General features: G+C 47.2%; 42 protein-coding genes and 1 pseudogene. 21 read left to right on the forward strand and 22 right to left on the reverse strand.

Translation table 11 applies throughout. The features are described 5' to 3' along the window. Positions 1-95: 95 nt before the first annotated feature. From NC994_RS23735 to NC994_RS23750, 4 genes are all read right to left on the reverse strand, one after another. Entirely contained in the window at positions 96-302 is a 207-nt protein-coding gene (locus NC994_RS23735) for an SAM-dependent methyltransferase (RefSeq protein WP_190434920.1), read from the reverse strand. 72 nt (positions 303-374) lie between these two features. After that, positions 375-1028 carry a Uma2 family endonuclease gene (locus tag NC994_RS23740; RefSeq protein ID WP_190434925.1) on the reverse strand — a complete coding sequence of 218 codons (654 nt, stop codon included), beginning with the start codon at positions 1026-1028 and terminating at the stop codon, positions 375-377. Then, positions 1018-3084: an AAA family ATPase gene (locus tag NC994_RS23745; RefSeq protein WP_190434926.1), complete on the reverse strand. Its 2067-nt coding sequence runs from the start codon at positions 3082-3084 to the stop codon at positions 1018-1020. Before NC994_RS23745 ends, NC994_RS23740 begins: the two co-directional genes overlap by 11 nt. Next, the gene (locus tag NC994_RS23750; RefSeq protein WP_190434928.1) at positions 3081-3254 is read right to left on the reverse strand and encodes a hypothetical protein; all 174 of its coding nucleotides are present in this window, start codon (positions 3252-3254) and stop codon (positions 3081-3083) included. The genes NC994_RS23745 and NC994_RS23750 overlap by 4 nt, the downstream gene beginning before the upstream one ends. Before the next feature lie 215 nt (positions 3255-3469). Between NC994_RS23750 and dndE the strand changes: the two genes are divergently transcribed. Continuing rightward, on the forward strand, positions 3470-3877 hold the full coding sequence (gene dndE / locus NC994_RS23755) for a DNA sulfur modification protein DndE (RefSeq protein WP_190434929.1): 408 nt from the start codon (positions 3470-3472) through the stop codon (positions 3875-3877). Between the two features lie 5 nt (positions 3878-3882). Here dndE and NC994_RS23760 read toward each other — a convergent pair whose 3' ends face one another. Continuing rightward, on the reverse strand, positions 3883-5103 hold the full coding sequence (locus NC994_RS23760) for a class I SAM-dependent methyltransferase (protein ID WP_190434930.1): 1221 nt from the start codon (positions 5101-5103) through the stop codon (positions 3883-3885). An 11-nt stretch (positions 5104-5114) separates the two neighbouring features. Continuing rightward, on the reverse strand, positions 5115-6122 hold the full coding sequence (locus NC994_RS23765) for a PfkB family carbohydrate kinase (protein WP_190434934.1): 1008 nt from the start codon (positions 6120-6122) through the stop codon (positions 5115-5117). 201 nt (positions 6123-6323) lie between these two features. Between NC994_RS23765 and NC994_RS23770 the strand changes: the two genes are divergently transcribed. From NC994_RS23770 to NC994_RS23795, 6 genes are all read left to right on the forward strand, one after another. Then, positions 6324-6599: a LuxR C-terminal-related transcriptional regulator gene (locus NC994_RS23770; protein ID WP_190411022.1), complete on the forward strand. Its 276-nt coding sequence runs from the start codon at positions 6324-6326 to the stop codon at positions 6597-6599. Between the two features lie 402 nt (positions 6600-7001). Beyond that, on the forward strand, positions 7002-7595 hold the full coding sequence (locus NC994_RS23775) for a PD40 domain-containing protein (RefSeq protein WP_190434938.1): 594 nt from the start codon (positions 7002-7004) through the stop codon (positions 7593-7595). A gap of 386 nt (positions 7596-7981) precedes the next feature. Beyond that, complete coding sequence (locus NC994_RS23780) at positions 7982-9448, forward strand: ATP-binding protein (protein WP_190434941.1); 1467 nt, start codon at positions 7982-7984, stop codon at positions 9446-9448. A 161-nt stretch (positions 9449-9609) separates the two neighbouring features. Then, entirely contained in the window at positions 9610-10269 is a 660-nt protein-coding gene (locus NC994_RS23785) for a DUF6391 domain-containing protein (RefSeq protein WP_190411025.1), read from the forward strand. An 81-nt stretch (positions 10270-10350) separates the two neighbouring features. After that, on the forward strand, positions 10351-10728 hold the full coding sequence (locus NC994_RS23790; protein ID WP_190411026.1) for a photosystem I reaction center subunit IV: 378 nt from the start codon (positions 10351-10353) through the stop codon (positions 10726-10728). A 3-nt stretch (positions 10729-10731) separates the two neighbouring features. Next, positions 10732-11565, forward strand: coding sequence for a DNA-formamidopyrimidine glycosylase (locus tag NC994_RS23795; protein WP_190434942.1), 834 nt, complete (start codon positions 10732-10734; stop codon positions 11563-11565). Between the two features lie 212 nt (positions 11566-11777). Here the strand turns inward: NC994_RS23795 and NC994_RS23800 are convergent, their stop codons facing one another. After that, the gene (locus NC994_RS23800; protein WP_347276547.1) at positions 11778-13220 is read right to left on the reverse strand and encodes a methyl-accepting chemotaxis protein; all 1443 of its coding nucleotides are present in this window, start codon (positions 13218-13220) and stop codon (positions 11778-11780) included. A gap of 535 nt (positions 13221-13755) precedes the next feature. Between NC994_RS23800 and NC994_RS23805 the strand changes: the two genes are divergently transcribed. Together NC994_RS23805 and NC994_RS23810 are read left to right on the forward strand one after the other, a co-directional pair. Then, positions 13756-13971 (forward strand): NAD(P)H-quinone oxidoreductase subunit O, encoded by a 216-nt coding sequence (locus NC994_RS23805; protein WP_190411028.1) that lies wholly within the window; start codon positions 13756-13758, stop codon positions 13969-13971. Positions 13972-14663: 692 nt separating this feature from the next. Continuing rightward, entirely contained in the window at positions 14664-16484 is a 1821-nt protein-coding gene (locus NC994_RS23810) for a right-handed parallel beta-helix repeat-containing protein (RefSeq protein WP_190434944.1), read from the forward strand. Positions 16485-16787: 303 nt separating this feature from the next. On the opposite strand, the gene NC994_RS23815 is transcribed toward NC994_RS23810, so the two are convergent. Both NC994_RS23815 and NC994_RS23820 read right to left on the reverse strand, forming a co-directional pair. Beyond that, the gene (locus tag NC994_RS23815; protein WP_190411030.1) at positions 16788-16910 is read right to left on the reverse strand and encodes a photosystem II protein Y; all 123 of its coding nucleotides are present in this window, start codon (positions 16908-16910) and stop codon (positions 16788-16790) included. A gap of 121 nt (positions 16911-17031) precedes the next feature. Further along, positions 17032-17586 carry a gamma carbonic anhydrase family protein gene (locus tag NC994_RS23820; protein WP_190434946.1) on the reverse strand — a complete coding sequence of 185 codons (555 nt, stop codon included), beginning with the start codon at positions 17584-17586 and terminating at the stop codon, positions 17032-17034. Between the two features lie 126 nt (positions 17587-17712). Here NC994_RS23820 and NC994_RS23825 point away from each other — a divergent pair, with 126 nt between their 5' ends. The 6 genes from NC994_RS23825 (at position 17713) to NC994_RS23850 (ending at position 21908) form a co-directional block, all read left to right on the forward strand. Beyond that, positions 17713-18222, forward strand: a complete 510-nt coding sequence (locus NC994_RS23825; protein WP_190411032.1) for a TIGR02652 family protein — start codon at positions 17713-17715, stop codon at positions 18220-18222. A gap of 136 nt (positions 18223-18358) precedes the next feature. Then, positions 18359-18811, forward strand: coding sequence for a VOC family protein (locus NC994_RS23830; RefSeq protein WP_190430292.1), 453 nt, complete (start codon positions 18359-18361; stop codon positions 18809-18811). Between the two features lie 304 nt (positions 18812-19115). Then, the gene (locus tag NC994_RS23835; protein WP_190434947.1) at positions 19116-19871 is read left to right on the forward strand and encodes an energy-coupling factor ABC transporter permease; all 756 of its coding nucleotides are present in this window, start codon (positions 19116-19118) and stop codon (positions 19869-19871) included. 43 nt (positions 19872-19914) lie between these two features. After that, entirely contained in the window at positions 19915-20304 is a 390-nt protein-coding gene (locus tag NC994_RS23840) for a PDGLE domain-containing protein (RefSeq protein WP_190434948.1), read from the forward strand. A 19-nt stretch (positions 20305-20323) separates the two neighbouring features. Further along, the gene (gene cbiQ, locus NC994_RS23845) at positions 20324-21097 is read left to right on the forward strand and encodes a cobalt ECF transporter T component CbiQ (protein ID WP_190434950.1); all 774 of its coding nucleotides are present in this window, start codon (positions 20324-20326) and stop codon (positions 21095-21097) included. A gap of 25 nt (positions 21098-21122) precedes the next feature. After that, on the forward strand, positions 21123-21908 hold the full coding sequence (locus NC994_RS23850) for an ATP-binding cassette domain-containing protein (protein ID WP_190434952.1): 786 nt from the start codon (positions 21123-21125) through the stop codon (positions 21906-21908). An 84-nt stretch (positions 21909-21992) separates the two neighbouring features. Here NC994_RS23850 and NC994_RS23855 read toward each other — a convergent pair whose 3' ends face one another. The 12 genes from NC994_RS23855 to NC994_RS23910 form a co-directional block, all read right to left on the reverse strand. Further along, positions 21993-24761 (reverse strand): CHAT domain-containing protein, encoded by a 2769-nt coding sequence (locus NC994_RS23855; RefSeq protein ID WP_242032524.1) that lies wholly within the window; start codon positions 24759-24761, stop codon positions 21993-21995. Then, positions 24713-26485, reverse strand: coding sequence for a ShlB/FhaC/HecB family hemolysin secretion/activation protein (locus NC994_RS23860; RefSeq protein WP_190434955.1), 1773 nt, complete (start codon positions 26483-26485; stop codon positions 24713-24715). Before NC994_RS23860 ends, NC994_RS23855 begins: the two co-directional genes overlap by 49 nt. Beyond that, positions 26475-28871, reverse strand: a complete 2397-nt coding sequence (locus NC994_RS23865; protein ID WP_190434957.1) for a filamentous hemagglutinin N-terminal domain-containing protein — start codon at positions 28869-28871, stop codon at positions 26475-26477. The genes NC994_RS23860 and NC994_RS23865 overlap by 11 nt, the downstream gene beginning before the upstream one ends. Before the next feature lie 148 nt (positions 28872-29019). Beyond that, the gene (locus tag NC994_RS23870) at positions 29020-31647 is read right to left on the reverse strand and encodes an S-layer family protein (RefSeq protein ID WP_190434959.1); all 2628 of its coding nucleotides are present in this window, start codon (positions 31645-31647) and stop codon (positions 29020-29022) included. A gap of 161 nt (positions 31648-31808) precedes the next feature. Continuing rightward, on the reverse strand, positions 31809-32336 hold the full coding sequence (locus NC994_RS23875; RefSeq protein WP_190434962.1) for a calcium-binding protein: 528 nt from the start codon (positions 32334-32336) through the stop codon (positions 31809-31811). A gap of 472 nt (positions 32337-32808) precedes the next feature. After that, positions 32809-33348 carry a hypothetical protein gene (locus tag NC994_RS23880; protein WP_190434966.1) on the reverse strand — a complete coding sequence of 180 codons (540 nt, stop codon included), beginning with the start codon at positions 33346-33348 and terminating at the stop codon, positions 32809-32811. A gap of 302 nt (positions 33349-33650) precedes the next feature. After that, a complete protein-coding gene (locus NC994_RS23885; protein ID WP_190434969.1) occupies positions 33651-34709 on the reverse strand; it encodes a DUF928 domain-containing protein in 1059 nt (352 codons plus the stop codon). Between the two features lie 32 nt (positions 34710-34741). Continuing rightward, positions 34742-37114 (reverse strand): CHASE2 domain-containing protein, encoded by a 2373-nt coding sequence (locus NC994_RS23890; RefSeq protein WP_190434973.1) that lies wholly within the window; start codon positions 37112-37114, stop codon positions 34742-34744. 110 nt (positions 37115-37224) lie between these two features. Further along, a complete protein-coding gene (locus tag NC994_RS23895; RefSeq protein WP_190434976.1) occupies positions 37225-38220 on the reverse strand; it encodes a DUF1822 family protein in 996 nt (331 codons plus the stop codon). Between the two features lie 33 nt (positions 38221-38253). Further along, positions 38254-38904 carry a sigma-70 family RNA polymerase sigma factor gene (locus NC994_RS23900; RefSeq protein ID WP_190426806.1) on the reverse strand — a complete coding sequence of 217 codons (651 nt, stop codon included), beginning with the start codon at positions 38902-38904 and terminating at the stop codon, positions 38254-38256. Between the two features lie 335 nt (positions 38905-39239). After that, entirely contained in the window at positions 39240-39428 is a 189-nt protein-coding gene (locus NC994_RS23905; RefSeq protein ID WP_190434979.1) for a hypothetical protein, read from the reverse strand. Further along, on the reverse strand, positions 39428-39589 hold the full coding sequence (locus tag NC994_RS23910; protein WP_190411047.1) for a hypothetical protein: 162 nt from the start codon (positions 39587-39589) through the stop codon (positions 39428-39430). Before NC994_RS23910 ends, NC994_RS23905 begins: the two co-directional genes overlap by 1 nt. A gap of 31 nt (positions 39590-39620) precedes the next feature. On the opposite strand from NC994_RS23910, the gene NC994_RS23915 reads away from it, so the two are divergent. From NC994_RS23915 to NC994_RS23925, 3 genes are all read left to right on the forward strand, one after another. Continuing rightward, positions 39621-40322, forward strand: a complete 702-nt coding sequence (locus NC994_RS23915; protein WP_190434981.1) for a calcium-binding protein — start codon at positions 39621-39623, stop codon at positions 40320-40322. A gap of 437 nt (positions 40323-40759) precedes the next feature. Beyond that, complete coding sequence (locus tag NC994_RS23920; RefSeq protein ID WP_190434983.1) at positions 40760-41509, forward strand: calcium-binding protein; 750 nt, start codon at positions 40760-40762, stop codon at positions 41507-41509. Between the two features lie 335 nt (positions 41510-41844). After that, entirely contained in the window at positions 41845-42084 is a 240-nt protein-coding gene (locus NC994_RS23925; RefSeq protein WP_190426808.1) for a hypothetical protein, read from the forward strand. A 212-nt stretch (positions 42085-42296) separates the two neighbouring features. On the opposite strand, the pseudogene NC994_RS23930 reads toward NC994_RS23925, so the two are convergent. Beyond that, positions 42297-43004: pseudogene (locus tag NC994_RS23930) on the reverse strand (IS1 family transposase). Positions 43005-43697: 693 nt separating this feature from the next. On the opposite strand from NC994_RS23930, the gene NC994_RS23935 reads away from it, so the two are divergent. The 3 genes from NC994_RS23935 (at position 43698) to NC994_RS23945 (ending at position 44606) form a co-directional block, all read left to right on the forward strand. Next, positions 43698-43916, forward strand: coding sequence for a hypothetical protein (locus tag NC994_RS23935; RefSeq protein ID WP_190434986.1), 219 nt, complete (start codon positions 43698-43700; stop codon positions 43914-43916). A 15-nt stretch (positions 43917-43931) separates the two neighbouring features. Beyond that, on the forward strand, positions 43932-44375 hold the full coding sequence (locus NC994_RS23940; RefSeq protein ID WP_190434989.1) for a transposase family protein: 444 nt from the start codon (positions 43932-43934) through the stop codon (positions 44373-44375). 105 nt (positions 44376-44480) lie between these two features. After that, positions 44481-44606: a hypothetical protein gene (locus tag NC994_RS23945; RefSeq protein ID WP_348225632.1), complete on the forward strand. Its 126-nt coding sequence runs from the start codon at positions 44481-44483 to the stop codon at positions 44604-44606. The last annotated feature ends 154 nt before the right edge of the window (positions 44607-44760 follow it).

Here is a 44760-nt window from a genome sequence, read left to right on the forward strand (position 1 = left end):
TCACCTGGTGTAGTTGAGTCTAAGTTTTTTGTCATGAAACCGCCTCACCCTTCGAGGTAGATTGCATCTCTCTAGTATCATATTTACACCCGAATTTAGATGCGCTTACCCTGTTGGTCAATGCCCTGTAATTCAATATAGCGGGATACCTGACCAATGTAGTCTCGTAACTCGCGAAAAACGGTTGGGAAATCAGGATATACTCCGGCACAAACTTTGGCTGCTTCCACATCAATTGGGAAGTAATGAGAACCGCCAAGCCAATAATCGATCATCCGGGCTGTGTTGGGAGAAACTTCCATTCCTACTCCTTTCGCGGATAAATTTGAAAAAGAGCGAGCGCTCTTTTTATCCTCTTTTGTTTGACTGCATTTTTAGCTAAATGATTGTAGCAGCCAGCGAGTAATTGCCCCATCATCCTCAGATTGGCTGCGTTGCAGTGCTTCTTCAACCAGAGAAAGCGTCAATCCCGATAATACCAACGACTCCTGGATTTCGCCACTCCGCCCATCGGAAATTGAGAATGCGATCGCATCCCCAGTTTCTACATCAACAACCCAATATTCAGATATTCCTAATCGTTCGTAGAGTAAACGTTTTCGCCCTAAATCATCATTAAGTGTTGTTGCCGCAATTTCCACTACCAATGTTGGGGGTTCAAACTCATTCAAGTCAATTGGAGAATTTGAACGCGGTGGAAATACAAATTTTGAGCCAATGTAGAAAGCAGAATCAGGTTGACATTCGCCTGCCCCTGATTTCCTGAAACTGGTATTAACTAGTTCCTTAATCCGAATATTCCTGACTGCTGCATAAAGACTCACTACCTTAGACATGATAGAATTATCCTGCCCGTGACTGGAACCAATTGGCATTGTTTCAATCCTCATGTAGCCCCGATCGTAATAAAACCTACCATTTTCATAAGCAGGATTATCAGCTAGTACAATAAATTCTTCCCAAGGTGCTTTTATCCACGTATCTGTCACTAAATTCTGTTGTACAGCCGCTGATGAACTAGAAATCATAATCCACCTCTACAATCTCGGTATATTCAAACTCGTTAGGACTTTGCCTAACTAAATCGTAATCGTTTCCGTTTAATTCAATCGAATCTTTTTCGCATTCCGGCTTAGAAGAGTAATAAGTCAATACATATTGCCTACCAATCCGAGTAGCGATTTCTGCGGCTACTTCACCGCGCCATTGAGTTTTAGTGACTAAAACCACTAACTGATTTGCTAATCTGGGAATCGTCTTCGCAATTTGCCGCCGATAAATTTCATCCAAACTTCCGAAGGGAGAATCCATCACAATTGGAAACGTGCTGCTATCTGGTACCATCAGCATTTCCTTATGACTCCACTCGCGAACCCTATCGATAATGCTACCGATAAACGATAAGCTGAGAATTTGATTTTCTCCCGTAGAAGCGGCGACGGGTGACTCTGAACCGGCGGTATTTTCTACTAATGTTAGCTCGTATTTTTCACTAAGCTTTGGGATATAGGGAGTAAAGGAAATTTCGCTAAATATTTCTTGTACTCGCTTTTCTAGCTGCACGCGAAACTGTTGATCAAGACGCGATCGCACTTCGGTTAATCGCTCAATTGCATCCTTGGTTGCAGCAATTCGTCGCTGGGCTAGCGCTTGCTTTGCCTCATTCATCTCATGTTTGGCAATTTGCTTCCCTAAGCCTTCAACTTCAATTTGAATATCAGCAATCTTCTGTCGATTTTCCCCTTCTTCTAGGGTTAAATCTCGAATTTTTGCTTCAATTTCATCTAATCGCTTTTGGAAGTTGCGAATTTCCTCACTGGGATCTTTCCTTAACTTCTCTCTAATTTCATCTAGTTGCGTTTCTATTTGAGAAATGGTTTGTCTACACTGAGTAATATTCGCTTGCTCTATATCCACCTCTTCCCAAAATGCCGGTGCTTGCTTATCAATTTCATCTACTTGGGCACTCATGCGAATCGCAGTTTCCTCAACAGCCGCAATTCCTGCTTTATCTAACCAGGTTTCAACACTTCCATAAGCAGCAGTTCCCTCATGCAATTCCGTACCGCAAATACAGCGTTGCTGATATAATAAATTTGTGACAAACTGCCGATCAATTCCAGATGGTAACTCGCCTCGCTGTCGCAAATTATCAATAATTGTTCGGAATGCTGCTGTTGTCTCGGATAATAAAACTGTGTAGCCTTGGGTTGAAATAGCCCGTTTTAATGCTTCCTGGCTTCTTTTGAGATTTTGTTGATTTACGGCTTTCTGTTCTTCCAGAGATTTTCGTTCTTCTTCTAAACTTTTAGCCGCATCGAGTTCCCGTAACTGATTGCTAATTTCTTTTTTAAGCGTCTGTTGAGCTGCTAACTCTTCCCCAATTTCAGTTTGACGATTAGATAAGCGATCGCTTTCTTTTTCTCTCTGCTCTTTCTTCTTTAACAACTGCTGAGTTTGAGAGTCGCCAATCGCTTTTAACTCAGCTTCTAGCATTTTTCTTGCGTTTCCCAGATGATTGATAGCACGAGTTAAAACTTCGACTCCCAAAAGTTTTTTCGTCGCTTCGGCGATTTCCTCTTTTTTTTCGGAGCGGACAATTTGCTCGATTCGCTCTCCATCAAAAAAGAAATACTGATGCAAACTTTCGGGTAATATTCGCCCAATAATATCTTCCGGATGTTGGGTAGGTAATCTCCATATTCCATCATCCCCGGCGATTTGCATATACAACTTGCTTTCGCCTTTCTCGATGGTTGCACCCTTATAAGCGCGACACTCGCGTTTTGCTCGGTAGCGTTTATCGTTATGTTCCCAAGTGACTTCTACCCAGCATTCTACCGGAAAACCTGATTTGGCTTCTGCAAGCGATCGCTTATTCACCAACTGCTCTTGTGAAGCAAAAGCAGCACTGAATTTCTCATACAATACCCACGTAAATGCATTTAACAGCGTTGTTTTTCCCGCACCATTATTGCCGTGGATAATCGTAGTATTTTCTTCCTCTCCACAGGAAAGCAAAATTTCTGGAGTCTTACCATAAAATTGCCGAAAATTGCATAATTTGATGGAAGTTAGCTTCATCGCACCACTTCCTTCACAATTGTCAAAATATCATCATTGATATTGCGCGGTTGTTTCATGTAGAGCTTATCTTTCTCCGCCTGTAATACTCGCTCAATGATTTGATAAACTTCTGATGGAGCTGTCGTAATTGGCTCCTGTACATCATTTAAATAGGGTTCTTTCGTCACTTGGCTTACCACCCTGCAAATAAACTCTATTTTATTTCTAAACCCAAAGGTACGCAAAGGTTAACTTTAAAAGATATTTTGTTAGAGAATTTTTACTGAATTGCGGTTTAATGTAAAGAATTAGAGGAGGCTCCGTGCTTAGCACTCCTTGGAAGCGATCGCTTTCGGGCGAGTAAGCCTCAAGTTTTATCGTTTAAGGCTCTATTTAAAGACTGATGGAACCACCCATTGACCGCATTCGCCTGTCTCAAACAGCCAAAGATCAGCTAAGTAAGCTCAAGCGCAACACCAAAATCGATCAGTGGAATATTCTTTGCCGCTGGGCATTTTGTCGCTCTTTGGCAGAGCCAACAATCCCTTCGCCGGTGCCAATTATAGGAGATAGTAATGTCGAAATGACTTGGCGTGTCTTTGGTGGAGAACTGTCTGATATTCTGTTAATTGCCTTAAAGCAGCGCTGCTACAACGATAGATTAGGAACCGATCGGGAGACTTTGGCGACTCAATTTCGCCTGCATTTGCATCGCGGGATTGGTTATTTAGCAGGCGATCCGAACATCAAGAAAATTGAAAATTTAATTGAAGTTGCTGAAACAATTAAAAATGAAAAAGCAAATTTTTAATTGTTTTATGGCATCGTCAAACCTTTGAGGTTTAGCTTTCTCTCTTCCTCGCTTAGCCCTTTGCACTGCACCAGTACGCCAAAACCACCCAATCCCGTTGGATCGATGAGCTGGTGTAGGGCGTCACGACGGCGCAGTACATCCATAATGCTTTGCTGCTCGGCAATCGGGCGATCGCTATGGGAAAGGGCAGCAATGCGATCGCCCAATCCCAGCGCCATCAGAAACAACGCCTGTTTCGTAAAACCCACCCATGCCAAGCCGCATCGATCGCCCCAACGCTCCAAAGCGGTAAAATCCACATGAGCGGTGATATCCTGTTGCCCAATCTGCACGTAAGGATCGTTATGGTGCCGATGCTGGTAATAACACTGAAGCGTCCCCTGACTCCGCTGGGGATTGTAATATCGAGCTGCTGGGTAGCCGTAGTCAATCGTCAACAAATATCCGCGCTTCAGCTTGTCAGCAACTGTACTCAGCCAATCCTGAGCAGCTAGATTAATCTCGCTGCGATAGCCATCTGCATAGGCAGCAGAGGGCAACTCAATCCCTACTAAATCAAAATACTCAGCCAGTTGAGGCGTGGAAAGTTCGCCAGTTACTTCCTCAAAATGGGTTCCATCTGGCGTAGTGACATAAATTTCTTTGAGCTTCCCTTGCGCGATCGCAAACTGATGCACCGGCAATGCATCCACCAACTCATTAGAAAAAAAGCAGCCGGTGATGGAAGCGCTAGGTATCTCCTCCAGAGAACACCACCTGACGGGTGTAGCGCCTTGCGTTTGGGCGAATTCTGGGGCGAATATTGGGGCTAATTTCTGCAACACCTGCTGCTGTTGGGAAATTAGCCCCGCGGCCTTTTCAACGATCAGGTACTCTAAGGCATTAAAGAATGCTGGATGATGCTGGTGTAAATGCAGCAGAATATCTGCTGCTAGGAGTCCTTGTCCCGCCCCCATTTCCACAAGCGTAAATTGCGCCGGACGTCCCAAAATGTCCCACATTTGGACAAATTGCTCAGCCAGCAGTTCGCCAAAGTCGGTACCCAGATTGGGAGCGGTAAAAAAATCACCTTCCGGCCCAATGTTGACGGCGTTTGTGGCATAGTAGCCGTAGTCCGGCTCGTACAGCACCCACTCCATATACTGAGCAAAGGTAATCCGCTGGTTGGGACTGTTGGCAATTCGCTCACCAATCAAGCTCAAGAGCGATTCAGACTCGTGCATCAACGATTCTTTCAACCTTCAACCTTTACCGTTTTGAGGAAGTCTTCCACTTCAGCCGCCGTTGGCTGTGCAGCGATCGCTCCCGGCTTCATTGCGGTGATCCCACCCACTGCATTTGCATAAGTTACCACCTGCTTTGCCATTTCAGCATCAGCGAGATACTGAATGCCGTGTTTGCACAACTGATCGATGAACCCGGCAAGGAACCCATCCCCCGCGCCTGTGGTATCGACCACCTTGACGGAAAAAGCTGGCACCTTGTCTTCATTCCCGCCCAAGCAGTAAGCACAGCCTTTTTCTCCGGCTGTAACTAACACGCCCTCTACTGAATCCAGACGGTAAGCGATCGCGCCAGCATCGGTGGTTTCAAATAACCATTCAGCTTCTTCGTCAGTGATTTTGAGGAAATCGACGTGCTTAATAAGTTCCTGAATCATCGGCTTGGAATCGCTGGGATCGGGCCAGAACATATCGCGCCGATTCACATCTAGCACAATTTTGACATTGTACCGATCTGCCAGTTCCAGGGCTTTCGTAATTGCCGCTCGCGCATCAGGATAAGCTAACTCCAGGCTTCCCAGGACGAGAAAATCAGCGTTTTCAAACAAAGCTTCTGGCAATGCAGACGCTTGTAGGTGCGTATCGGAAAATTCTGTCGTGTCACGAGTTTCTTTTGCAGAAGTGGAACTAACGCCAAATGCGGCAAACTCTCGTTCGCCTGATAGCGATCGCACTACATAAACTTGCCGCGTCGGTGCGGTGTCATGGCGCTGCACGCCCGTACTATCCACACCCACTTCCTGCAACAACTGCACCAATCGATCTCCCGGCTGATCCTTACCTACACAGCCGATAAATCCAGAAGGGGTTCCCAACTTGACCAAAGCACACGCCACATTTGCGGGTGCGCCGCCCGGATAAGGCGTCCAAGATTCGACATCTTCAAGCGATCGCCCCAATTGATCGGCTAGACAATCAAACAAAATCTCTCCGAGGCAGAGAACGCGGGGATGGGTCACAACTGCACTCCTTGTCAACATGAACTCAGCCTACCAGAGCCTCTACCCCCTAGATCCGGATATTCACAGAAGCTCAAGATGATCCCAGCCTTTTTGAGGTGGGAGATATTGTCTCAATCCCAGTCACGAACGGGCTTACCCCCAAAGGATCTTCTAAAATTAAAGAGATAGTAAGTAGATATAACTAAGGAAAAAATACTTATGGCTGGTAGCGAGACTTATACCCCCGCGACACTCTCCGAGCGAGAACTGCAAATCATTGAGCTAGTTGCTGCTGGCTTAACGAATCATGACATCGCCCAAAAGCTGGAAATCAGCAAACGAACCGTGGATAACCACATCAGCAATGTATTGACAAAAACCAAGACTGACAATCGGGTGGCGCTGCTACGCTGGGCTTTGCAATGGGGCAAAGTTTGTATCAATGAAGTCAACTGCTGTACCTTGCCCACACCGGCGGATGAAGTGATTTCCTAAGCGAGCAACCGGGAAACCCTACGAAAAAAGACAATCGTCAAAAGACAATCGTCATTAGTCATTGGTCATGGGTTGTTGGTTATGGGTTGTTGGTCAGTCAATTATTGCGAATTGTACGGATAAGCGAATTCATGGCGAATTGTCAACTGCTTTTCAATTCGACTAATAGCTGATTCGCTAGCAAACGAATCAATCAGGGTCGCGGATTCAATAACCTACATCCCTTCACCTCGTAGATTGGGTTAAGCGATCGCGTTACCCAACGCTACATTCAGTACTCTGGTTGGGTGGTCGTAACATCAAACGCCACATCGAAAGGGCGGGGGGAATCTCCGCCCTTTTGACGTACTTCCCCGACCAGACTGAAGTTATTTAATATCTATTCCGAAAAACTAATGACAAATGACTAAACACAAACGTTATCTGCCAGTTTTAGCAGTTGGTTTATTTGCCGCCTTGAGTGGATGTCGCGATCGCGGCTTGCTCACTCCACCTCCGCAACTGCTGGGAGCCTCCCTCAACAGCTTAGCCGCCGAACAAGAACCCCGGTTTTCTTACGATGGTCGCTACCTCGTCTTTACCTCAAGCCGCCAAGCCCATCGCGGCGTCTATCTTTACGACGTTCAGCGCCGTCGCCTTATCCCTCTCCCCGGACTCAACCAAGCGGGTGTCATCCACGAACAGCCAGATATCAGTGCCGATGGTCGCTACATCGTCTACATCTCCGAGGAACGGGGCAAACCAGATGTTTTCGTTTATGACCGCCAAAGCCTGCAATCTGAGGTCATTACCGACAATATTCTCGGTGAAGTCCGCCGTCCCACCATTAGCGGGAACGGTCGATTTATTGCCTTTGAATCCAATCGTTCCGGGCAGTGGGACATTGAAATTTACGATCGTGGCCCCGGTGTCGAATTATCCTTACCCACCAGCCGTTCGGCACCTCTAAACAGCCCTGAAGTCCCCGCCTCACCCACACCAGCGGCTCCCAATTGATGGACGCATCTAAATTAAAGTTAAATAGCAGGGGTTGACCTGCTGTAGAGACATGATTAACCGCGAGTCTTCTGCAACCCTTCTAAATTTGGCTGACTCGGTAACTTTACGCTTCGTTTGTGATAAATAAACCGATGCTCTAGAAGTTCTTGTATCTGCGATTACGTTCCAACTTAACACTGACGATTGCTTTAGGCATAAGTCCGAAAAAACAATCGCGATCGCGGACGATTTTTTACAATCGGAATATTGATTAAAAATCACTTATCATAAAAATAATTTTACTTGATAAATCTAACTAAATAAATCATGGTAAACCAAATTTCAACGTAACTAGGGAAATTTTTCCTAGAAAAGTGAAATGTTCTTGTTGATGAATGCTCGCAATGCTTAAGGAAACCGAATCAGCTTCTTCTTTGGAACAGCCATTAACCGTCTTACTCGTTGACGATCAAGCTCTGGTCGGTGTAGCAATACGTCGGATGCTTGCCACTGAAGAAGATATCATTTTTCACTATTGTAGTGAACCGACTCAAGCAATTCAAATGGCGACAGAAGTTGCTCCAACAGTCATCTTACAAGATTTAGTAATGCCCGAAATTAACGGGTTACTGTTGGTGCGATTTTTTCGGGCTAATTCCGCAACGCGAGATGTTCCGATTATTGTACTTTCAGCGAAAGAAGATCCAGCAGTCAAAGCGGAAGCCTTTGCTCTGGATGTAAATGACTACTTGATAAAACTGCCAGACAAAATTGAGCTAGTCGCTCGTATCCGCTACCACTCCAAAGCCTATCTTAACTTTATCAAACAGGCTCGGTTGCACGCTCAAGTAGAAGCACAAGTCGAGATGCTCAGCGAGAAATCTCGACAACTGACTGAAGCCTTAACACAACTGCAAAATACTCAAGCTCGGCTCATTCAATCTGAAAAAATGGCGAGTTTAGGTCAACTGGTTGCCGGTGTTGTTCACGCCATCAACAACCCAGTTAATTTCATCTACGGCAACCTCACTTACTTAGATGAATATACTCAAGCTTTATTGGATTTGTTAGTAGTTTATCAGCAAGAATATCCTCAGCCGTCTTTAAGGATTCAGGAACAAGCAGAAGAAATCGATCTAAATTTTCTAATTGAAGACTTGCCCAGAATGTTGTCTTCCATGAAAGTAGGCGCTGACAGAATTTGTCAGATTGTTTCGAGTTTGCGTAACTTCTCGCGCTTAGATGAATCAGCGATGAAGCCGGTCAATATTCATGAAGGAATTGAGAGTACCTTACTAATATTGCAGCATCGACTGAAAGCCAAGACAGAACATTCGGGAATTCAGATCCTCAAAGAGTATGGGAATTTACCCCCGGTAGAGTGTTATGCCGGACAACTCAATCAGGTGTTTTTGAACATTCTCAGCAATGCGATTGATGCCTTGAATGATTATGACAAAGAGCGATCGCCTGATGAAATCCGAAACCATCCCAGCCGGATCGTCATCCAAACCTCAATTGTCAGCACTCAGGGTTCGGCGGTCAGCGAACACACAACTGACAATCAAACAAATAATCAACAGGACGCACACGGCACAGTGGTGCCCCTAGTTGCTGATAAAGTAGCGATTCGGATTATCGATAATGGGCCGGGTATCGCTTCCGAAGTAAAGTCACGCATTTTTAATTCTTTTTTCACCACTAAAAATGTGGAAAGAGAAACCGGGCTGGGATTAGCCATCAGCTATCAAATTGTCGTTGAGAAGCACGGTGGAAGCTTGCAATGCTTTTCAGAGCCAGGAAAAGGAACAGAATTCGCAATCGAAATTCCCATTCAGCAGCCTGCTCATCAATCTACCTTGCTGGAGTAGCCTTTCAACAACTCAACCGACAAAATCCCAACGTGACCGGCTTTTGAGCGCGAGTAGTACGAGTGGCAATCTCACAAAAATTTGCAACGGCTCAAAGGCGTAAACGCTAAAGTTGAAAAACATCCCAGTTAATCTATCTGCTTTTGGAGTAGTTCTACTCTATGACTACTGCTTCTGCTTCTTCTCAGACTGGCAACTTCTGGAGCTTTGACTGGAGCTTTGACTCCCCAGCTCCTCAACCGACACAAGATGCCGATCTCCTCAGGACCCTGAACTTTGTTCCTGGGCTAAAGGAAATCCTGATGCTGCGTCAGGTTCATGCCTTAGAACACGCCACGGTTTGGGTCTTGAGCGACACCTGTAACTCCCCGAACGCCAGGGGTGTATCAACCTCCAGGCAACTAGATAACAACACTCTAGGAGGTCTTTCCACCGACCAAGGATTTTACCTCTACGGTCAAGTCAACAGCGCTGATTTGCATCGTGCTGTTCGCACTGCCCTCCGGCGCATTACCCGTGGAGAATGGAACCTCGCCGTGCATCCGCGTTGCGGCACGAATTTGTCAGTCGGGATGCTTGTCACCGCCGGACTCGCCTTGGGTATCCATCTCGTCCTGCCTCGTGGCCCCATTGAGCAACTTTTGGGTTTAGGCATCGCTACCACCGCTGCTGCCCAATTAACGCCCGATCTGGGCGGTCTTGCCCAACAATACATTACAACCTCCATTCCCTTTAATTTGGCGATAGAAGACATTTCGGCAACGCCTGACATCTGGGGTCGTCCCGCTCACTTCGTCCGACTGCGTTGGATCGAACAGTAATAAAACTTAAAGACTGGGAGGCTCAGCAGCTCCCGATCGAGTAGTACGCTGTACCTTAATGACGTAAGGGAAAAAACACTTATGGTTCAACGTGGTTCAAAAGTTCAGATTCTCCGCAAAGAATCTTTCTGGTTTCAGGATACTGGGACTGTTGCTTCCATAGACCAGAGCGGCATCAAATACCCAGTGATTGTCCGTTTCAATAATGTCAACTACGCTGGCGTTAATACCAACAACTTTGCCATGAACGAAGTGGTAGAGGTTGAAGCACCCAAGGCAGCAGGGAAGAAACCCACTACTGCCGCTTCCGGTGGCAAACAAACCACCATCGACGAGCGGACTCGCAGAACAGGTCAGGGCAACCGAGTTCTTGATGGGAAGGCCAGCGCTGCACCAGAGTCTGGAGAAGGTAGCTCAGTTGTACAAGGCTCTCCCAATCAGGGAACTGACTCACGTTAAGTTGTGCCAGAACTGCCTGAAGTTGAAACAGTTCGCCGGGGTCTAAATAAATTGACCCTGAATCAGGAAATATGGGGTGGCGATGTGTTGCTTGAACGCACAATTGCCCACCCCCTTTCCTCTGTAGATTTTTTGGCTGGGCTTGCCGGTTCAGTTATTACTCAGTGGCACCGGCGTGGTAAATACCTGCTGGCAGAACTCTCCTCATCTGCTTGGTTGGGCGTTCACCTGCGGATGACGGGTCAGCTGCTGTGGATTGATCCGCAGGAATCACTCCAGAAACATACGCGAGTGCGGCTGTTCTTTACCAGTGAGAAGGAGTTGCGCTTTGTTGACCAGCGAACCTTTGGCAAGATGTGGTGGGTACCGCCAGGAACAGCGCCAGAAAGCATCATCACTGGTTTACAGGTTTTAGGTCCCGATCCCTTTTCCACAGCGTTTTCCGTGGAGTACCTGGCGCTGGCACTGCAAAATCGCCGCCGTCCCATCAAAACTGCCTTGCTGGATCAATCGCTGGTGGCTGGAGTCGGCAATATCTATGCCGATGAAGCGTTGTTTCTCAGTGGTGTGCCACCTAAAACTCTTTGCGCGGATCTGAAATTAGCTCGAATTGAGCGTTTGAGAGGGGCAATTATTCAAGTGTTGCAAGCCAGTATTGAGGCTGGGGGAACGACTTTTAGTAACTTTCTCAACGTGCAGGGCGTTAACGGCAACTATGGCGGGGTCGCCTGGGTTTATAACCGCACGGGTGTCCCCTGTCGAGTTTGTAGCACACCGATTGAGCGCATTAGATTAGCCGGACGCTCCGCGCATTTTTGCCCCCAGTGTCAGGGCTAGAATGTCAGCCCTATATAGCAGTTCTCACATTGTTGCAACACACTCGGAACCTCACCCCTAACCCGCTCTCCGCAAGCGGAGAGTGGCAGTATTGAACCCTTCCCTGCTTGCGCGGAGGGGCAGGGGTGGGGTTAAACGGTACTGCGTCCAAACGAGAATTGCTATAAAATGCAGATGGGCAGGGGTGCCGAGGGGAGGGAGTTATCAATTAGCTAGACAATTGACTTCAGGTTTAGGGCTGCTTCGTTAAGGTTTTGGGTGCCCGCTTTGGTTTGACCGATTCCACTTGCCGTTTCTTTTGCTCCCTGGTGGAGGACGTTCATGGCATCAACGACTTGTTGAATCGCGATCGCTTGTTGTTGGGCACTCAAGGCAATTTGTTGGCTGTTTGTAACTACATGGTTGATGGCGTTCGTCATCCCCGTAAAGGCGTCCGCAGTTTGATGAGAGAACTGTACCCCGGCTTCCACCGTCTTCGTGCCCTCCGCTGTCACTTTTACGGTTGAATTAATCGCGCGTTGGATGTCAACGACGAGGGTGTTGATTTCTTGCGCTGACTTCTTGCTTTGATCGGCGAGTTTCCGAATTTCCCCCGCCACCACCGCAAATCCCTTACCATGTTCTCCAGCCCGAACCGCCTCTACAGCAGCATTCAGCGCTAGCATATTTGTCTGGTTCGCGAGATCGCTTACCAAGTTTGTAATGTTGCTAATTTGATGAGTTTGTTCGTTCAATTGCAGAATTTGAGCTGCGATCGCTTCTACCTTCTCGCTGAGCATCGCCATCCCTCCCAGAGTTTGCTGCACGGCTTCGGTTCCCCCTTCTGCTAACATCAGAGCCTGACGCGCCCCCGCAGAGGCTGCTGCGGCTTGTTGCGCCGATTGCAGGGAAGAAGTTCCCAACTCATCCATCGTTGTAGTAGTTTGATTTACCGAACTGGCTTGAGAGACAGCGATGCGTTCTTGCTGTTCAACGGTGCTAGCGATCGCTCTGGAAGAGTGCGCGATCGCATCGACGATCTCATTAATCTGCTGGCTGATGCGCGAAGCGATTAACGAACCAATTCCCAAAGCAAATATTGCGGATAATGCGGCACCGAGCCAAACTACAATCGTGAGCCAGTACATCGCAGTATCTTGTTGTTTAGCTTGTGCCGCTAACTGATAATTTGCTTGTTTAAGCATATCCTCACGCCAGTCATTAATTCCCAGCATTCGTATAGACTTCGTTAACTCAACAGCCTCGGCAATCTTACCGCTATCGAGCAAGTTGAATATCTTTCTAGACGCCTCATCAATTTTCTGACCCGCCTCAATAATTTTAGTCAAATTTTCTCGTTGCTGAGGGTCTTGAATCTCTCCCTCTAAAAATCTAGATGCTTCTCGAAATAACTTAATTCCTTCTTCGTAGGTTTTCTCGTAGCTTTTCTCCTTGGGGAAAACCACATGACCTCTAGTATTCCGTACCATTACGGATATTCCAAGAATCATTTCATCTATTTGTATAATATTGTTTTGTATGGATTTGACCTCTTCCGCAACTTTAGCGACTTTGTGAATGTTGTAATGCACCACTCCAGCCACGCCCATTGCCAATAAAATTGGAACAGAATATCCTAGCAAAATGCGGGACTTCAGTTTTAATGGCTTATTCACCGAGTTACTCCTTTCCTGGCGACTGGCTGCTAATTGCCTGTTTGAGTGTTATTGATTACTGAGATAATCTAAGATAACTTGGTTCAGTTTAAAATAAAATAATTAGTTAGAAAAACTTTTAATCTTGCAAACCAAATGTACTTCTATATTTAGTATTAATATATTTATTAACTTAGCTCATTTTATTTCGATTAGTGCAAAAATTCTCAATGATTTACGAAACTAGCTTCGGGGTGTTATTGAACCACAAGCCGCAAAGAGCAAATAGACGTCCGCGTTCGTGAACTGGCTTTGAAAGAGCGAGCGTTTAGACGATGTTTGAAAAGTATCAAAAGTTGATATTATCTGTTTATCCCGCCTTAGAAAGGGGATAATTCAGCTCAAATTCCTTCTTTTCAAGGGGGATCTCCACCATCTAAGCGTCTCAATTAGGACTTTTTCAGGCATCCTCTAAGTAAATTTGCTTTCAGATGATTTTCCCGCCCTCATAGAAACTAAAATAGTGATGAACTAGACACAAGGGCAGAACAAAAATATGGCAGTCAAAAGTGGCGATTTGGTTCGTGCTGTGCGAGAAAAATTAGAAAACAGTGTGGAAGCGCAAGCTAGCGACTCGCGCTTCCCTTCCTACATATTTGAAACCAAGGGTGAAGTTGTACAATTGCGGGGTGACTACGCACTCGTCAAATTTGGTCAGGTGCCAGCACCAAATGTCTGGTTACGTGCCGATCAGCTAGAACCCTTTAAGTAAACTCAACGGGTAGCTGCAACCTTGTAGGGAGACGAACCTCTAAGTAAGGTTTTAGCTTAGGGAGAGCCGACTTCCGTGGGCGGGTTGAAAATGTCCCTGTTGACAGATGACGTGCTGTACAGGCAGTTATCACCCGCCCTTACCCTCAACGCTAACAATTCGCTAATGATTGCAATAGAGCGGTTTTCTAAGAGCAACACCGCTTCGCTACCGCGTCCACCAACTTTCAATGAGCGAGAAAAACCCTTCAGTAAATTCTCGTTCCGGAGACGCTGAAGTTTTTTGATCGTCCGAATTTTTACGGATTTCAGTAAAGCTCCAGAGGGCTATGATGTACCGCATACTAGGCTCTATTCTGAATCGTTTATTTAAGCACTTTTAGTAGCCGATTATCGGGAGAAAGGAGATTGGTTCAGCTTGCTTTTTTCTGGCTTTTGACCTAAGTTTTTAGCCGAAAATTAATACAATTTTCGGCTAAAAATACCTTAAATTATTAAACCATATATGGTATTTCCACAATGAATTATTTAAATAAAAACTTTCGTATTGCTGGGAAGTTATTTTCAATTTTTGTTACAGTATTCTGCCTAGTTTTGATAAGTAGCAAAGTAAACTTACCTGGTTCAGTCTCTGCACAAGACTCAAAAGTTTACTATGTATCGCCCTCTGGCGCAGATTCTAATTCAGGAACTTTGTCTAAACCCTTTCAAAATATTCAAAAGTGTGCCAGTGTAGCGACGGCTGGATATACCTGTTTGATTCAAGGCGGGATTTATCGAGAAACTGTTATCCCCGCTAATTCTGGAACTGCGGGAAAACCCATTATTTTTAAAGCTTATCAAAACGAACAAGTAACAATTAGCGGTGCAGATCCGATCTCTAATTGGACTCTGCACAATCACCCCAGCGGAAAAGTCTACAAAGCAACAATGAACTGGGATTTAGGTGAAGGGAATAACCAGGTTTTTGTAAATGATGAAATGATGGTCGAGGCTAGATGGCCTAATATTAACAAAAACCCAGCACAAATTACCAGTAAAGACAAAGCGATCGCTGATGGTGGTTCAATTAGCAACCCAAATGCTGCTGACAATTCACGAGTCAGCGGCACAATTTTAGATGAAGCTTTAAGTGACTTTCCTACTAGTTTTTGGAATAACGCCAAAGTCAATCACGTTCCTGGTCCAAATTGGGCACCCCATACCAGCACGATTACCAGTCACACCCCTAAAACTATTAATTTTAGCGACTATCAATATTATGCAAACTCTCTAGGCTATGCTCCAAAAGCGGGTAATTACTACTATATTTGGGGTAAATATGAAGCTTTGGATGCACCAAAAGAATGGTTTAGAGATGCTTCGGGAAATTTATATCTATGGACGATAGACGGAAGCAATCCTGCAAGCAACCGTGTAGAAGTCAAAAAAAGGCAATGGGCATTTGAGATTAATAATAAATCTAATATAAGCATAGAAAATATCAATATTTTCGCGGCAGGCATCCACTCAAATAATAGTTCAAATATTTTAATTAATAAAGTCAAGCTTTTGTATGGTTCTAATTTCGCAGTGATTCCCCATCTTTGGTACGACCAAGGAGCGCCAGCTATTTTATTGGGAGGAAATAATAACGAAGTAAAAAATAGCGAAATTAGGTATGCGGCAGGAGCGGGAATTAGAATTGAAGGCAATTCGAGTAAAATTACTAATTCTATTATCCACGATACAAATTACTCCGGCACTAGCAGCGCCATCCATATTAAAGGCGCAGTCAATGCAATTATGTACAACACCTTATTTGATTTAGGAACTCCGGGCGCGATCAATATCAATGAATTGACGCAGGGCAAGGTGATGTACAACGAAGCATTTAATATGGGGCGGCAAAATAGCGACGGAGGTACGGTGCAGGCATGGGGACATGATGGCAAAGGGACTGAGATTGCCTATAATAAAATTCACGATAGTCAAGCAGAATACAACCCCAGTTTGCATTATTTTGGCAGCATGGGAATTTATTTAGACGGCAACAGTTCTAACTATGTAGTGCATCACAATGTTCTGTGGAATATTCCCAAGCATGGGATTGCGATTAACAGTCACGGCACTCCCTGTCTAAATACAAATAGGCAAGTGTATAACAACACTGTAGATGGAGAGATTTGGTGGGAACCGTCTCGATCTAATATGAAAGGTACTATCCTCAAAAATAATATTGCTAAAGAATTTAAAGATACCCAGTCCGCAGGGGGGATGACAGTGGAAAACAATATTGTCATGGAAAAAGATGCGGCAGGTCAAATCACTGTTCCCGATGTACAGTTTGTAAATAGAAGCAACCACGACTATCAACTCACTGCTACTTCTGCGGCTGTAGATAAAGGTGCGGTCATTTCTCCTTACACCAATGGATTTGTAGGGAAGCAACCAGATATTGGCGCTTTTGAATACAATAAGAAACCGTGGACCGCTGGTGCCGCGATCGCTCAAGAAGATTTGTCTCTGAAATAACATTCTCCGCACTGATAGGGCGGATATTCTTCGTTCAACGATTCGGCTTGCCAATCTCCTGTTCGCGAAGCGGCGCGTCAGCGGAGCATTCGGAGCTAAAATCCCTCGGAACCTCAACCCCCAGCCCCTCGACCTCCACGGAAAGGGGAGAATAGAATATTGAAACCCTCCAAGAAGAGCGGGGAGGGGCAGGGGTAGGGTTAGGTGGTACTCCTTGTCCAGTCTTCTCCACCAAGAACCCCCTCGATCCTCTCAGACTAAGGGGAACAAGGGGGTTACTGCTAATTACTTGTATCGTCTCGTTCAGGATCTGTTGAGAAAACCCTGAATTTGTTTCAGAGCATACGGAAGAATATTAAACCCTGCCCAGCCTGCTGCTGCGATAATTGGCAGCAAAACGATTAACACGCGCCAGTCAAACTCCATTGAAGTTTCCTCTCTTATTGCTTAAAGATTTTTGAACAATTCTCATATTTTATTTTTAGGCATCGGGGGACAGTTTGATACAATCCCTTGACTTATCCGGACTCCCTAACTTTCCCAGACATCAATGGGGCGTCGTAAATCCCAGATCCGTCCCCTTGCCTGCATGAACCAAAGCTAGCTTCTCGTAGCGCCTTGCGTGTTCGATCAGTTCTGCCGTCTCAACCTCAAAAAGTTCGCGCACCCGCTTGGCAGGCATCCCCACCATCAGCGACAAAGGGGGCACGTCCTTCGTCACCACACAACCAGCACCGATAAGACTCCCAGCACCCACGCGCACGCCATCTAGCACCACTGCGCCAATGCCAATCAGGCAACCGCGTTCAATATGAGCTGAATGAATCACAGCGCGATGCCCGATGGTTACATGATCTTCCACAATGGTTGGCTTGCCGGGATCGCCGTGCAAAATCGCCCCATCCTGAATATTCGTCCGTTCTCCAATTTCAATGCGTTCTACATCTCCTCGCACCACAGCCCCAAACCAGATGCTGACCCCCGCACCAATCTTTACCCAACCCATGACAACGGCATTCGGAGCGACAAAGGCAGCTAAGGAGAGATCGGGGCTAGGCCAATAGGAATTATCGGCACCGAAGGACGGGTTTAAATTACTCACACGATGCGCTCAGTGACTCTACAAAATAACCACACTCTTTATGCTGAGGGCGAAGCTTCACCTACACAGATATAATAAAGCCACTGGCACCGTTGGACAGATACATAGAATGCCGATACACACTCCATGATGAATCCAGGCTTACAGTACCCGATCTTTGGGCCGGAGATTCACTGCCCCCATTGCCGCCAAACGATTCCGGCCTTGACGCTGACGGATACTTATCTGTGTCCGCGTCATGGTGCCTTTGAGGCAGATCCGAAGACTGGTGAACTGATTCATTTACAGTCTGGGCGTCACTGGCGTCGGTGGAGTGATGAATGGTACCGGCAGCACACCCATCCGGATGGGATTCGGTTTGAGATTCACGAAGCCCTAGACCGGCTGTATACTCAAGGCTACCGAGCGACGCGAGTCATTATTGCCAGTCGTTATCGGGAGTTAATTAGTGCTTATCTGGAACGCAGCACCCCGTGGCGGGGGCAGTCAGATCCGCCGAAACCCAGGCTGTACGGATTGCCGGTAGAATTTAGCCCGGAACCGGAAGAAGAACCCTGCTGGGAAGTGATTAATTTCGATTTGGAAAAAGAACCGGGTATCCCTGTGAGATATCCTTATTTTCGGTTGTTTGAATAATTTCGTTCGTGATTAGTCATTTGTGATTAGTCATTGGTCATTTGTGATTAGTTATTGTCAATTGGGTAAAGACTGGCAGACGATCGCGAAGGACTAAACACTAAGGGCTAAAGACTGATCGCAAAGGACAAAAATCATGCATCATGTTTCGATCCGCACCGCAAATATTCATCGTGCGATCGCTTTCTACGAACATCTGGGATTTACTGTCTGCGAACGCTTCACCGCCGGGATCACGCTTGCCTGCTGGATGGAGGGTAGTCTCGGACGCATTGAATTAATCCAGATTCCGCAACCGAAACCCGCCCCTGACGCTTTTGGAGATGAGCATTACGTCGGGTACTACCATTTGTCTTTTGATATCACCGATACCGCATCTGATTTGCCGAGTTGGTTAAATTCTTTAAAAGAACGCTTTGATGAGGCAGCACAGACTTCTCCAGAGCAGTTTTTTCCCCTGAAGGTACTTTTAGAGCCAACGCAGCAAATGATCGGCTCAAGCGTCTACGAAGTCGCTTTCATTGCCGATACCGACGGCTTACCCCTGGAATTTATTCGCGTTTTGAGCAGCAGCGGCTCGGCAAATTAAGTGTTATTAATTGGGGAAATGATGTTGTAGGGTAGCCCCTGCAACATCATTTTTTGATTTCGCAATGTCCTGACGCGCAGATGCGATCGCTTATACACCTTGCAATCGCAGATTTTCTGAATCTCAGTCTTAGAGAGGAGGAGTATTCCTTCAAATTATGCCAAAAGTAACAGATTTCTTCACCATACAATGATTAACTTAAAAATCCTCAATGCCCCCCTATCGCATTGCTTTTTTTGAAAAATTTATGTTTTATTAGAGGGTTGGATTTATTAAATAATCTGGCAGTAAAGGACAATTTTTAATGATAATTACAGCCCCGCTCCCTAGTATTGTCTCCTCTGGCTTACTGCACTGGATAATACAGCCGCAGTTAGCCTTGCACATTCCAGATGGCTTCTTGAGCTTGCCCGTTAGCCTCGTGACATGGGTACTCGCCATCGGACTGATTGCACTCGCCCTCAATCGAGTGCAGGCTGACTACCAGGAACGGGCAGTCCCGCTGATGGGTGTGTGTGGAGCCTTTATTTTTGCCGCCCAAATGATTAATTTCCCGATTCCAGGGGGCACCTCCGGGCACCTGCTGGGTGGGACGCTCGCGGGAGTTTTACTTGGCCCGTGGGCAGGATCGCTCGTCATGGTGGCAGTCTTCATCGTCCAGGCAGTCTTGTTTCAAGATGGTGGACTGACTGTGCTAGGAGCCAACATCACCAATATGGGTCTCATTGGCACCTTTGCGGGTTACTACCTCTACAAAACAATTCGGTTTGCCTTAGGACGGGATAACTGGCGGGGAATGTTAGTGGGTACGGCAATTGCAGCTTGGGCAAGCGTGTTTATTGCCTCAATTTTGACAGCAGTACAACTAGCTTTGTCCGGAACAGTGCCCTTTGGGGTAGCCGTAGGGGCAATGGCATTTTGGCACGTCCTAATCGGCATTGGAGAATCACTGATCACCGTCGTAGCAGTGAGTTATGTATGGCGATCGCGTCCCGATCTGTTGTTCGATCCACCCCGCCGAGCTGTTTCCACTGCATCTCGTTCGCTGTCACAGCGTTAAGCACTGCGTGCATCTAGTTATATAGGAAAGGGATTAAACGTTTATGAGTAGCAACCTCTCACGGGAACGCAACCGGGCTTTTGTCATCACTGGATTGGGTGTTGCCCTGCTGATTGCAATTTTTTTGTCTCCATTCGCTAGCTCAGATCCAGACGGATTAGACCGAGTTTCTCAGGATCTAAAGTTTGAGGATAAAGCAGCCGAAGAAGCACCCGCCCAAAAACTCCCCTTTTACGCTGTTTTTGAAGAATATGCCCTCAGAGGCGTACCAGAAGGACTCGCCACACCCTTAGCCGGTTTGATTGGAACCTTAACAACATTTGGTTTGGCTTGGGGCATCGGCAAGCTGGTGGTTCGCAATTCTGTTTCATCTTCCTCAGACTATGAAGTCCCCTCGTCCTCAGATAATCCAGATGACCCCCTGGATAGCTAAGAACTAAAGCGTAAAGCGAATGCTGCTGCACATTATTGCCGTTCAACTAGATGCCGATAGCGATCGCAAAACTCCCTGGCACTCATTAGCACCCCGGACTCGAATCCTGTGTACGCTACTGCTTGTATTTGCGATCGCCCTGACGCCAAACGGACGCTGGTGGACTTGGGCAATCTATGGGTTAGGCGTGCTAGGCGTTGTTCTCCTGAGTCGGGTGACATGGAGCATCCTGCTGAAGCGAATCGCCGTTGAGTTTGCTTTTATTGGCGTTGTACTGCTAGGCACTTTGTTTCGGGACGGCGGCGAGGTGTTGTGGTCTTGGGGAGTGCTACGGATTACTACCGTCGGGCTGATGGTTTTGGGTAGCGTGACCCTCAAAGCGCTGCTTTCGCTGATGATGCTAAATGTGCTGACTTTAACTACTTCGGTTGCAGCGCTCCTGAATGGATTAGTCGCCTTGCGAACCCCACCCCTATTGGTGGCGATTCTAGCATCCATGTATCGCTACATTAGCGTCCTGATTGGGGAAGTTAACGCCATGCGTCGGGCAGCAGCCTCTCGCAACTTGATGGGCAGCAACCACTGGCAACGTCAGGTGATTGGCAACATGATGGGAACGCTATTTATCCGTACCTATGAGCGGGGGGAGCGGGTTTATCAGGCAATGCTGTCGCGGGGTTATCAAGGACTACCGCCTGTCGAGAAGGTGCCGTCGGGCGGACGCCACGACATTGTGGCTTTAACCTTAACCGTAATTTTGGCATTGCTGGGACAAGTGGTTTATTTATTCTAAAAATTTTTAATTTTTAATTGTTGCTATGCACCATAATCCAATATTTATCGAAAATCTTAGCTATATCTACCCTGATGGAACTCATGCACTCAGGGGAATTAATTTATCGATTAAAGCAACGGAACGAGTGGCATTAATCGGAGCCAATGGTTCGGGAAAATCCACTTTGCAGTTACATCTGAATGGAATTCTCTTACCCGAAGCGGGAGAAATCATCATTGGAGAATGGCCTGTCAGAAAGGAGAATTTGCAAAAAATTCGGAATTTTGTGGGGCTGGTATTTCAGAATCCAGATAATCAGTTATTTATGCCCACAGTTTGGGAAGATGTTGCCTTTGGTCCGATGAATCAAGGCTTGCGAGACAAGGAACTTACCGCACGAGTGCTTCAGGCGATGGCAGCGGTGGATATCGATCCAGAACGCTATGGACAGCGGAATACAGATAATTTATCTGGAGGCGAAAAGAAGCGGATTGCGATCGCAGGCGTGCTGGCAATGAACCCCCAAGTGTTGGTATTTGACGAACCCTCGGCTCAGCTAGATCCCCGTTCTCGTCGCCAGTTGATCGAGTTGTTAAAAAGCTTGCCGCTGACGCAACTGATTGCCACCCACGACTTAGATTTAGCCTTGGAGTTATGCGATCGCACGGTAGTCTTGAGTCAGGGTCAGGTCGTCTACGATGGTGCAACTGAGCAGGTGATGAGCGATCCTGACTTCTTAGTTCAGCACTCTCTAGAGTCGCCCCTCTGCTACAGTCGCCCTTACTGCCAGCTTGAAGATGCGCCGGTTAAAAAGCGCGTTCTTGTTTGAAATTTAATACTTTTCGGTGAATTACCGATAGTTCCCCACTGCATTCAAACGAGATATTGCTATAGATTTGAAATCTTCCCGCAACTATAGCCAATTCCCCACTAGCACGTAGGGTGCCCAGTAACGGGGATGCTGGTATCGCGGATTCTGCAACAGAGACAGCTGGGCAAACCGGAGTGCTTCCGCTTTCGTCTCCTTGGTATTGGTTAACTCTTGATAAAACTGACTCATCAGAAGGGCGCTACTCTCATCGTCCAGCGACCAGAGAGACGCGAGGGTACTCCGCGCCCCAGCGCGTACCGCAACCCCAGCCAGTCCTAAAGCCGCCCGTTTGTCCCCGGTAGCGGTTTGGCAAGCACTGAGGACGAGTAATTCGATCGCAGTTGGTCGGTTCGTATCTCTAATTCGGAGTAAATTATCCAACTGAGTGACATTAATCCGATTATCCCAAGTTAGAATAAATGTCTCCTCAGCTTTAGAACTGAATTGACCGTGAGTGGCAAGATGTACGACTGGAAAGGAAACCGCATTCATTTCTTTTTGGAAAGCGGTACTGGTAAATTCCCGATTGAGCAGTACCGTAGTGGGCACTACAGATTTAATCTGATTTAATTCCAGGGTTACATTGTTGAGCGCAGCAAACCCTTGGCGAGATTCAGTAATTCCGGCAGTTAAAGCTTTGATTTTTCCCCGTTCTAAAGATTTGGGGCCGAGTAACTGCAACCCTGGAGTTAATGCAACGCCATACTTTTGGACAAGGTATTGTTGACCGTCGTAGAGTGCAGCCATCGGGATATTTCGCAAGGAACCATCTAGGACAAATACCAAAGTTTTAATGTTGCTCGCGAGATCCTGCGATGCAGGTAAAATCAACCAATCATAGACTTGCTTAGATAAAGCTTGAGTTTCTCGCAGCGTGTACGGTTTGGTCAGTTGCTTTCGCAATTCTCCGACAATTCTTTCTATTTCACTCTGGTTGATATCAGTTTTGTAGTGGCGTAGTGGTTGTTGAGGTAACTTGAGAATGACTTCTAATCGGTCTGCCAAAATAATCGGATAGATGACTGCGGCGGTCGGATCGTCTTTATCGATGACTTGGTCGATTTGGACTGTTTTGCCTTGCAAACAGGCGGTGCGAAAGAAATTATCGAGTTCAGCAAGTTGCAGCGATTCAATCGTGTTACGGGCTAGTTTGAGATTGTCTTGGCTTGGCTGTGAAGTTCCCTCTGTTTGCAATAGCAACTCGACCAGTTGCCGATAGATAGGCTCAACTTCCTCTCGAAAAGAAAACTGAACGTCAGGATTAATGGTGACTAAATCGCTGCGGAGAGATTGGAGAATATTCACCGCTTCCGTGTAAGCAGCGATCGCATCTTTGGTTTTTCCCTGCGCTTTCAATAAGCGTCCTAATTGCCATTGCCAACGATAGGAAATATCTGAGGCGTTAATTGATTGGGCAAGAAGTAACGCTTGCCGAGTCAAGTCTTGGGCATTCTGCAATTGCTGAGTTTGTTCGTATAGTCCGCCGAGATGTCCCAGCGCATAAGCTTCTGCCCTGATATCGTGGATACTTTTGGCTTGTTGAACTGCATTCGCTAACACCTGACCGATTTCTGTCCAGGAGGAAGTATTTGCAGTGTCAGCTTGTTTGAGTCGCGTCAAACTTTGGGCAAAATTAATCTTGGCATAAACTGCTGTTCGACTGGGGGGGAAACTCGCAATTTCCGCTTGCATTTGGGAACCCAACGCCTTGGCAGCGCTCAATTGCTTCGTTTCCACCAACAAGCTCAATTGATTGAGTTTGGCTTGGTTGCGGGTCATTGGTGAAGGAGCGGTTGATTCCGCCTGTTGATAAAACTTTAAAGCCGCTTCCGTATCCTGTTGCGATCGCGCGGTATTTCCTAAACCCAGGAACGCTGCACTGATATCTGGGGGAGAGTTGAGTTGCTGGGCGACATCCAAACTTTGCTGCAAAACCTGCCGGGACTTCTCTAAATCGCCAACGACGCGGAGGGTGTTACCGAAAGAACTCAGCGCGATCGCTTTCATCGGATTGGGTTGATTCGCCAGCGTCTCCTCTACCTGAGTTAACGCCTTCGCCGCTTGACGATAACGCCCTAAAGATTGCAGCGCTAAGCTTTGGTTAATTAAGCTACCCGTAATTCCCGCCTTGTCGCCTGCTTGCCTGTAAATAGATGCCGCTTGTTCCCAAGTCGTTAAAGCTTGTTCCGCTTGTCCGAGTGCCAATTGCAGCTGCCCTTGGATGTTGAAAGCTTGGGCGAGAACCGGCAAGTGGTCTTTGTTGGGATTTCTCGCTTCTAATAGTTTCAGGCTGTTTGCGATCGCTTCCGTCGCCTCCGTCCACTGTCCGAGTTGTTGGTAAGCTAAGGACAGGAAGCTCAACGTAGAAGCTTGATTTAGGATATCTCCTTGCGTTTGAAAAGTTTTTGCCGCTTGTTGCCAAATCCTTACCGCCTCAACAAACTGCCCAGTTTCATAAAATTCTTGTCCCTGTTCTACTTGAGTTGCATTGGTTAGTTCGGTAGCGTTTAATGCCATTTTTCCCGAATCGGGCAAACCTATCCCCCTAACCCCGTTCCCTTCGAGGGAAGGGGGAAGAATTCTTCTCCCCTCTCCTGGTAGGAGAGGGGTTGGGGGAGAGGTTTCCCCTGAAGGTAATGCCTGACGAGGTAGGGACACGGCACTGCCATGCCCGTATTGACCTGCCAACAGCAGCGAATGAGAGTGTACCTTTTGACCCCAGGAAAGCAAAAGGGTCAAAGTTAATCCGAAAAGCCCGTACTTTAGAAAAGATTGTACTGCACGGAAAAGTACAGACCGTTTTCTTGCCATGTTCTTTCCCTCGAAGAGAGATTCACTAAAGGAATTCCCCAGTCCAGGCGGGCGCTGAAGCGTGGTGATTGCCGCCACTGCAATCCTAACCCAACCGATAAAAGTCTATTGGGGTCTGGATCTTCTCTGCCCGAACTGTTCCAGGCGGTGCCAAAATCGACGAACGGAATGATTTGGAGAACACCCTGCACTTGGGGGACGCGCAGCACCGGGTACTGAAGTTCTGCACTTAGCAAGACGCCGTTATCCGTCAGCAGAGCATCCTGACGATAACCCCGAATGCTTTCTAAGCCGCCTAAACCAAATTGTTCTAAAGGGACTAGCGTTCTATCTGCTAGTTGCACGTTGCCACGCACCAATAGCAACGTTTCTGGGGCGAGGAGGCGTACCCACTGGGCTTGTCCTTGCCAGGAATAAAAGCGGCTATCGGGACCAGATTCGTTGAGGGTGGCATCAAACGCACCGAGTCCGATATTAAATTGCGATCGCAAGGCAATGACTTGGCGAGTCCCGGTTTGCGTCCATTCCTGAAAAAATCGCAAGGCGGATATCCGCGTGCGTCCCTCGTCATCAGCGCCCGCCGACAGGGGAAACGGAATCTCTAGCAAAGAAGTTTCGCTCTCCCTCCGAGATGCTGTTAAACCGACGGTGAATTGTTGGGTGGGGGTTTGAACAATTGGCTGGCGCAGGGTCAATTCGTAGTAGCGCGAGGCGGCATAAATATCGAGACGGTCGAAGGGTGGCTCAATCACATCGCTGGATGTGGTGCCGTAACTGACGCTAAACGTGCCATTGTAAGGATTAATCGGCAGTGTGTAGGAAGTATCGAAGCTATCGCTGCCATCTGTATTGCTGTAGGCAAGGCTTAAACCATCTCCCAAACCGAATAAATTCGCTTCATTCACTTGCAAGCGACGTCGGAAGCTGCCCACACTAGGGGAACGACCGTTATCGATGCCGATTTGGGTGCTAAAGGTCTTCGCCTCTGTTATCCGAACCTCCAGCAAACTGAATCCCGGACGGGTTCCAGCAGAGAGTTCCGCGGATAAATTGGCAATCAGCGGATTGAGTTGCAGCAGTTGTAATGCTTCGAGAAGACGCTCTCGATTGAGAGGCTTTGATGTGGCGACAGCCAAACGCGATCGCACGTAGTTGGAATTTAACCGTCGCGTGCCACTAATTTTAATGTCTTCTAAGCCGCCTTCGACAACCTGAATGGTGACGACGCCGTTCTGAATTGTTTGGTTGGCGGGAATCAGGGCACCTGACGTAATATACCCTTGGTTGACGTAAAACTCGGTGACAGCAGTTCGAGCTTGCAGCAGTTCGGCAAAGGAAATTGGTCGATTGGTAAACGGCTTGGTAATTTCCGCTAGCTTTTCGGAACTGAAAGCTTTATTGCCGATGAATTCAAACTTTTCCACCGTAATGTTGCCAGGAACCGTCTCCCCCGGTGTCTCCTCGTCTGGGGAAGGCTGGGTGGGGGACTGGAGTAAGTCTTCTGGCGGCGGTAGTGGCGCAGGCGTTTCTGGGGACGGAAGCGGGGAAGGGGAGGGAGGTGGCGGTTGAATGATGTCTTGTGGCGGAGGGAGTTGAGGAACTTGAGCCGAGTCAATCGTTTCCGGAAGCGATCGCGCGACTTGCGCCGTCAAGCAGATACTCAGGATTGCTAAACCCAGCCGAAGATACAATAAGCGATCGCCCCCAGAAAAATTACGGCACATAGCACTTAGCGGTTGTTAGCCCGGAACGATGGGAGTAGTACGGAACAGCAGCAGTGAGAACGACTTCGCCTTTATCGTTTTTTACCCAACCTTGTGCTTCTACCGGCTCTTTTGTCAAGTTTGACTGTATGGCAACATCCTTTTTGGAGTGAGTGGAAGCTGGTGCAACCTGACGCCAATCTGTCCAAACGGCACTGCTGCTTCGGGTTTCGCTAGGATTGTCCGGCAACCCTCCGCTTCCCGTCACGGTGAAAGAACTCGCGACGTTGCTGCCACTCGCCGGACAAGTTTGTGCTATCAATCCAGAAGCATCGACCAATTCGGCTGGTAAAGTCGCTAACCCGCGACTGGGATCGACATCCAAAGTATTAATTTGTACGGTACCATCGACTCCAAATTCCGAACTCGCCGTGATGTCACTTTGGGAGGTTGGGCGCGATCGCAACTGGCTACCAAAGATACTAGAAGTGGTGATGTTGATACTCCCTCCCCGACCTTGGAAGGCATTGGCGGTAATATCGCTATTTTCAGATGGGACAGCGACGATGAATTTGGCATTGATGTCCAGATTCCCGCCATCTCCACCCGCTTTTGCAGTGCCTGCGGTGGTGGAAAGGTTACTATTGCGGCGCAGCAATAATAAGTCTTGCACTCGCAATCGAATATTCCCGCCGTCACCGGATGCGGTTTGGGCGTTGAGGGTTGCCCCATTGTCTAGCAGGATAGAGCCAGAGTCAATTTCGAGTTCCCCAGCTTTTCCTAACCCTTGACTGCCCACAGAGATTTGTCCCCGATCCCGAACCGTTAACAACTGAGTTTTAACCGTCAGACTTCCCCCATCTCCGGTCGAAAATGCCGGAAGATTACTGCTATCGGAGGGGGAACCATCTCCGTCTCGGATGACATCGGCAGGGTTGCCGGTTCCAGCGAACAATCTGCTGCGAAGCTTTCCATTTCCTGAAGTCCCAATCAGTTCTACCAACTCAGAGGCATTCACCTCCAAATTTCCCCCGAAACCTGCCCCAAAAGTAGCCGCAGAGACTTCTGCCCCATTTCGGATCGTCAATTTCCGAGTGGTAATCGTTAAGTTTCCAGCTTTCCCATTGCCTCTAGAAGTTTGAACCGACAATCCACTGGGACGGCGATCGCTTGGTGCGGTGCCACTGAGTTCCACCCGATCGGTGGCATAAACGTTGATACTCCCTCCCTGCCCCGTCCCGGAACCACTCGCTGATATCCGCGCCCCATCCCGAACTAGCAATTGCCGGGTCGTAATTGTCACGTTTCCCGCATCTCCCCCTGCATCTTTAACATCACTGGCGAGTTTGCTGGGTTTTTGACCATCCGCTGAGGTGCCGATCAGTTCTACCGAATCAGAGACATTGATGTCGATAATCCCTCCTTTCCCCTTGCCGGTGGTTGTTGCAGAGACCTGAGAACCCCCTTGAATGGTTAGCCGCACAGCTTGGATAAAGATTCCTTGCCCATTTCGATTCCCCAACGTATTTGCAGAAACTTTTGACTCATCGCTAAATGTCACCTGTCTGCCGGAAAGCTGGATCGCCCCGCTACCTTGACTGCTGACATCGATCGCTGCTTGATTCGTGAGGGATATATCTGCATGGACGACGCTATCTAGAAATTTCAAGCGCCAACGATTGCCTTCTACATTCAGCTTTACGGTTCCTGGTTCTGCGACTCCTGCCAACTCGACTCGACCACCCCGTGCTTGTAAAAGCCCGCCCTTCCAACTCACATCACCGCCTAATAACAACAAAGTCTGATTTTCCGAGACTTTCAGGGTGCTAGCAGAACCCACGATTGGTTTAGGCAGTTGTGAAGAGATAAACCCGCTAGGATCGCCAACCATCGTCAGTAACGATCCTTCTGGATTGGTGGCGCTAAACTGACTACCATCCGCCCACACCAAAGCATCCAGCGTGGTGGCAACAAAAGAGCCTCTGGTGGTGCTGCCGACATTGAGTTGAGCCTTTGGCCCGAAGTGAATGCCACTGGGATTGATCAAGAAGAAGTTGACCGGCTGATCGGTAAAAATTGAGCCGTTAATCAAGGAGGGAGAACCCCCTGTAACACGGGACAGAATATTCTGGATATTGGCGGCGCTGCTAAAACCCGCTACCTCGCCTGCGTTGAGGCTAAATTTTCCAAAGCTGTGGAACAGATTACTGCCGACGGTTTGACCCGCTGATTGAGGAATAACGTAATTGGGACCCGTTAAGGTTTTTGCGGAGCCGAGGCTGCCATCAAGGGTGATATTTTGGGCGATCGCGCGATCGCTCCCAGCGGCGATCGTACCCAGCGCGATCGCGCTTCTTATCCAACAAGGGTGGCAATGCAGCGATCGAAGCACTCTGCGAATTAACACGCTTGGCTAGCATTACCTTGACGGTAAGGTTTCCGTATATTCACGCAATAGCCTAACACAGCCTACCCATTTAGATGCTCACGTTTAACCTTTTTCCATAAAAGTTGAACTAACTTGCTGACACTGAATCATCAAGACGCGATCGCAATTAGCGAGGACACTGGGACGCTAACGTTAAACTCTTTGGGGAAGAAGAAACAGCAGCCATCAGCACGACTTCACCTTGATGATTTCTCCCCCATCCAGTCGCTTCCACCAAAGGCATCGCCGGGGAATGAGTCTGAGATTTGGCAACCGCAGTTGAGCGAGGGAAAGCTTTTGCAGCGTGCGAGATCCGATTTGGACGGCTGGTTTGAGAAATTCGCCAATCTGTCCAAACGGCGCTGCTGCTTCGGGTTTCGCTGGGATTGTCCGGCAATCCACCGCGCCCAGTCAAGATTAATTCACTTTGTGCAAGCCCCCCACCAGTCGGACAAGTTTGTGCCACCAATCCAGACGCATCAACCAACTCTGCGGGTAAAGTCGCTAACCCGCGACTGGGATCGACATCCAAAGTGTTGATATTGACTGCGCCATTTACACCAAATTCCGAACTCGCGGTGATGTCACTTTCTGGCGTCAGGCGAGGACGAAACTGGGTGCCAAAGATGCCAGAGGTGGTGATATTGATATTCCCTCCCCGACCCTCAAAGGCATTCGCAGTAATATCGCTATTTTCCTCAGGGACGGCGACGATAAATTTGGCATTGATGTCCATATTGCCGCCGTTTCCACCTGCCTTATCGCTGCCTGCGGTGGTGGAAATGCTACTACCGTGGCGCAACTGCAATAAATCCTGCACCTGTAGGGTAATATTGCCGCCATTTCCCGATTTGGTTGTTGCAGTCAAGGCGGCTTGGTTGTCTAAAAGAATTGAACCTGCCTCGATTTCTAGATTGCCTGCATTTCCCGTCCCTTGGCTGCTGACATTGACTTGAGCGCCATCTTGGACAATTAACTGCCCCGTGGTAATTTTTAAGTCTCCCGCAGTTCCAGCCCCTGATGTTTGAGTCAGCAAGCTGCTGGCTTGCCCATTTGCCGATGTTCCCACCAACTGCACAAACTTCTGGGCGGTGATGGTCAATTTACCTCCCTGACCCTGACCTAAAGTCCCCGCCGATACCACTGCTCCATTTTGTACGGTCAACTGTCCCGTTTTAACCGTCAAGTCTCCAGCCGCAGCGGTACCTGCCGTCCCCACCAACAAGCCGCTTCTAAAGGCACTATTTTTGGATGTTCCTATCAGTTGCACCGAATCTGCGATGACATTCAACGTTCCGCCTTTGCCTGTCGCCCCACCCAAGGTGGAAGCGGAAACCTGTGCCCCATCCCGGACAATTAACTGCTTGGTGTCAATTTTCAAGTCTCCAGCACCTCCGGAGCCGCCTTGAGTCGCAGCAAACAAACCGCTAGGAACTCCATCCACCCCCGTACCAATCAGTTCTATAGACTCTTGTGCAGTGACACTTAATTCCCCACCCTGACCTGCACCGAGAGTAGAACTAGAAACTTGTGCCCCATCTTTAACAGTCAACTGAACCGTTTTTAGCGTCAAGTTTCCAGCGGCTCCAGCACCTTGAGTTTGAGTAAACAAGCCGCTTTTAATTTCACCATTTGCCTTGGTACCAATCAGTTGTACGAACTTTGAGGCAGATACCGCCAACGCTCCACCCTGACCCGTGCTAAAAGTAATACTTCCTACCCGTGCCCCATCTTGAACAATCAACTGTCCAGTTTCGATTGTTAAGTCTCCAGCCGCTCCATCTCCGATAGTCTGAGTTAACAAGCTGCTTCCTGCTAACACTTCTAGGGACTGCTGGGCGGTTACGGTAATCGTTCCTCCTGGTTTTGAAATAGTATTCGCCTCAATTTTTGAGCCATCGGTGAGGGTAATGCGCTTGCCTGAAAGCTGAATAGCACCACTGCCTTCACCACTGGTATCAACGATGGCTTTTTCCGTTAGGGAGATATCTGCTAGTTGCACTCCTGCTGGAAAACTCAAATGCAGATTGTTACCATCAATCTCTAGCCCTACAGTTGCTGCTTCTGCCACTCCTCCCAACTCGATGCTACCGCCGGGTGCTTTTAATTGCCCTGCTTGCAACTCTATATTCCCGCCTACTAACAATAAACTCTGACCATCCGGAACTTGTAAACCTGACGTAGATTGAATGGTAATTGGCTTAGGCGCAATTTGATTAAATAGAAAAGCTGAAGGATTGACTGTCAGAATGGGAGGAGCATTAGGAGTAGAAGCACTGAAAAAACCCTGAGTGTCAAATCCAATTGCATTCGCTGTTGTCGCTACAAACGAACCCCCACCGATATCTAGATAAGCCTTTGGTCCAAAGATAATCCCATTGGGGTTAATTAAAAATAGATTGACCTCGCCAATTACCCCCAGTGTCCCCAGAATCTCAGAACGGCTCCCCCCTGTTACTCGACTTAGTATGTTTTTAATCTCTGGAGGCGGGAGAAAATAGGCAGCTCCGATTTCTCCAATGTCAAATTGTTTAAAACTGTGGAACAAGTTGGAACCCCGTGTTGCGCCGCCAAAGATAAATTCAACCGGAATGCCAGGAGCAAAAGGTACCACTACAGAACTTTCCGTTCCTAAGGTTTCATCGGGTACGATTTGGGCACATACGCGACTGACTTTAAAAAGCACCCCTACTATAGCCAACGAGCATCCTAGCCCCAACTGCAAAGTCTGCTGGAGCCAGCGTTTAGGGTTCACGGGATTTGTCTCCATTCAGGTAAGTGAAAAACTTAGTTGGGTATTTCACTGCAACAAAGCTTATAGGCTGTCTAGGGAGTTTTCTCTCCCCCCTAACTCACCTTGAAAAGGAGAACTGAGGGTTTATATACTCCCTGGTTTACCCAGATTTATAACAGCAGCTATTCTAGGACGCTCAGGTTTAAAGTTGAGTCGAATAGAGTTGCAAAATTAACGCGATCGCTTACCAAAGTATTAAAGTCAGTTTTTGCTGTTTGACTGACTAGATTGCTATTTTCCAAATTAAATCCAACCGGAGGTCGCTCGATAATGATTGCGCCTAAGATATGTTTAAAATGGGCAGGAACATCAGGAGTAGCAGGTACATAACTTTGGATGGTATCCTCAAACATATTGAAGTCTTTAATGATGTCAAAACCATCAGCACTCTGGACATGATAGCTACCTCCTGGCTGTGGTTTCCAGTCAATCACGTTGGTAAATTTGAAAACATCCTTGCCAGCACCGCCCGTGAGAGTGTCAAAGCCAGCACCTCCAACTAAGGTATCATTGCCAGATCCACCGATGAGATCATCTATACCATTGCTGCCATAAAGGTCATCATTGCCTTCAAAACCAGTAATGGTGTCATTTTCTGTGCCGCCCTTCAAATTTGGATCGTTTCCAGGAGTACCATTGATAACTGCCATGTCGATTCCTCTTTACTAATGTTTTTGTTGCTAGGTTGTGTTGAAAAATACAAGGATAAACGCCCGTTTTTGTAATAATTTGCTCAGCTATAAACTCTATTTATGTGGGTCGCACCCAAAAGAAGAATTAGTTTTTGAATTCCTTAAAACCTCTCTAACAAGAGTATTTTTAGTGCCTTGAGTGCCAATTTACCATTGGGATTGGGCTAATGATATAGAACTGATTGAGACTAATCTCTATATCGGCAGCTTTCAAACCTTTACTTTATAAATTTAACTTTTTTCAGAGCTTGTTGCCAGTCGCTTTTTTTAGCACCACATATTTGTGGCAGCTCAGTTGAGTGTCACTCAATTAAGTGACACTTAACTGAGACAATTCAATCTTATCTGGTGCATTTATCTATCTGAGCATTATAACCGTGGCAGACAAGCGTTTTCTCTAGATCACGCTTAGCGCTCAAATGTCAGAGATTCAAAATAGCAACGGCTGTGTAAAAATCGGGTTCAATCCTGACTCAAATAGATTGACGAAACTTATGCGATCGCTCAAAAAATCACCAGTATCAAGCGTTGCGAATTTGCTGACTAAGCCGCTATTTTTCAGAGCGCCAAGAACCTCAGGTAAAGGCATGATGGGTGCGCCTGTAACGTGTTTAAAATTGGCAGGAACTTCAGGAATACCAGGAACATATTCTTTGATAGCATCCTGAGCTGGATTGAAGTCTGTAATAATGTCAAACCCATCCGCACTCTGAACGTAGTAACCAGATCCTGGGATAGCTCCATGTGAACTAACGCCTTTAAATACAAAGATATCAGCGCCAGAACCGCCCGTGAGAGTGTCAAAGCCAGCACCTCCAACTAAGGTGTCATTATCTCCTCCACCGATGAGGGTATCAATGCCGTTGCCGCCATAGAGGTTATCGTTTCCTGCAAAACCATAGATGGTGTCATTGTCTGTGCCTCCCTTCAAATTAGGATCGCTTCCCGGAGTGCCGTTGATAAGTGACATATTAATTACCCGTTGAAAAAATTAGTGAGTTTGCTATGATTTCAGTGTTGAAATATACAACACTGAAGCTTTCCACTTTTTTAAGGACAAACTTATCTACAAACTAAATTTTTAGCTTCCGGATTCTTTAGTAATTTCTTTGGGCAAAAGTGAAATTTATTCATCTAAGTAGGGCTTAACCTAACAGCATCTATTGATAGAAATTCTATGCCAGTGGTCTAGATACCCGACTTCTTGAAGAAGTCGGGTATCTCGCCTTCACGAATCATTGAGAACGGCTATAGCTTCGATGTGTTGTTTGTTTACTGTTGTTGAGCGGTGCAGCACTCAATTACAGGTTCTTGAGCGATCGCTTCCAAGCCACCAGAGTTTAATAAACTTACCCAATCATTCGTGAGAGCAGCATCGTTGGGATTCGCACTCCGGAGTTCAGCAAGCGCTGTCAGGGCATCATGCCAGATTCCTTGTTTGGCATAAAGAACCACACGTTCCCGTGGGGTTGCTTTCTGTAACTGACTCATCAAAGTGGCAGAAGGTGCAATCCGCTGAACTGACCCTTCAACCAAGGGTGGAGCATCCGGATCGCAATCAATCATGAAAAACCAACGGTACATCTTGCCAACTTTTAGCGGCGCTACTGTAGCCGGAAGACGCACTTTGACTACACCAGGCTGCTTTTGGGATGCGATGAACTTGGTTTGATAGACATTGTTACCTTGGTCATCCTGTAGGATGAATTCCACAGGCAGGTCGGGTGTGAGCGCATAAGGAATGTAATACCAAAAGGTAGGAGCCTCAGAAGCCGTTAATGCCCATACGGACTCAAAGGTTTTTAAGGGTGAGTTCCCAGATTCTCCTTCATTCAAACTTGTCTGAGTCGCAGGCACCAAGGCAGTCAGAGGCTCCTCGCCGATCGCGGCTGGACACGTACCACGGCTAGCCCCTCCTCGCTGTCGTCCAGCGGGGGCGCTGCGGTCTGCTGGTGGTGGGGGTGCCTTGAACAGAAGGGTGCCGGGGCTACGGCTAGCGCCTCCTTGCCGTCGTCCAGTGGGGGCGCTACGGTCTGCTGGTGGTGGTGGCGCGTTGGACTGTACGGTTAAGACTTCTGCGAAAGCAGGTTTTACAGGGATTTGTGTCAAACTGCCGATAAAAGCAACCAGGAAGAGGGTATGCCATTTGGCACCGCTTGTATTAGGAGACCTCTCCCCCAACCCCTCTCCTGCAAGGCGAGGGGAGTTCGGCTCCCCGTTCCCTGGTAGGAAAGGCTCATGGGGGCTTAGGTTTTTCAGGTGCAAGATATAAGGTTTGGCACGCTGCGCGATCGCTCTGGCAAGGATTATCTGTTTAAAAGGGAACTTCATATAGCTAGTCGAAGGAATTTTAAGGTGAGTGACTATCGTCTAGCTCGAAAGGTTGCATACACGGCTACGCTGGTGCTGCTCGCTACCAAGGCTAGCGCTGGTGGAACCAAAGGCACCCAACAACCGCTTTGGATTAACAGTGCCAAGCATAAACCATACAACAAGATTTGTGCGGCGGCGATCGCTATCCCTAAGTGGACCGGGGACTTCAGATAGCAGACGAACAACCCTCCCAGTAAAGACCAGCCCCAAATCCAAAAAACTTCGCCCCACTGAGGCCACACCCATAATAGCGATCGCCCATCTTTCACTGCACTAATCATTTGACTTACCATTTGCGCTTGCACAAATACTCCCGGCATTTGCTTTTCAGTCCACTGACCTTGACTGTAGGGTGTGAGCCAATAGTCATGAAAACTGTTAGCGCTCGTGCCGATCAAAACAATCCGATCCTTGATGGAATTGGGATCGATCTGACCGTTGAGAACTTCTCTGAGGGTCACTCGATCCGCAATATTTTCCGGGGAGCGGTGGGAGCGATAATTCAGCAATACTTGATGACCCCAGGCATCGGTTCCTTGGTAGCCACCTGTAAAACTCTCCAAAGGCTTAAAAACCACCTTACCCAGTTGCAAGAACCCCTCTGAATTAATCGTCGGTACAATGCCTTCTGCCGCTAAATAACGGAATGCCAATTGGGCGCTGAAGGCATAGTAAGCCGTACAGGGAGAGGCGGGGTCTGGTTTCAGCGATAACAGATGGCGACGAACCACTCCATCCGAATCGACCATGAAATCACTAAACCCTAAGCGTTCTGTCGGGATTTCCGGTGGTGGTGGAATCCCCGGTTCCTCCGCCTGAGGATCGCTGACTTTGCAAATACCAATTAAGCGATCGCTTTGGCGTAACCGATTGGCTAAATCTTTCTGACTGGGTAATGCTGGAAAATCTCGATAAATATCTAAGCCAATCGCTCGCGGTTTATACTGCTCTAGTTTCTGCAACAGTTGATTGAGTGCCGGATCTGACAACGACCCACGCCTCTGTTCTGGATTCTGAGCTTGAACATCTGCTTCAGTAATGGTAATCACCAAAAGGCGCGGATCTGGCTTTTCATCGGGTCGCCTGGTCAGTATTTGGTCAAAAGCTTTTAGTTCTATTGATTGCAGCATTCCCTGATGCCGCACCCCCGCAATCAATGATGCGATCGCTACGCTGGCAAGCAACGCTACCCGCAGTCGTCCCCGCCAGGTTTGAGGTTGAGTCTGGGAGGTTCGGGAGGGGGATGGCACAGGGGAATCGAGAATCGGGAATTCTTCTTTCCTCTTCCCAACGATTCCTTGCCAAGTCGGTGGCAACACAGCCGGATTTTGGCAAACGATTGGCAACCACGTCGCGCAAGGAAATTTAGCTTCTAGTCCTTGCAATCTTTCCCGTGCTTCCCGTACTGCTAAATAAAACGACTCACCACGAGCAAAGGCTTCGAGAAAAGACTTCAAAAATTCTTGTGCAACCTTATCCGGTACGGGTTCCCGCATCACAATAATTTGCGGAATATGTAAAGAAGCTAAATCTTTTGCCAAACCTAACCCATCGCAAGAGTTAAAAATCGCGATTTTCAACCCGCGTTCAACCGCTTTTTTTAGGCCATATTTTAATTCTTCTATTGATAAGCTTTCTGTTTGATTAATATAAATTTGTCCCGTCCCGCCATTTTTCTGGCTGGAACTATGACCCGCAAAAAATAAAATATCCCAGCCTTGTTTCCAAAGCTGTTCGGTTAATTCTTCCCGTTGTGGTTCTACCAGAAATCTGACTTCTGCGTTGGGTAATTGCTCTAATAAAATCCGATCGGCTTGGGTATTAATTCCCGTACTATTCCCCAAAATTGCTAAAATTCTCACCTTCTCGATGGGCGATGAGAGTTGTTCTACACGTTCGTAGACTGGGGCACTTAAGGCAATTTCGGCTTTTGGGTAGCGATCGCATAATTCCCAAAGATGCCAAGGTAATTTCCGTAGCTGAACGTCTTCGGTTTGGATAATGAACCGAATTTCATCGGCAGGAACTAATTGTTCTAAGAGTTTTTCTCGAATTGCCCGAAACGGCTCTGAATTTAGCCAGACATTTAAGCGATCGCGCAATACATTGGCTGCCAAACTACAGTCATCAATCTTGGCAACATTAGTCGGTTGACTAATTTTTGCTTCTAGTCTGTAGGGCACTCCCAAACGACGATAAGCGGTTGTCCAGATGGTGTAGTGTTGGGGAATTTCTGGAGCGGGAGGTAACATTCCAACGCTTTCTATCGAAGGGCGTTCACCATCGTTCCCAATTTGTAATGAGACTGGGAAACCTTCTTCAAAAGAACCACTCCATAGTTTTATAACAACTAATTTAACCATTTTGACGGTAGGACGATTAGTTTTCAGCAATTAAATGTAAGGGTTGTTTCCAGATAAATGGAAAAATTGCTCTTGGATTACAAGAGGTGTCTCAAGTTTACAAATAATCGCTAAATAACAAAGTCTTCTTGAATGCTGGCATTCCCCAAAGCGACTCTAACGCTAAACTGTTCTCCAGAATTGCCACTAAACTCTAATTGAATGTAATCATCTGCATCTCTTGACTCAGCTTCTAGAAAATTAGAGCCAGATTCATCAAGGACAATCAATTGGAGAGAAGGGGGTAGATAAGCTTGATTACCCCTAGGATGCACCTGAAGAAGAATATTCGTTTTCTCCTCAGATTCTGGATTGATTTCAACAACTAAAGCGACAGAAAGGTCGGCAATCTCTACCCCTAAGTCTATCAATTTTGCTTTGCGAACGGCAGCTTCTGGCTGTTCCAAACTGGGAGCAAGTACATCGCCTCTAAAACTAAAAGCTAGATTTGATTCAGGCGGAGTTAGCAAGGTTTCAACGGTTTGCCAACCGGCTTCAAAAACATTGTTGAACCACTGGCTCAAGTTGGCTTGGGTTCTGCGGAAGGCAGGGGCGAGAGACGATGCAGCCGCTGTAATCGGATGCATTAATTCCTGCAAGCGATCGAGTAAATCTTCAGGCGATCGCAATTGACCGATCGACAACTCTGAGGTAGTAACGCTGGGGGTAAATCCCAACACACTTGCCTGTCGCATCGATTCATCGATTTGAACCATCACATAGCCAATTCGATCTGACCAAACTTCGGGGGGAATGTGGCAGATTTGTTCGGTGCTTCTCAACGGACGACATTCTAAGCGACCAAGTCCCCGCACTTCTAGGTCAGCTACATCAGAACATAAGCGCACGATGGGATTCCAGCTATCACTGGCTGCAAGATTGGTGGGAATCCCCATCATCTGCAAGTAATCATTGACCACACAGACAGATAAGGTATTCAAGAGAACTTGCTCAGCTTTGTGCGGCGTCGGCTGCTGAGTGGCAAACTGCTGTGCTATTGTGCGTGCGGCTTGGGTAATCGGTAACGGTAGGGCAAAATCTTCTAGTTCGTGGGGGTTAAAAGTCATTGTTGGGAGGCTCCGTTCTTTATTTATCTTTATTTATAGATATCCCTCCGATTCACCAAATTTACGCAAGCGAGGGATACATTGGCGCTGATAAAAACTGCTCAATGTGGAAATGGGGAGGTTAAATTCCGCTGAAAGCTCTTTCCAACCAGCTTCTGGGGGTAAGCGTCGCAAGATTAACGCTTGAGCATTCACTTCGGGACGACCGGCAATGTGCGTGCGGCGCAACTCACCTTGAGAATCGGCTTCCACCCACTTTATGATGTCGTCCAACAAGGGGGGAACATCCGGAGTGGCTTCCAGACTATCCACCGGGTCAGTCGTTTCACCGATATCGCCCGACTTTGACCTTTTGGCTTGACCCGTAACGGTTCTCGATTCTTGTTTTTTACCGTCAATATAGAAATCTTGAAGCCGCCGTTTCAGGTAGGTATTCAGCCAGGTGATGACACTGCTGCGATTCGGGTCATAAGCTTCGCCGGTATTCCCTTCACAGATGTTTTGACAGAAATACACCCAGGTCTGTTGCAGTGCATCTTCATAGTAAGGCGTATATTCTTTCCAAAGCTTGTGTGCGATTAAGCGGATCACCCTAGTTAAGTTTTTCTGGCGCTGGGCACTTCCATGCGGGTGCATACAGGCTTCTTTCACCAGATAGCGAAGCTTTGACTCTAGTCCATCCATAATTTGCGATCGCCCCTTCGGTTGATACAGCGCCAATTTTGTCTGGAAGCGTATCTATTTAAGATAACTTTCCCCTTGATGTCTACTCCATACAGTTAGAGATTACGGATTCTCGATAGCTGATGAATCAGGATTCCGGCAGGTGGCAAGGAAGAACTAGGCGCGTAATTATGCGTTCTTCAAGGATAGCGATCGCTCTGGTTGAAAGTAAATAGCCCAACTGTCGCACGATTCAGTGACACTCATTTGAGCGATCCAAGATATGTTTCAACGTCAAAAGCAATTGTTAACGCCGCTTTGAACAACATTTATCTACAGTGCCAAAGCTGAAAAGCCTATGTAGGAAGGGTTTTCATTTCCTCTCTCCCCACTGAGCTGAGGCACAACCACCCATATTTGCCAATTTTATGTAAACGTTTGTAACGACCTGCATAATTGGCTCTACTCAGGCTGACAAGTGCATAGAGGTCAACGAAATGCAACGGGGAGATTAACAACCCAACTTCTGGTTTCCCACGCATCATCACCAGCCTCCAGTCAACAGAGCAACGAGCGATGTCCGAAAGCTCTCTAGAAGTGCAACGGCGAACAATAACACTTCTTGAACATACAAACCTTTCGGACATCCGCCACCACCAATCAACCGATTCAAGCGATTGATTGATTCCAACACACCAAACAACACCAATTCTCATCCTTACTAAAGAGCAAAGATTATGGCGATTATCAACGGCACCATTTACAACGACACACTCAACGGCACCGCTTACAATGATTCCATTTACGCCAAAGACGGGAACGATACAGTTTATGGCGGAAGTGGCAATGACTACATTGATGGCTGGTATGGCAACGACAACCTCTATGGTCAAGATGGCAATGACACCATCCTCGGCTACTACGGCGATGACTACATCAATGGCGGCTACGGCAACGACTCTCTGTATGGCGAAGTAGGCAACGACCACATGGATGGCTGGTATGGGGATGACTACCTATCCGGTGGTGCAGGCAACGACACGATGCTGGGCTACTATGGCAACGACAGCCTGTATGGTGGCACTGGCAGTGACAAACTCTATGGCGAAGCCGGTAAGGACTACCTGAATGGTTATGGCGGCACGGTTGGTGAATACGATACCTTGAGTGGTGGCAGCGAAGGTGACACCTTCGTTCTGGGTACCGCTAGTAGTGTCTCCTACCTAGGTACTGGCTACGCAACCATCACTGACTTCAAGTGGAATGAGGGCGACAAGATTCAGGTCAAGGGCAGCTACACTGACTACACCCTGAGTAAGAGCTATGACTTCGGAGGCACCACGGCGCTGGATACAGCAATCTATAAGGGCAATGACTTGATTGCGGTGGTTCAGGATACGACCAATGTTTACGCTTCTGCTGACTTTGTCAGCGTCTAGGTTGACACATCGGGATAACTTGACTCGATAACTTCACCTCCCCTCAGAGACATGAATCTCTGGGGGGCTTTTTTCTTTTCTGTTTACGCGATCGCTACCCTTACTTGAACTGTATGGTTGCACAATTTCATGTAAACGTTTGTAACAACTTGCATAACTAGCGCTACTCAGGCTGACAAGTGCATAGAGGTCAACAAAATGCACCAGGGAAAAAACAAAGTAAATTCTGGTTTTCCCAGCAGCATCAACCGCCTCCAGTCGATAGAGCAACCAGCGAGATTCAAAAGCTCTCTAGAAGTGCAACGGCGAACAATAACATTTCCTGAGAATACAAACCTTTTGGACATCACTGACCACCAATCAACCGATTCAAGCGATTGATTGATTCCAACACCCCGACCAACACCAATCCTAAGCAATCCTAAAGAGCAAAGATTATGGCGATTATTAACGGCACCGCTTACAACGACAACAACACCTACAACGGCCCCGGCTATCCTTTCAACTATCACGGTCAGATCATCGGCACTGCCTACGACGATTCTATCTATGCTGGAGCCGGTGACGATATTGTGAAAGCTGGCGCAGGCAATGACTACGTAGATGGTTGGACTGGCAACGACAGCCTCTATGGTGAAGATGGTAATGACACTATCCTCGGCTATGACGGCGATGACTACATCAATGGCGGCTACGGCAACGACAGCCTCTATGGTGAAGTAGGCAACGACCACATGGATGGCTGGTATGGGGATGACTACCTATCCGGTGGTGCGGGCAACGACACGATGCTGGGCTACTATGGCAACGACAGCCTGTATGGCGGCACTGGCAGTGACAAACTCTATGGCGAAGCCGGTAAGGATTCCCTGAATGGCTATGGCGGCACGGTTGGTGAATACGATACCTTGAGTGGTGGCAGCGAGGGTGACACCTTCGTGCTAGGTACCGCTTACGGTGGCGTCTCTTACCTGGGTGGTGGCTACGCAACCATCACTGACTTCAAGTGGAATGAGGGCGACAAGATTCAGGTCAAGGGCAGCTACACTGACTACACCCTGAGTAAGAGCTATGACTTCGGAGGCACCACGGCGCTGGATACGGCAATCTATAAGGGCAATGACTTGATTGCGGTGGTTCAGGATACGACCAATGTTTACGCTTCTGCTGACTTTGTCAGCGTTTAGGTTGACACATCGGGATAACTTGACTCGATAACTTCAGCTCCCCCCAGAGATTCATGTCTCTGAGGGGCTTTTTTTTCTGCTGAGGCAATGACTACCCCTAGCTGAACAATATGAAAGGGACATCAAATGACCCTAAAGAGGGCGGGATTGCCCAGGTAAAGTGCCCAAATATATTGCTGTACCTGCCGATTAGCAGAATCATTGTAAACGTTTGTAAAGCTTTGCAAAACTACTGCACCTGTATCTGACAAGTCTATAGCGGTTCATCTAGAACCCAATCTTATTGAGACCGCAACCAGGGTACAAACCTCGATCTTCCCGGAAGGTATAAACCAATGAAGGCGCAGTGGAAAAGAGTATTCGTTAAAACAACAGTTTGGCTAGTTACTGAGATCATCCTGAACCTCTTGGGACTCGATAACCTAGCTGATTACAACGAATTTATTCTTGAGCAAAAGAAAATGATGGCAATGAACCATTTATTTGCGCCAACTCTCACTAATAAACTTTGCCTCTATTGGCTTGATTGTGACTCTGCGTTCCAGATGCCACTGGGCTTAGCACCTAAATTCTAAGGAACCTAAAGACAATAGGAGTTAAGAATATTAGGCAATTCTACATTTTGAGAATAAATTTTGGGTTAACGAGTGCCATTGATTTATAGAAATTATACTACCAATCTAAAGGTAGAGCGGTTGGTCAATTGCAGGCAAAATTCAGTTGTAAAAATAAGCTAAGAAGGTATCAATAGCTAAAATAAATGCTTGGTAGTGGTGAATAGTAATGGTTAAGAGCGAAGGGAGGCGTTGTAATGATGCACAAAATACCAAATCGCACCAATGTGATTACTCAACTTCTTGGAGAAAGATAAGGTTTTACGAACTAAGCGCCCCACTCGTTGCCGTAAGGTGTTGTTGAACCGTTCGATATAGCTAGTTTTTCCCGTTTCTTTGCCGACTGCGCGATGCCGCTTTCGGGCGTAGTACCTGCTCATACGCCTCCCAAAAATCGGTGTAGCAAATCGCGCACTGGCGGTAAACAGCTGGTAAGGATTGCCAAAGCCCCTTTGCGCCTTGCCGAGAACGATCTCCAACGAATACGCCAACAATCTCACGGCTACCAGCATCAATGGCCAGCCAGATCCATTGTTTATTCGTTTTAGCGCCAACAAACGACCACATCTCGTCCAACTGAATTATCAGCCGACCCGGTTTTTTTGGGTGACTTCGACAGTTTTTGGAGTTTGATAAAACTTCTGATTGACGTACATTTGCAGCCAACGCTCAGAAACACCCGTTACCCGTGCAATTGCGGCAAGTGCAAGGCGTTCGAGCAACAACTTATCAATCAATTGACGAGTTGCCTCATCAATCGGTTGTCGGGTTGCATTCTCGACGAACTGTCGCCCACACTCCTGGCAACGGAATCGCGGTTTGCCGTAATGGGTACGTCCGTATTTGATGATTTGAGCTAATTGGCACTTGGGACAGTTCATTGCGCCGTTTGTAATGGTTGATGTCTCTTGAGTACCAGCCTACCATTACTATTCATGACTACCAAATGCTTTATATTGTTAGTAATTAGGGTAGAGTAATTTTAAAGGATTTTGAGCTGTTATGCTTTCGCTTTCTAATGCTTTGCATCGCCTAAGGACTGGCGCGTCCTTGACGGTTCGTTAAAAAATATCTGACCAATCAAATCGGGTTGCTATAGGAAGGAATCGGTGATTTCCCGTGATTGATTGCACTTTGCTCAATGTTTGGTTTTTTTGGAGACAGGGTAGCTTTGGCTTGATGCCTAAATTTTAGTTTTACGAGAGAGTAGCCGTTCCTCTAATTTATCCATGTTAAGGAAAGGCTGAAATGATGGCACGAATAAACCCGTTTTATTAAGGTTTCCTCAAGCTGCTGCGATAAAAATCACTTCCCTGAGTTTTTGAGGCGATCGCGTTTCTTTTCTTTACAGCAATCTTCAAAATTTTTTGCTTTCGGCAAACATCTGCTCTGGGTAGTGCTCAAAATGTAATGATGGAGAAGAAGAGTTGCTTGCTGATGTTTTTCGCTTATGCCCGTCTGTCCCCTGAAGTGCATCTACTCAAACGGTCAAAAATGGTCGCATCCACAACGGTAAACAACGGTTCAAATGCCATAGCTGTGGACGACAGTTCGTCGAGCATCCGACCAAAAAAGTGATTGACCAAGCCACATGGGAATTCATTGACCGATTGCTGTTGGAACGGATTTCGCTTGCCGGAATTGCTCGTGCAGCCCAGGTTTCGGAACAATGGCTGCAAACCTATGTCAACGAGAAATATGCTGGGGTACCTCGAAGCGTGCAGGTGACCCCCAAAAAAAGGGTAGGGCTAATTTACTGTGGAGGGAGAAATTATAGAGTGGAGAGGAGGTGAAGCAATGGGTGTTGTATGAGTACCTCTTTAATTGAATCGCTGCAATCGGTCGAGGATTTTTGGGCCTTGCGAGGAAGACGTTACCCCTTATGGATAATATTGTTGCTAGCGATTTTAGGCACAGTGAGTGGTTGTTACGGATACTGCGCCTTGGAAGAGTTTTGTGTGAGGCATTATGCAGCGTTGTGCGAACAATTAGGAGTCACGGTGAAACGCTGGCCTTCCGACACAACATTTAGAAGAATTTTCCAGCAGTTGGACTTTGAAAACTTGACAGAGAAATTTAACCAGTGGGCAGTTGGAGAGTTTGAGCCACAAGCAGGGGAATGGCTGGCAATTGACGGGAAAAGTATCAAGGGAACAGTAAAAGGTTACTCTCAATCCTATCAAAACTTCGTAAGTGTAGTGTCAGTGTATAGTCATCAACTTCTTAATCGTAGTAGCCCTCAAACAGTGTGAGAACAAGCGCGATAGCGAAATTAAAGTCGTGCAAACCTTGCTGGAGACAATGGGTCTGGAGAATGTGGTGTTCACGCTGGATGCCTTGCACGCTCAAAAAAAACCGTGCAGTTAATAGTCGAGCAGGGCAATGATTACCTTGTCGGGGTCAAAGGCAATCAACCCAAGTTATTGCAGCAAGCTGCTCAGGGGGTAACAGGAAGCTTGAAGCAGATGTGTAGCAAGGGATAGAGTCGCTAAGCACAAAAAAGATAGGCTTGATACTTGACCATAAGCCTATCCCAAAAAATGCTGCCTCCATTCTACCAAGCTCATCTCCAACAGTGCCTCAGTCCTCGCCATTACTTGCTCGTGAATCTGCTGGTGTTGCTATTGCAATGGCACA

It is taken from the genome of Trichocoleus sp. AS-A1 (assembly GCF_039962015.1).
Classification (GTDB): Bacteria; Cyanobacteriota; Cyanobacteriia; order Cyanobacteriales; family FACHB-T130; genus FACHB-T130.

What these genes read in the sequence shown, in the direction of transcription:
- NC994_RS23735 (WP_190434920.1), bottom strand. Translation starts at nt 302, where the DNA reads ATGGAAGTTTCTCCCAACACAGCCCGGATGATCGATTATTGGCTTGGC.
- NC994_RS23740 (WP_190434925.1), bottom strand. Translation starts at nt 1,028, where the DNA reads ATGATTTCTAGTTCATCAGCGGCTGTACAACAGAATTTAGTGACAGAT.
- NC994_RS23745 (WP_190434926.1), bottom strand. Translation starts at nt 3,084, where the DNA reads ATGAAGCTAACTTCCATCAAATTATGCAATTTTCGGCAATTTTATGGT.
- dndE (WP_190434929.1), top strand. Translation starts at nt 3,470, where the DNA reads ATGGAACCACCCATTGACCGCATTCGCCTGTCTCAAACAGCCAAAGAT.
- NC994_RS23760 (WP_190434930.1), bottom strand. Translation starts at nt 5,103, where the DNA reads ATGCACGAGTCTGAATCGCTCTTGAGCTTGATTGGTGAGCGAATTGCC.
- NC994_RS23770 (WP_190411022.1), top strand. Translation starts at nt 6,324, where the DNA reads ATGGCTGGTAGCGAGACTTATACCCCCGCGACACTCTCCGAGCGAGAA.
- NC994_RS23775 (WP_190434938.1), top strand. Translation starts at nt 7,002, where the DNA reads ATGACTAAACACAAACGTTATCTGCCAGTTTTAGCAGTTGGTTTATTT.
- NC994_RS23780 (WP_190434941.1), top strand. Translation starts at nt 7,982, where the DNA reads ATGCTTAAGGAAACCGAATCAGCTTCTTCTTTGGAACAGCCATTAACC.
- NC994_RS23785 (WP_190411025.1), top strand. Translation starts at nt 9,610, where the DNA reads ATGACTACTGCTTCTGCTTCTTCTCAGACTGGCAACTTCTGGAGCTTT.
- NC994_RS23790 (WP_190411026.1), top strand. Translation starts at nt 10,351, where the DNA reads ATGGTTCAACGTGGTTCAAAAGTTCAGATTCTCCGCAAAGAATCTTTC.
- NC994_RS23805 (WP_190411028.1), top strand. Translation starts at nt 13,756, where the DNA reads ATGGCAGTCAAAAGTGGCGATTTGGTTCGTGCTGTGCGAGAAAAATTA.
- NC994_RS23815 (WP_190411030.1), bottom strand. Translation starts at nt 16,910, where the DNA reads ATGGAGTTTGACTGGCGCGTGTTAATCGTTTTGCTGCCAATTATCGCA.
- NC994_RS23825 (WP_190411032.1), top strand. Translation starts at nt 17,713, where the DNA reads ATGATGAATCCAGGCTTACAGTACCCGATCTTTGGGCCGGAGATTCAC.
- NC994_RS23830 (WP_190430292.1), top strand. Translation starts at nt 18,359, where the DNA reads ATGCATCATGTTTCGATCCGCACCGCAAATATTCATCGTGCGATCGCT.
- NC994_RS23835 (WP_190434947.1), top strand. Translation starts at nt 19,116, where the DNA reads ATGATAATTACAGCCCCGCTCCCTAGTATTGTCTCCTCTGGCTTACTG.
- NC994_RS23840 (WP_190434948.1), top strand. Translation starts at nt 19,915, where the DNA reads ATGAGTAGCAACCTCTCACGGGAACGCAACCGGGCTTTTGTCATCACT.
- cbiQ (WP_190434950.1), top strand. Translation starts at nt 20,324, where the DNA reads ATGCTGCTGCACATTATTGCCGTTCAACTAGATGCCGATAGCGATCGC.
- NC994_RS23850 (WP_190434952.1), top strand. Translation starts at nt 21,123, where the DNA reads ATGCACCATAATCCAATATTTATCGAAAATCTTAGCTATATCTACCCT.
- NC994_RS23855 (WP_242032524.1), bottom strand. Translation starts at nt 24,761, where the DNA reads ATGGCAAGAAAACGGTCTGTACTTTTCCGTGCAGTACAATCTTTTCTA.
- NC994_RS23860 (WP_190434955.1), bottom strand. Translation starts at nt 26,485, where the DNA reads ATGTGCCGTAATTTTTCTGGGGGCGATCGCTTATTGTATCTTCGGCTG.
- NC994_RS23875 (WP_190434962.1), bottom strand. Translation starts at nt 32,336, where the DNA reads ATGGCAGTTATCAATGGTACTCCTGGAAACGATCCAAATTTGAAGGGC.
- NC994_RS23880 (WP_190434966.1), bottom strand. Translation starts at nt 33,348, where the DNA reads ATGTCACTTATCAACGGCACTCCGGGAAGCGATCCTAATTTGAAGGGA.
- NC994_RS23885 (WP_190434969.1), bottom strand. Translation starts at nt 34,709, where the DNA reads ATGAAGTTCCCTTTTAAACAGATAATCCTTGCCAGAGCGATCGCGCAG.
- NC994_RS23890 (WP_190434973.1), bottom strand. Translation starts at nt 37,114, where the DNA reads ATGGTTAAATTAGTTGTTATAAAACTATGGAGTGGTTCTTTTGAAGAA.
- NC994_RS23895 (WP_190434976.1), bottom strand. Translation starts at nt 38,220, where the DNA reads ATGACTTTTAACCCCCACGAACTAGAAGATTTTGCCCTACCGTTACCG.
- NC994_RS23900 (WP_190426806.1), bottom strand. Translation starts at nt 38,904, where the DNA reads ATGGATGGACTAGAGTCAAAGCTTCGCTATCTGGTGAAAGAAGCCTGT.
- NC994_RS23905 (WP_190434979.1), bottom strand. Translation starts at nt 39,428, where the DNA reads ATGATGCGTGGGAAACCAGAAGTTGGGTTGTTAATCTCCCCGTTGCAT.
- NC994_RS23915 (WP_190434981.1), top strand. Translation starts at nt 39,621, where the DNA reads ATGGCGATTATCAACGGCACCATTTACAACGACACACTCAACGGCACC.
- NC994_RS23920 (WP_190434983.1), top strand. Translation starts at nt 40,760, where the DNA reads ATGGCGATTATTAACGGCACCGCTTACAACGACAACAACACCTACAAC.
- NC994_RS23925 (WP_190426808.1), top strand. Translation starts at nt 41,845, where the DNA reads ATGAAGGCGCAGTGGAAAAGAGTATTCGTTAAAACAACAGTTTGGCTA.
- NC994_RS23940 (WP_190434989.1), top strand. Translation starts at nt 43,932, where the DNA reads ATGAGTACCTCTTTAATTGAATCGCTGCAATCGGTCGAGGATTTTTGG.